Origin of the sequence: Pantoea sp. S61 (genome assembly GCF_016625145.1) — a bacterium.
In the GTDB taxonomy this organism is placed as follows: domain Bacteria; phylum Pseudomonadota; class Gammaproteobacteria; order Enterobacterales; family Enterobacteriaceae; genus Pantoea; species Pantoea rwandensis_B.
Genome location: NZ_JACVUO010000004.1, coordinates 56,342 through 114,012, shown reverse-complemented (window position 1 = coordinate 114,012; position 57,671 = coordinate 56,342). Strand labels below are relative to the sequence as shown.

Sequence of the window (57,671 nt, the reverse complement as noted above, 5' to 3'; positions counted from 1 at the left end):
TCAACAGCTCGCCACCCAGCAGGTAAAGCAGTTGCACACGCAGCAGCAAGATGCGCAAACCACACTGCAGCAGGGTGAAAAAAGCTATCACACGGCACAGCAGGCGCGTGAGCAGGCACTCGCCGGTCAGCAACAGCTGGAAACTTTGCTGACCGAACAAGTGATTCCGCTCGATCAACAGATCGCCAGCCGTGCACAGCAATTGACTGAGCAGCAGCGCCTGCATGCGCAGCAGTCACTGACAGTGCAGCAAAGCCAAAACGCGCTCAATCAGCATCAGCTAACCCGTGAGCGCTTACAGCAGCAACTGGCAGAACAACAGACATTTCGCAACCGTGAAGCGGCGGTGGCGCTCTGGGGGCCAGAGCTGACGCGCTGGCAGGCCGATATCGCTCGTTTCGATGAACGCGAACAGGCGCTAACGCAACTTCGTGCACAACAGCAACAGCAAAACGCACTGCTGACACAGCAGCAGCAGGCGATTGCCGAAGGTGATCGCGCGTTACAACCTTTGCAACAGGCTGAGGCGCAGGCCAGCCAGCAACGTCAGCAAGCGGAGCAGGCACTCACTTCACTTGAAGCCGCCGTCAACAGCACTGCGCTGCGTGCCGCGCTGGCCCAGCATCAACATCAGCGCGCGCCACGCCACCAGCTCAGCTTATTGGCAGCACGCTGGCAGTCGTTGCAGCCGCAGTTGCAACTGCGGCAACAAAAATGGGCACAGTTACAACAACAGCATCAGTTCGATGAAGAGGCTTTGCAGGCGCTGCGCGAGGACTACAAGCGTGAGCATCAGGCACTGCTGGATATTCGCAAAATCTGCGAGCTGGAGCGCACCATCGCACAGCTGGCTGATGAACGCGCCCGGCTGCAGCCCGAGCAGCCCTGCCCACTGTGCGGCTCATGCCAGCATCCGGCGATTGAGCAGTATCAGCAATTACAACCGGGCGAAAACCAGCAGCGACTGGCGGTGCAGGAAGCGCTGGTCAGTAAGCTTAAAGAGTCGGGCACCGCGAAAAGTGAGCAGCAAAAGCTCGCATTGCAACAGCAGCAAGTGCTGCAACAAGAGATCGCCGAATTCGAGCAGCAACTCGCGGTAACACGCGAGCAGTGGCAAGGCATCAGCGGTGAGCTGGCACTTACCTGCACACTGGACCAACAAGACGTCTTTACGGCGTGGCAACAGCAGCAAGATGAGCAGGAAGCTGCGCAGCAGCAGCAACTGCAGCAGCGCGAAAATGCGGCGCGAGCGCTGCAACAGGCCAAAGATGCGCATCTGTTACAGCAACAGCAGTGGCAACAGCGGCAAAGCGCACAACTGCTGGCACAGCAGCAGCTGAACAACCTGCAGCAAGCGCTTGATGAGCTGAACCAGCGTGAAACACAGGCACACAGCGCCTGGCAGCAGTTAGCGCAGCAGCTGGAACAGCAGCTGGCGGCACATCAGTTTGCGCTGCCCGATCGTGATGCCCGCGCCAGCTGGCTGGCCACATTGCAGCAGCGCTGGCAAGCCTGGCAGCAGAGTGAGCGCTTACTGGCCGAGCTACAGCCACAGCTGGCTACAGCCGACAGCGAGCAGAGCAACCTGCAAAATAATCTGACGCGCGAGCAGCAGCAACTGGAGGCCTTGCAGCACGCGCTTAGCAGCCTACAACAGCAACATGCAGAGCAGCAGCAGCAGCGCCAGCAGCTGTTTGGCGATCGCCAGGTGAGCGCCGCACGCCAGCAGCAGCAGGCCACACTGCAACAGTGCGAACAAGCGCTGGCACAGCAGTTGCAGAAGTGGCAGCAGGCACAAAGCCAGCTGCATAGCCTGAATGGTCAATGTGAGCAGATTGATAGCCAACTGCAAGCCATGCAGCTGCGCATACAGGCTGCGGAAACGGCGTTTAACAGCGCACTCCAGCAGAGCGATTTCATCGACGAGCAGGCATTGCGCAGCGCATTGCTGGACGAACAGGATATGCAGCATCTGCGCCAGCACCTGCAAACGCTGGAGCAACAGCGTCAGCAGCAGATCGCGCTGCGCCAACAGCTGGCGCAGCGCGTCACAGCCCATCAGCAACAGCGCCCTGCTGCCTTAAGTGACGAGGTGGCGGCAGGTCTCGCTGAACAGCTGGAATCGCTGCGTGTGGCACTGCGAGACAATGCCCGCCAGCAAGGTGAAGCGCAGCAGCAGCTGCACAGCGATGCCCAGCAGCGTCAACAGCAGCAATCGTTACTGACGCAGATTGCCAATGACGAGGTAGAGCTGACACAACTGGGTCGCCTGAATGATTTAATCGGTTCAGCCAAAGGCGATAAATTCCGTCGCTTCGCCCAGGGCTTGACGCTCGATCATCTGGTATGGCTGGCGAACCGGCAGCTCGACCGTTTGCACGGGCGCTACCTCCTGCAACGCCGCGTCACCGATGAGCTGGAATTGGAAGTGGTCGATACCTGGCAGGCCGATGCCACGCGCGACACCCGCACGCTGTCAGGCGGCGAAAGTTTCCTTGTCAGCCTCGCGTTGGCACTGGCGCTGTCAGATCTGGTCAGCCACAAAACGCGCATTGAATCGCTGTTCCTTGATGAAGGCTTCGGCACGCTGGACGCTGAAACGCTCGATACCGCGCTGGACGCCCTCGACGCACTGAACGCCAGCGGTAAAACCATCGGCGTGATCAGTCACGTTGAAGCTATGAAAGAGCGCATCCCGGTGCAGATCCGAGTGCGTAAGATGAATGGACTGGGTTACAGCAAGCTGGAGCTGCCGGGGGAATAAACCTTCGTCATGCCGTCATACTGAGCCTGCTTTGGCAGGGTGCGACCACCAGGCCGCCCCTGCCATTCGTCTGTGTGACGTGCGAGCCGTTCCGCGAATCATTCTGGATCTCATCAGAGTCAGAGAAATGCCATAGCAATCCCCTTACTGCTCGGTACACTGGCCACCATGTTATGCAAATCCGGGCAAAGAGATGAACGTATTTCGCCGCATTGCTGGCACATTGTTGTTGAGCACCCTGCTCAGCGCCTGCCAGCAGGCTCCATCACATCCCACGGAAAGTATGACCAACCTGTGCCAGCCACAGATTGAACCGGGCAGCGCTTCCTGCAAATGGGCTAATGAGATGCAGCACCAGCTCAACCGGCAATTTTCCGACGCGGCACATTACGCTGGGCAGCAATGTATGGTACGGCTGGAGTGGCAAAGCAGCGGACGCTATGCGGTTACGCAGACGCAAGGTGATGAAACTCTGTGCCTGCGCGCCTGGCAGTTGCTGGGGCAGTCGAAAGGATTACCGCCGCCGCCGGATCGCATCCAACCCGCGTGGTTCGGCTTCGCGCCGCATCAGGCTAACTTACCAGCCCATCCTGTCGCCACTGGCGCGGGCTGATGCCAAACCTCCCAACCCGCGTGGTTCGGCTACGCGCCGCATCAGGCTAACTTGCCAGCCCATCTTGTCGCCACTGGCGCGGGCTGATGCCAAACCAGCGCCGGAACGCGCGTGAGAAGGCGCTAACTTCGGAGTAGCCAAGCAGCAGCGCCATCTCAGAGATGGGCAACTGCTTCTGTTGCAGGTAGTGCGTGGCCATTTCGCAACGCACTTTATCCACCAGCACGGTAAAGCTGATGCCCTCTTCGCGCAGCCGCCGTTGCAACGACCAGCTCGACAGCCCCATTTTATCTGCAATCTCTTCCAGCACCGGTTCGCCCTGCATCAACGACAGATTGATTTGCGATCGCGCTTGCTCAACCACGCTTTGCAGTGAAGCGCTGCTGTTCAGTCGGCGGATGGCATCCTGCATCACCATCAGCAGCATCGGATCCTGCTCTGGCATAGTGCGCAGCAAATCGCGTTTGGCGATCAGCAGCGAGTTGAACGGTTGATCGAACCACACTGGTGCATCAAACACTTTGCAGTGCTCGTGCCATTGCTCCGGCCGGGGATGCTCAAAATGCACCTCGCGCGGTGCCCAGTTTTTACCCGCCACGTGACGGATCAGATTCAGAAACATGCCGAGCGTCAATTCCGCATCCTGCCGACGCGACAGGATCGCCCCGTGCCGCACCTGATAATCCAGCCGCCAGCAGTCTCCTTTATCGACCAGGCGCGTCAGCGTATCGTGCTGATGCCATGGAAAGGCATTCACCACGTTGTGCAGCGCCTGTTCCAGCGTGGGTGAACATAAGCCGATATAGCCAATCAACCCTAATGACTGCGGTTTGAACTGCTTGCCGTAATGCAAACCGAAGTTATCAAAACCAGAGTGGCGCGCCGCTTCTTCCATCACACGGCAATAGTTGACCAGACCGAGGCTAAGCGTCGGGCTGGCCAGCAGTTCGGAATCAATGCCGCTGATACCAAAAATGCGATCAACATCGCCGCCTTTGTCGGTGATAAAGGTGCTTAAGCCGGTGGCCGCTGCCGCCAGCACGCCACGGTTGTTGGCCTGAGCCGAGAGCGAACTGTACGCTTCAGAAGGAGTCATCAGTGATTGCATCGGAACCTCACAGGGATCGCGCGAGTGAAACTAATGGTGGGATCCAGCAAGATTCGTACCATGACGCTTGATGAGGTCGTCATCAATGACGATCCGTCAGGATTCGGAACCATTTCTTAGCCTGCGCGTTGATGCGCATCTGGCTGATGGTCCGGTGGCATGCCGAAGTCTGCGCAGTGATGCGTATCTGGCTAAGCGCAGCTCAAGGGTACGGAGGCATTCCGTTGCTCTCCGCTCACGCTCAGCACACAGCATCGAGGCGCGATTTATGGCGCAACGGCGTGAAAGGTCATCTCACACCGCGCAAAAGATTGCGCCGCTACGACGCACTGCTGCTCACTACTGGTGCAACTTAAACGCCAACCGGCAACTGATTGGTTTCCAGATAGCGACGGCATAGACGCACCGAGTGATCGGCCCAACGCGGCCCAAGGCTAAGCGCCATCTCGGTGTCTGCGTGTGTGCCCATCCATGCGGTCATCTGGATACGACGTTGAATCAACAGCGTCGGCACCAGCGCCATCTCCTCATCACTGATATGCGCCACACGCTCGTAGCCCTGGATCCAGTTATCCACCCATTCAGCGGCACGCGGATGATGCTCAACAAAACTGATCGCCGCCGCCAGATCGTGCAGATACCAGCCCATGCCGCAGTCATCAAAATCGATCACCCGGGTTTCACCTTTGTGCAGCAGCAAGTTGGTGAGGCGCAGATCGGCGTGGATCAATCCATAACGATCTGTGCCTTTGCCAAAGTCTTGCAGCTCCAGTCCCACTCGCGTTACGGCCTCCGCCACGATGCCATGATCGGCCGGATTGAGATTTGGCGCATCCTGCCAGCGCCCCCAGTGGCTGTGATCGCTGACCATGGTGTGATGATCCCAGATGATGCGCTGGAAGCCTGCCGGTTTTTGCCAGCTACGGCTGTGCTGGTGCAGGCGCGCGGTGATGTGCCCGAGCTGCTGGAAGGCTTTGGGATCGACATCAGTGGTGGGCATATCCCCTTCGATCCAGTGAAACAGTACCGCATGTCGCACGCCGCCATCTGGCATGCCTAAGGTCAACACGGTTTCGCCATCAAGGGCTGGGATCGCCTGCGGCACCATAATGCCGATCTCACGCAACGCATCCAGCCACAGCAACTCACTCTGGATATCGGCTTTGCTGTGATAGTCAGGACGATGCAGACGCAGCGCATAACGCTTTCCGCCGGCGAGCAGCAGGAAGGTGGCATTTTCAGAGCGGCACAGGAGCTTCAGCTCACCCTGCAAGGGCGCGGGGTAACAGGCCAGCGCCTGCTGTGCAAGTATCGTCATGGCAGCATCGGTCAGGGAATCGGATTGTTTGGCGCTCATTCATCTGTCTCCAGCATCAATCTTATGGGTAGCAAGTGTTATCAGCATGGGATGACGGCGTCCTGACTGCTTGACCGCAGATAACCCAAAGTTGACCGCAGCGTGCAACTGGCACTTTTCTTGCCTCTGAGTTGACCGTGGAGGACAAAACTCACTGCGCCTGCGTCAAGTTTTCCCGCTGCAGGCGGCGGCATTATCACTTCACTGTAGTGCATAGAACAAAACAGCGCGGTGCAGCCGCCGCACAACAATCACGACGGGGAGACGATTATGACGAGTAAGCTCAAACCCACGCTGGGCACTCTGCATTTGTGGGGTATCGCGGTTGGACTGGTAATTTCCGGGGAGTATTTTGGCTGGAGTTATGGCTGGGGCGTGGCGGGCACGTTGGGGTTCCTGATCACCACCGCACTGATCGCCACCATGTACACCTGCTTTATTTTTAGCTTTACCGAATTGACCACCGCCATTCCACACGCCGGGGGGCCGTTTGCCTACAGCCGCCGCGCCTTTGGTGAAACCGGTGGTTTGATTGCCGGGCTGGCCACGCTGATTGAGTTTGTGTTCGCCCCACCAGCGATTGCCATGGCGATCGGTGCCTATCTCAACGTGCAGTACCCGGATCTCAACCCGAAAAACGCTGCGGTCGGCGCTTATCTGGTGTTCATGACGCTCAACATCCTCGGCGTGAAGCTGGCCGCGATGTTTGAATTGGTGGTGACGGTGCTGGCGGTACTGGAACTGCTGGTGTTTATGGGCGTGGTTTCACCGGGCTTCAGTATCGCTAACTTTGCGGCTAACGGTTGGGCGGGAAGCGATCACTTCGGTATGCCAGCCCTTTCCGGCATCTTCGCCGCCATTCCGTTTGCCATCTGGTTCTTCCTCGCCATAGAGGGCGCCGCCATGGCTGCCGAAGAGGCCAAAGACCCAAAACGCACCATTCCCAAGGCCTACATTACCGGCATTTTGACGCTGGTGGTGCTGGCGATTGGCGTGATGCTGCTGGCGGGTGGCGCAGGTGACTGGCGCAAGCTGTCGGATATTAACGATCCGCTGCCGCAGGCGATGAAGATGATTGTCGGCGAGCACTCCAACTGGATGCATATGCTGGTGTGGATTGGCTTGTTTGGTCTGGTCGCCAGCTTCCACGGCATTATCCTTGGCTATTCACGTCAGTTCTTTGCGCTGGCGCGTGCCGGTTATCTGCCGCAGAGCCTGGCGAAGTTGTCACGTTTCCAGACGCCGCACCGCGCGATTATTGCCGGTGGCGTGATTGGTATCGCGGCGATTTACAGCGATGGTCTGATTAACCTGCAAGGCATGACGCTGACGGCGGCGATGATCACCATGGCAGTATTTGGTGCCATCGTGATGTACCTGATGAGCATGCTGAGCCTGTTTAAATTGCGCCGCACCGCACCCGAAATGGAACGCAGCTTCCGCGCGCCGGGTTACCCCATTATTCCAGGTATCGCGCTGGTGCTGTCGCTGGTGTGTCTGATTGCCATGCTGTGGTTCAATCCGGTGATTGGCGGGCTGTTCGTGGGGATTATGGTGGTGGGATATATTTACTTCCTCGCGACCAAAACCCAGCGTCAGAACGCACCGCAGGATGCGATGCTGATGGGAGAATAATCACGGAATTGCCTCGCGCGCAAAAATACAAATGCGCTGTCAGGGTCCTTTTATTCAGCAACACGCACAATAGGTAAATAGCAGGCTGGCGCCTCTAAGCGGCGCCAGCCTGCATTATCGTCTGGTGCTTCATGGACGAACTTACGCTATCAAAGCGACCTTTTTATTACCCTTTCAGCGGCCACAGCCATGCCGCACCGCGCACGCCACTTGAATCGCCGTGCACCGCTTTCAGCACTGGCGTTTCACATTCGCGGCCAAATACCCACTGCTTCATCAGCGTGGGCACCGTCTGATACAAGCGGTCGTTATTGCTCATGCCGCCACCCAGCACGATCACATCGGGATCGAGCAAGTTCACCACTTGCGCCAGCGATTTGGCTAAGCGCATTTCGTAACGGCTCATCGCCAGTTCCGCCACCGGATCCTGCTGCTCAATCAACTTGATGATTTCCGCGCCCTTCAATGTTTTACCGCTTAAGCGTTGATAGTCGATAGCAAAACCCGTGCCCGAAACAAAGGTCTCAATACAGCCCTGCAAGCCGCAATAGCACGGCACTTCTTCGCGATGGCGCAGTTCATCTTCATCCATCCACGGCAGCGGATTGTGGCCCCACTCGCCAGCGTTACCATTGCCGCCAATACGCGACTCACCGCCAATCGCCACGCCCGCACCCGAACCGGTACCGATGATCACCGCGAACACCAGTGGTTTGCCCGCCCCTGCTCCATCTACCGCTTCAGACACCGCCAAACAATTCGCGTCATTGGCAATGCGCACGTCACGATTCAGCACCTCGGCCAGATCTTTGTCTAACGGCTGTCCATTCAGCCAGGTCGAGTTGGCGTTTTTGACCCGCTGGGTGTACGGCGAAATCGTACCGGGAATGCCGATCCCCACGGTGCCCTTTTCCCCGGTTTTCTCCTCTGCCAGTAGCACTAAATCCACAATCGCCTGGACTGTGGCGGCATAGTCATCGCGCGGGGTATTGACGCGGTGACGGAACAGCTCTTGCCCCTGATCGGAGAGCGCAATCACTTCAATCTTGGTACCGCCTAAATCAATCCCAATACGCACGTTTTATTCCTCATTATTCGTTCAGGTGACAGATACAGTAGAAGGCTGAATCGGGAAAGGCAATGAAACCCATCCGATGTTTCGCTATCATGCGCGCTGACTTTGAGACTTGTGCGCCCGATCGCACCCACGGTAAGGAATCCCGATGTTGTGGTTTAAAAATATGATGGTTTATCGTCTGAATCGTGACATCCCGCTGTCCGCAGACGATCTGGAAAAACAGCTCGACGCCTTCACGTTTTCCCCGTGCGGAAGTCAGGATATGGCAAAAACCGGTTGGGTGTCACCGATGGGCAACCGCGGTGAAGCGCTGACGCATGAAATCAACGGTCAGATCGTGATTTGCGCGCGCACCGAGCAGAAGATCCTGCCTTCACCCGTGGTGAAGCAGGCGCTGGAAGCGAAGATCGACAAGCTGGAAGCGGAACAGAGCCGCAAGCTGAAAAAGACCGAGAAAGACTCGCTGAAAGATGAAGTGCTGCATAGCCTGCTGCCACGCGCGTTTAGCCGTTTCAGCCAGACGTTTATGTGGATCGATACCGTGAACAACCTGATCATCGTCGATTGTGCCAGCGCCAAGAAAGCGGAAGACACCCTGGCGCTGCTGCGTAAGAGCATCGGTTCACTGCCGGTGGTGCCACTCACGCTGGAAACGCCGATTGAGCTGACACTGACAGAATGGGTACGTTCTGGCGAATTGCCTGCCGGCTTCGCGTTGATGGATGAAGCGGAGCTGAAAGCAATTCTGGAAGATGGCGGCGTGATTCGTTGCAAGAAACAGGATCTGATCTCCGATGAGATCGCCACCCATATCGAAGCCGGTAAAGTCGTGACCAAACTGGCTCTGGACTGGCAGGAACGCATTCAACTGGTGATTGCCGACGATGCATCAATCAAGCGTCTGAAGTTCAGCGACACGCTGCGTGAGCAGAATGACGACATTGACCGCGATGATTTCGCCATGCGCTTTGATGCGGATTTCACCCTGATGACCGGCGAACTGGCCGCGTTGATCAGCAATCTGGTGGAAGCGTTAGGCGGCGAAGCTAAGCGCTAATCACGCATAACTCAAACCCCGCAAAAGGCGTAATGCCCGTCAGTTAAGCATTTGGTGATAACGCAGTCTGGTGCCGCTCAGGGGCTGGCGATCCTCGAGCCGCTGACGCGATACCTTCACTTCACTCGTCAGCCTGACGGACCGGCGCAGACGGGACTTCCTCTGTCCCGGCTGCACCTTTCGCCAGCATCCATGCTGGCTCTCCTGACTTCCTCATTCCGTTCAGCGCTGCGAAATGCCATCCCCTGAGCGGCACCAGCCTGCTTGTTGACATCTGTTTACGCTGTTGGGAAGGGCACCGTGGTGAAAACCTAAGTGCTTTACTGCCACAAACGGCACAGTGTCTGAGGCCATAGCACCTCTGCTGCTGCAAGGGCTATCCGCAGCGCCGAGGCGAAGACGTTGTGCCAGGAGCCTGGCGCATGGATGCGCCAGGCAGTTCGGGTCGGCCATGGATGGCCATACCCGAACGGTCCGCCCGGCACGACGTTGCAGCCGAAGGCACCGCGAAGCGGCGTGAGGACGGCCCGGCGGCAGCAGAGGTGCTGTGGCCCGCACTTCCGCACAAAAGAAAACACGGCAGTTTACCGATGTCTCGTTCTGGCAATGCGTAATTTCGCCAGAGCTTCCCTCAATGTCATTCCCTGATCGTTTGCGATTTCATGTTTTGCGATCATTGCCAATTCAAACAATGCGTTCTTCTGGCGTTCATCTTCAGGCTGTTCAGGACTATCCAAACGTTCAAGCGCGGCTTTATTGAATATGATCTGTGCCATGGGAAAACATCCTTTCCTATTCTCGTGAAGATAGCTTTACCAGACTCAACATAGGCACACCTCAGTTTGATTCCTGGCTATGCTGAAGCCAAAAAGAAACCGGGAATGCTAAAAGCATTCCCGGTTTAATGATGACTCATGCTGAAAGTCAGCGTTTACAGGTAGCGGCACAGATAAGACGTTGGCTCAGCCACCTGCAAATGGAATTCGCTGTGGCCTGGCACGTTGAAAACCGAACCAGCTTCGTACCATTTCCACTCGGTTTCACCCGGCAGCAGCACTTTCAGTGCGCCGCTCACGACCGTCATCTCTTCCGGCTGTCCTGTACCGAAGGTGTATTCACCTTCTGCCATCACGCCAACGCTGGCACGGCCAATGGTTACGCTGTCGAAACCAATGGATTTCACTTTCCCGTCGAAATACTCACTTACGTTGAGCATGTTACTTCCTCACAGCACATTATGGTGTCTGGCAGATTACAAGGGAACTCGCTGATCTGTCACGCGAAAAAGCAGCTTAGAACACGAGTTGTGATCGGCCTCAGTCAGACGATCAATTCTGCCGCTAACTTCGCCACCAGCACGTTGGATAACAGTACCGGAATACCCAGCATTTTCTGCAGGAAATCCCGGTGCTTCTGGTGATAGCCAATACAGTCAAGCACCACCACATCCGCGCCCTGCTCTTGCAGCGACAGGCCCGCCTCGATCAAATCATTCTGCTGTGCCAGATAAGGGCTGGCGACGGCAAAACAAGGCGCGCTGTGCAGATTACGCCATTTGCTGGCCTGTTCAGCGATCTGCTCCGTTACCGGCACCACGATGCCCACCTTATGTTCCTGCACAATGGCACTCACCAGCGGTGGGATAATACGATCCGGCTCCAGTAACAGCGCCTTTTCGGTTTTCAGCGTGCCAAATTCACCGGTGCACAGTAGCAAAATCGTATCGTAGCCCTGCTCTTCCAGCGCACTGATCTTGCGCTGCAGCCCCTGCTCCACTTTCGGTCCCGACAAACGCACTTGCTCGCCGCTGGTCATGCGTGAAACCAGCACCTTCTCACCCGCTTCAGGCGAATAGAACTGCTCAACCTCGGCTAAGGTCAGGCCGTCGAGTAATCCGGCATGAGCTACTTGCTCTTCCGGCAAGTGATCCTGCAGCAGCGGCAGAATGTCGCTACGCGGGGATTGACCAATCGTTAAAGTAACCAGGGACTGTTTCATCATTAGGCTTTCCGCGTGCGCAGGTGGCTGAGACTACCATACAAAGAATGCAGCAACGCATACTCTTGCTGGTCATAGAACTGGCAGGTTTCACGGCCAAACTCTTTCGCCACTTCCACCGCAAACTTCACGGTAGCTGCGATATCGACTTCATGGCTGGCACCGGTGCCGCAACCTGGCACCACAGACTCCGCGCAAATTGCCACACCGACCACAGGTACATCGGTGGCGGTTGACGGCTGCAGGATGCTGTTAAGGTGATAGACACCGTTGCCGTAGGGCGTGATGTCCTGCGTGGTGATCGGGAACGTCACCGCTGGACGGCCACTGGTCATCTCCATGATGCGCAGCAGATCTTCTGACACGCGCAGGATGTAACCCTCTTTCACCGTCGGCGAGATCGCGTAGCCTTTATGGTTCAGGATACGGTTACCTTTGGTGGTATCGATTGAAAGGATGGCATCAACGCCATCGATCACTTCGTTGTCATTCATGGTGATGTCGTCGCAAGGCGAATCCATGAAATCCACGGGCTCATGCGGACGTGTTGGCGCATCCGGACAGATGTGAGTAGTGATAATCACGTCACCCGCCAGCACATCGCCTTTAGTCTGCATCTGTGCCAGCTTCAGCGCACTGCTCACCGCCGCCACTGCGCCATCCGCATCCGAGACCATACCGATACGCGTTGGACGCGCACCGATGCCGCCCAAACGGCCGACAATACCCAGCGTAGGCGCAGTGCCGCCTTTGCTCTTGCCCTGCGCACCAGGAATATCAATGCGCACGAAATCGGTACGCCCTTTCGGACCGGTCACACGCTTGAAGCTGGCGGTCACGCCTGGGTAGTGGGCGAAAAGATCCACTACCTGCTGCCCATCGACATAGGCGCTGTCGAGTAACTCAAAAACCTGCAGTGTCTGCTGTAAACTCATATTGAATTCCCTGGGTTATTTCTTGGTGCTACTGGCAAAAAGAGAATGGAAGAAGCTGTACAGCGCGTCGCCCGCAATAAACCCTGCGGCCATCACCTCCATCGGTGAACGTCCACGCTCGCCCCACACACGAATGATCAGGATACGCAGCGCGATCCCCACCATCACCGCCCAACCTGCCGCGGCGTTGTTGATTAACAAACCGGTCGCCAGCAATACGCCTAACTGACGCTTCGGCCCACCGATAAACTGAATAATCGCACCAGGAATTGCCCACATCAGCAAGCTTCCGGCAATGCCTGGCTCGGCACCGGCCTGAATGGTTTTGGCGTAAACGCGTGCCACTGGCGGCAGCAGATTCTCTGCGAAGAACAAGTTGTGTGCGTACCACACCACCGGAATACAGATCACGAAGGCGATCATCGCGGCGATCAGCTGGATACGGCGGCCCCACAGCTCTTGCTGCAGATCGGCTCCATTACCGCGCAGAATAAAGCCTGCTTTCAGGTCATAACCCATATCGGCAAAGGCCGGTCCTGTGGCGGCGGTGAAGCCACACAACAGGCAGAGCGCCAGCGGCGGGAAGCCGAGCAGAATACCGAGGATCAGGGTAATCAACGCCACGGCAAAGGCTGGGAACCAGCCTGAGTGCATCGCGGCGATGCCGACAATTAGCTCATGCACAAAGGCGGCGAACGCGGCATAAACGATAAACAGCACCAGCATCGGCAAGCCCATCTGGCTCCACAAACCGCCCGCCAGTGCCAGCAGCGTGGAGATAATGATGTAACCCACGGTGCCAAAGCCCAGTGAGCGCTTCACTTCGCTGTCGCTGCGGCTGACATTCAGCTGCTCATTGCGGCGGCTGACGATCACTTGCACCACCTGAATCAGCGCCACTAATCCTGCGCCGACCATCATGCCGTGAGGAATATAAAGTGCGTTGATATCAATGCCAGCAACCGGTTGCGCATAGGCACGCAACAGGAAACCAATACCCAACATGCTCAACGCCCAGATATTGCCGATAAAAGCCGTACCGAAGGCTGACATAGGGATTTTCAGCATTGAGCCAGCGATACCGCCGACAATACCGACCACCAACAACCACGCCTGACGGCCACCTTTATCGCCGGCTTTGATCGCTTCCGCTGCTGCCACGCCCGGCGGCCAGGCATTGCTGGCGGGGAACACGCGGGTATCAAACAAGCGGTAAAGCAAATAGGCATCCAGCAGCATCGCCGCACTGACACCGACAAACAGCGGCAATACCAGCTGCGGTTCACCCAGCGCCCACGGCACTGCAATCGGCATCAGCAGACTGTTCGCCGCACCAAAGGTGGCAGAAGAGATGGCGGTTTGCGCAAGGTTCTGTACTTCGATGGAGCGATAACGACGGAACCATTGCAGAGGAATGCGCGCCAGTAGCATGGCAAACAGCGCACCGATAATAGAGGTATTGGGTGTCACCCCAATGGTGGTAATAAGCTGAACCCCGATGATGGCACCTGCTACAGACAGCAGAACCAGCATTAAGCCCACGCCGATACTTTTTATTGGATTATGTTGACGCATATTATCCCCGTATTTTCACCCTGTAGAAAACGCGTAATACGTTTTATGCCCGACACGCGGGACATCAACGCTTTTAATAAATCGTTCCCTGATTTTTGAAATAGGCAGGTCCGAAGACCTGCTATTTCCCTGGTGTGGCGCGAATAAACGCCTTTAAATCGAAAATAAGGTTATGCGCCGTATTTCTCGGCCATCAATGCAGCCGTTGCGCGCAGTTCGCTGAGCAGCGCCTCCGGATAACCCGGGGCCGCTTCTTGCGAGAGAAACGAGAGACACAGTGCGGCACTTTCGCCGCGATGTTTATTGGTGACCGCCACCGCCAGTGAGCTGATGCCTGGCAACGTCTCATTGCGTGCCAGTGCCCAGCCCTGCTGGCGAATCACCGCTAATTCTTTACAGAGTGCATCAATGTTCAGCGGCGAGTTTACGGATGCGGCTTGCCAGTCATCGGCAAAACGCGCACGCACTTCGTCATCACTCAACTGCGCCAGCAGCACGCGCCCGGTTGAAGTACCGGAAAGAGAAACGCGCGAACCTGGCGGTGTCACCAACTGGGTTAAAAAACGACCGTGATACATCCGCATCACCAGAACGTCCTGACCATCCAGTACTGAGATGTAGCCCATACAACCACTGCTGGCCGCCAACTGCGCCATGGGCGCGGAAGCGCTATCCACCAACGGCGTAGATAAGTAATGCCCGGCCACCGACAGCAGCACACGACCAATCTGGAAACAGCGACTATCGGGATCACGCTCAAGCAATCCTTCACTTTCCATGGTCGCCAGCAGGCGAGAAACGGTACTTTTCGGCAATCCCAACGCCTCAACCACCTCGGTGAATGTCAGGCCCGGATGGCCCTGCGTCACGCCAAAGCGCTGGAAAAGCTTAAGTACGGCAGCGGCGTTTTCGAGTGTGGTCATGATGTTGGTTTCACTATGTGGAACTGAGTTCCTATATCAATACAATGAAAGTAATTCGCTCTGCGGATCGGGTCAAGCGCAAATTTTGAACCGGCTATATTTGCGTCGATTTAGCGCAGCATAAAATACGGCGCAAGCTAAAAATAAAATGACGTTATCAGGCAAGATGGAATAAGAGCAGAAAAGGATGGCGGTTCTGGCGGGTGTAATGGCCATTTTATGGCAGTTGAAAATATCTGGTTAACCACGGAAGGTAATGAATGATTGACAGGCGTCCTTGCCCGCGAGCATTACTCTTTATCCGCGTCTTCGTAGCGGGCTTTGGCATCCTGCGCTTCGGCTTCCGTTTTATGCTCACTGATCAGTGTGTCGGGCTTCGGATGGTCAGCGCGTAACTCATACCATGTCACGGTATTACCTGCCGCGCCTTTCTCAACGGCAACGATGCGCGCTTCTCGCGGGTACGGTGGTTTAGTTGGCATAGATTTCCCTCTTATGTCTGGTTTCCACACAGACAGCGGCGATCCCCCTGTCTTAACCTGAGTATAGACAATGGCGGATCGCGAGAAAAAAGAGAGATAAATCTGAAGGGGTTAGCTGGCGCGGGCGAGCGAAAGGGATTGAAGAATTTGATCAACCACCTGTTCAGGCGCCTGCATGGCATTCACTTCGTGGTGTGCTGTCTGACGGTAAAGATGCGCGCGTTCACGCAGAATATCGCTCATCTCTTCGGCAATCGGACGACCGGTTAGCGTCGGGCGCTGTGCGGCTTCGGGCTGACGTTCAAGACGATCGGCCAGTACCGTTGACGGGGCATTCAACCAAATCACCTGCCCATGTTCGCGCATAAAGCGACGATTCACCTCAGCCAACACCATACCGCCGCCGGTGGCAATCACCGTTGCCGGCGCCGTGACCGCCCGCAGCGACTCGGTTTCGCGCGCACGGAAGCTGTCCCAGCCTTCAGCCGCGACGATTTCCGCCACGGTGCGTTGCGTCGTGAGCTGCAGGTTATGATCGGTATCGCTAAAGGCATAACCAAGCGCCTGAGATAGGGCCTGGCCGATAGTGGTTTTACCGCAACCGCGTGCGCCGATCAGATAGATGGGTAATGACATCCGGGCTCATCCTCCGCCGTATTTATGCCGCACGGGCAAGGTCATCAGGTCAATATTGCGTCGCATGATACCTGGATTTTATTTTATCAGCCACCCGCGAAGCACGATTTACGCGCATTTACGACCCTGAATTCACTATCAATTTGATTAATAACGATAAAATGATGCGCATTTCGTGCATCAACCTATTTGTAAGCACGGGCAACATTTCCTTACCAGGCCATTGATTTACTTTCTGTCACGTTGACCACATATAAGGAGGTACGAATCATTGGAGGTTCACACCATGCAGAATGAAGAACAACAGTTAATCGACAATCTCTTTAGCCGACTGAAACAGGCTGAAACCCAGAGCGGCCCGCGTGACGCCGGAGCCGAACAGCTGATTAAACAGCACTTGCAGAACCAGCCTGGTGCGCCTTATTACATGTCACAGGCAATTCTGATTCAGGAAGCAGCGCTGAAAAAACTCAACGCTCAGGTGGCCGATCTGGAGAATCGCCTGGCACAGGCTCAGCAACAACAGCAAGCACCGCAGCAGAGCAGCGGCGGTTTCCTGTCGAGTCTGTTTGGCGGCGGTTCTCGCCAGTCTGCACCACAGCAGCAACAGCCAGTGTGGAGCAGCGCGCCGCAGCAGCCTCAGCAACAATACGCGCAGCCTCAACAGCAATATGCGGCTCCGCCTGCGCGCGGCACGGGTTTCCTCGGGGGTGCATTACAGACAGCCGTCGGTGTGGCCGGGGGTGTGGTGATGGCCGATATGCTTACCAGCATGTTCCATCATTCTCAGCCGGAAGAGATTGTGAATATCATCAACGAACCGGCGCTGCCACAGGTGGATAACAGCCTCGATACCTTTAACGGTAATGACAGCAACAATGCCTTCCTGAACGACAACGCCAGCTGGGATAACAACAGCTTTGCGGATAACAACGATTTCAGCGACTTTGGTGGCGGCGACTACGACGACGATGACAGCTTCGTCTGATTAGCGCTGGCGTAACCACTTATCCAATTCGTTAGCAAACAGCTGGCGGTCACGTTGGTTTAGCGCCGACGGGCCGCCACTTTGCACGCCACTCGCTCGCAGGGTTTCCATAAAGTCACGCATGGTCAGACGCTGACGAATGGTATCCGGTGAGTAGCGCTCGCCACGCGGATTCAACGCCGCAGCGCCCTTCTCCAGCACTTCTGCCGCTAAAGGAATATCCCCGGTGATCACCAGCTCGCCCGGCTGCACACGCTTCACGATCTCGTTGTCAGCGACATCAAACCCCGCCGCGACCTGCAGCGTTTTCAGCCACGGTGATGGCGGTACGCGCAGCGGCTGATTCGCCACGAAAGTCACGGTGATTTTGGCGCGTTCGGCGGCACGATACAGCACTTCTTTGATGACATTGGGGCAGGCATCGGCATCAACCCAAATCGACATGTGTTTTCCTTTTTCCTACAGAATTGCAGGCGATCTTGCCCGCTTGCGGCAGAATGGCAAATATTTTTACGCGGCTTGTTATTCAGCACAGCTGTCGTAAGCTAACTCGCACGAGAAAATGAACACTTAAAGGATAGAGCGATGCTGGAGAAGAAAATCGGGTTTATCGGCTGCGGCAATATGGCGAAAGCCATTATCAGCGGACTGGTCAACAGCGGGCTGATCGCCCCGGCCAACATCTGGGTCTGCGACCGCAAACCGGCCACCAATCAGGCGATGGCAGAACAATATGGCGTGACGGCGGCAGAGAGCCCGGAAAGTCTGGCACGTGAAGTCGATATCCTGTTTGGTGCCGTGAAACCGAATGTGATTCTCAAGGTGCTGAAAGATCTCGCGGGCCAATTGAAGAAAGATTCGCTGGTGGTGTCGATTGCTGCAGGCGTTACCCTTGATTCGCTGGCCGCCGTGCTCGGGCACGACCGCAAAATCATCCGCGTCATGCCGAATACGCCGTCGCTGGTGAACGAAGGTATGACTTCAATCACGCCTAACGTGCTGGTGGAACCGCATGAAGTCGATGAAGTGGTCGGCATTTTCGAGAGCTTCGGCAAAGCCGCGGTGGTGAATGAATATCTGATTCATGCCGTGGTCGGCGTGAGCGGATCAGCACCCGCTTATGTGTTTATGTTTATTGAAGCGATGGCGGATGCCGCGGTGCTGGGCGGTATGCCGCGTGCGCAGGCTTATCAGTTTGCTGCACAGGCGGTCAAAGGCTCGGCGCAGATGGTACTGGAAACTGGCAAACACCCAGGCGAATTAAAAGATATGGTGTGCTCACCTGGCGGCACCACCATCGAAGCGGTGAAAGTGCTGGAGGAGAAAGGCTTCCGCGCGGCGGTGATCAACGCGATGCAGCAGTGCATGGCTAAGTCCGAAGCATTAAGTAAACAGTAACCGTTCCGAATTAATCAGGTGCGCATCCTGCGCACCTGAATCCGGCCAATGGCGTGTTACCCCTTTATGCACCCTGTCCCTGATACGCTTCAAACAATGCCAGCCCTTGCGACAGCGTCATGGGTTGCTGCATCGTTTCCACCAGCGCCGCCGTCAGCGTATACATCCCTGCTGAACACACCGCCGCGATGATGCCCTGACGACAGTAAAAGGCGATAAATTTTTTGTCCTGAAGCGATCCCAGCAGACGGTAGTCGTCCCACTCTTCGGCATGGCCCAGATATTCGTAGCGCGTGCCATAATGCGCGGTCCAGAAAAACGGCACGCGATCGTACATCACCCCTTTGCCCAACATATTGAGTGCCGCGATACGTCCCTGCTGATGTGCCACACGATAGTGCTCAATGCGCTGCGGGCCACGCGGCGTAAGATAACTGGCGATATCGCCCGCGACCCAGATATTTTCAGCAACGCGTAGCTGCCCATCCGCGAGCAAGCTGCCATCGTCCTGCAGTGGCAAATCGTGGATAAAATTCGTCGCCGGTTTCACGCCGGTGGCAAACAGCACCTGACTTGCTGGCACTGATTTGCCCCCTTTCAGGCGCACCGCACGCACCTGCTCATCCCCTTCCAGCGCTTCCGGCTCCCCCTCAACAAATTTCACCCCATTGCTGCGATGCAGTTCGTAAAAATGGCGTCCAATCTCTTCACCAAACTGCTTTGCAAACGGCAGCGGATGACGGGCAATGACCGTGACATCCACATCCCGATTGCGCAGTGCACCCGCCATCTCCATACCAATAAAACTATTGCCGATTATCACCAACTGTTGTGTCTCATCCACCTGTTTGAGCAGTTCATCGGCCTGATTCAGCGAACGTAGCAGATGCACACCCTGCAAATCCTTACCGGGGATAGCGAGAGGTTGAGGAGTGCCGCCGCTGGCTATTAATAGCTGATCAAATTTCACTTTCTGACCATCAGCAAGCATCAACGTCTGATCCTGCGCTTTGAGCTGCGCGACCTCGCCCTGAATGCGCTGAAGCGAGCCCAGTAAATCCGGCTTTAGGAGTTTGGGCACATCTTCAATCGCCATTTTTCCCGAAGGCACAAATTTGCTCAGCGCGGTGCGGTCGTAAGGGGCGGCGGATTCGCGCTCTACTAAAACAATGTGCCCGCTAAAGCCTTCATCGCGTAGCGTCCAGATCGCCGCACTGCCTGCAGCTCCAGAACCTAAAATCACGCACACCGGTGATTCGCCCTGAGCCGCAGGCGCACTGGCAGGCGACATCGCCTGCGGATTGACCAGCACCTTGCCCTGTTCAACACGTACCGGGTAGCGTTTGAGATTAGCCAATGCCAGCGGCTCACACATTTTGCCATCGCGCAGTTGAAATACCGCCTTGTGCCACGGACACACCAGCTTATCGCCGCAGATTGCGCCCTGCTCTAACGGTGCTCCCGCATGCGGGCACTTTGCCTGCAACGCCTGCACCCGTTCGCCATCGCGAACCAGCACTATTTCGACATCACCCACGGTGAATTTGGTCGGTTTGCGCTGCGTCAGCGACTTGAGTTCCACGACAGATTGATAGCTCACGATTAGCCTCCTGCGTTGTTATTGGATTTACGACATTAAATCCCTACAAACAGTAAGCCTGGCAAAGCAGGAGGATTTCGCTGGAAAAACAAAGCGTAGCGGCGAATAAGCCATGACTTATCACGCCGTTAGCGAGGAAAATAAAATTGCGCTTCAGGCTGATGCGGCTTGCCACACCTTTTTGCCCTGTTTGATGCACGCCACTAACGCCACGCTGTTATCTGGCTGAGGCTTCAGTACCAGCAGATCCGCTGGTGCGCCGATTGCCAACCCATGCTGCTGTGGCAAATCTAGCTGCCGTGCCGGGCGAATCGATGCCATCTCAAGCGCCTGCTGCAAAGTGGCTAATTTTTGCCGCAGCAGAAAATTGACGCCATCCAGCAGACCCCGCGCCGACCCAGCCAGCAATTGTGGCGCATCCGCCATGCTTAGCCGCCCTTCTGCACTCAACTGTACGCGTCCGCCTATCGCCGAATCGTAGATGCCCGGCGGCTGCCCAGCGAAACAGGTCACATCACTGACCAGTAAAGCCTGCTCGCCTTTTGCCCGTAAAAAGACTTTCAACACCTCGGCGGGTAAATGGTCACCATCGGCAATCAGCGTGGCCGCCAGCGCATCTTCTGCAAGCTGCTGCCAGATGTAATTGGGATGGCGCGGCAGTTGCAGGTGCGCGCCATTGCCCAGATGGGTAGAGAGCGAGGCGCCTGCCAGCACCGCATCATGAATCTGCGCGGCAGAGGCTGAAGTGTGTCCTATGGCGACCCGCACCTGCTGTGCCACGCAATGCCGAATGAGATCGCGGCTTTGCGGCCATTCCGGCGAGAGCGTCAGTAAACGAATGCCCTGCTGAGCGGCTCGTTGCCAGCAATCAAACAAGGCGATATCCGGCGCAGAGATCGCCTCGCGTGGATGCGCACCACGCGGCCCATCTTCCGGTGACAAAAACGGCCCTTCCAGATGAAAACCCGGTACCGCCAGCGCAACGTCAGAATAGTGCTCACTGGCGCTAGCTAATCGCTGTAGCGCTTGCGTGATCTCATCTGCTTGTGCGGTGATCACCGTTGGCATAAAGCTGGTGACGCCTTGCTGCCACAAGGCGCGCGTGGCATGCAGCACATCCTGTTCGCTAAAAGGAAAGTGATTAAAATCTACCCCCTGATAGCCATTCACTTGCAGATCCACCAGACCCGGCGCCAGAATCAGATCGTTGTCGGACTCTGACAGCGATCGCACCTCTGCCAACGTGCCTTCACGCAGATAGAGTTCAATCGGCTCCAGCGTGCGGTAATCGCGACCGCGTAATAGGGTTTCAGTCAAAGACCACCTCCGCGCAGGCATCGGCGTCGATATACAATGTGCAATTGGGATGCTGGCGCAATTGCGTTGCCGGGCAAGCCGTGGAAATTGCATCCTGAAGTGTGGCCTGCACCGCAGCGCGTTTGGTCGCGCCCGGCACCATGCAGAACAGCCTGGTGCCACGCATCAAAGCGGGAATCGTCAGGGTCACCGCGTGCGTCGGCACCTGCTCGAGTGTGGTGAAACAGCCGTCGTTGACCTGCTGCTGACGGCAGGCGAGATCCAGTTGCACTGTCTTGACGCTAAGCGGATCGCTGAAATCCGCCATCGGCGGATCGTTAAAGGCCAGATGGCCATTTTCACCAATGCCCAGACAGACCACATCGATCGCCGCCGCCTCCAGTTTGCGCGCGTAGGCGCGACAAATTTCCGCCGGATCGCCACTCGAAGGGATGAGATGCACTTCGCCGGGTTGAACCTGGTCAAACAGATGCTCACGCAGAAAATGACTGAATCGCTGCGGCGCCCCCTCATCCAGCCCAATGTATTCATCCATATGAAACGCGTGAATGCGCTGCCAGTCGAGATGGGGTGCGGCAACCAGTGCAGCGAGAAACTCACGTTGTGAAGGCGCGGCAGCAAAAACCATCCGCACCACCGCCTGCTGTTGCAGTAATTGTTGCAGATGCGCGATGCAATCCTGTGCCGCTGCGGCGCCTAATGCATCACGATGGGCGAAGCGTTTGACCCATAAGCGGTCGCGCTTTCCCTGTTGTAAAAGCGTCATTCCTATCCCTCCTGAGAAGCGTTGTGACTCTGCGGCCAGCGCGAACTGGCAGTCGTATTCTGATCCTGATTGAGCGCTGTGAGCAGCGCGTCAACTTCCGGACGGATCGGCGCACGACGCAGCCATCCCATAACAACAAACAGCACCAGTGATGACATGACGGGTGCGGCCACCTGAGTGGCGGTGCTGACATCGGTGAAGATAAACTTCACGCAGAAAAAGGTGCCCACGCCTACCGCCCAGCTCACCAGCGCGGCGGCACTGCCGCTACGGCGAAATGCGGGCAGTAAGCCTAAAAGCATCGGAATTGAAATGGGCCCCACCAATCCGCCGAACCAGATAATCAGCAGAGACAGCACACCGCCGAAACGGCTGGCATTCATGGCGATAATCAACGTGGTGATGATGAAGAGAAAAGCCGTCAAACGCGCCACTAACAGCGAGCTTTTACCACGCTGAAAACGTCGCGGCAGCATGCCGGGAAGAATGTCACGCGTCACCACTGCCGTGATGGCATTGGCATCTGATGAGGTCATCGATAGCGTATGAGTGAACATCGCCACCAGCACTAATCCGATTAACCCATTCGGCAGCAGTTCCATGGCCATCACAGAGTAAGAACGTGAGGGATCGCTGAGATGAGGAAACAACAGCGGTGCAGCCCACATCGGCCAGAACAGAATCAGTGGCCAGATCAGGTAGAGTGCGGCCGAGAGCAACGCGGCTTTACGTGCATCGCGGCCCGCCGGTGCGGCGATAAAGCGCTGGGCCAGATTCCAGGTACCACCGTTGTAGCTCAGGGTGTAAATCACAAAGTAGGCCAGAATAAAGCCGAGTGTGTACGGCTCCTGAACGATGTCGGTGTGCGTCGCGGGCAAGTGCTGCCAGATGGTAAACAGCTCGCCGAAACCACCAAGATGCATCGCCACAGCCACCACCATGACAATCGCGGCGACAAACTGCACCACAAACTGGCCGAAGTCATTACAGGCATCGGCCCATAAACCGCCCATCACCGTATAGAACAGGCTCAGCGCACCGGAGATGCAAATGCCTATCAACGGATCTAATCCGGTAAAGACGTTGATGATCACGGCGATGGCGGCCCATTTAGCGCCGACGTCGAAGGTTTTCAGCAGCACCCCACTCCACGCCAGCACCATCTGCGTTGGCAGGTTATAGCGCGTAGCGAGGTACTCCATCGGCGATTCGATATTCATATGAATCCGCAGCCGGGCCCAGCGTGGCGCAAAGAGGCGCGATCCGATTAATACCGCAATCGAGATGGGAAACGCCCACCAGAAATAGATGGTGATGCCCATGTTGTAAGCCACTGCGGCATAGGCCACGAACACGGCCGCACTGTAGCCGGACATATGATGCGAGACGCCGGATAGCCACCAGGGCATTTTCCCACCTGCCGCGAAGAAATCACGCGTGCTGCCTACTTTACGCATCGCCCAGAGCGTAATGGCCACTATCATCAACGCATAGAGCGCCATTACCGCATAATCAAGCACATTCATAAGAGTCTCCACAGGTCAAAGCTGCCCGACGAAGGAACCGGCCTCGAGGGGAAGAATAGGTTATTTTTTAATTAGTCCTTATTTAGGATTAATAAATCCTGCCACCTTTGCCGCACTTAAAATGTGATGACGATCCGGCTATTACTTTTTCTTCTGAACAGAAAGAGAGGTGCAATAAAAAGGGCTCATACCAAGTATGAACCCTTAAATCAGGGGTAATTCGATTAGGCTTTTTTCAGGCAGGAACTCATAAAAGTCTTACGCGCATCGCCGCTGAGTTTTTTATCAGCCGCGTCAGTATTACAGGTTTTCATCTTCATTTGCTGCGGCGTCATGCTGCCCATCTTGCTGTCTTTTTTTAGACAGTCGCTCATGAAGGATTTACGCGCGTCCCCTTTTAAATCCTGCGAGGAAGCGTGTTGGTTACACATGGTCATTTTATTTTGTTGGGCGGTTTTCTCTGCTGCCCCCGCACTGCCCGCCAACAGCAGGCCTGCTGCTATCATTGCCAAAAGACACGATTTCATTGCCGGAATCTCCATAGAATTATTGCCTTTTAATCATGGCAGGAAATAAGCAATGCAGAAAAAATATATTCTCTCGTCCAGAGCTTACTGCGAGCACGCTAACAGCAAAATCGGTTCTTCAGCGTGACGTGACGCTTACACGCGGGGATGATTCAGCAGCTTTTCAACGTAGTTACGCAGCAGAGTGGTATCAGGGGTTTCTGCCGCTGGGGCAAGTGGAGGCATCGCGGTGGCGATACCGGCCGCAATCTCGTTGAATTGTTCAGGTTCCAGCTTACGCAGCATGGCCGTCAGCACAATTTCTAATGCCTCAACCTGGACCACTAATTCTTTGGACTCTTCTTCTTTCTCAGCCAGTTTTAGCAGGAGTTCCGCAATCAGGTTTTTCATGCGACGGGCTCAATAAGAGATGGAAAACAGACGTTAGCATTGAGGGAGCGAAAACAACAGGGGTTTGTGGCAGTTTGCCCAAAATTTAGAATAAGCGCAGCGTTAAAAAAGAAACGGAATTTCAATATGTAACGGCGAAACGTTTCACTTCATAGATAGGGCTTTTTCGAAACGTTTCGCGCGTCGTCATGCATTACCGTCTGGCGCTAATTAATGGGGTCCCATAAAGCCACGACCTGGACCGCCACCGCCGCCAGGACCACCCCAACCGCCTCCGCCACCCGGCGGTGGGAAGATACAACCGCTCAACGCGGTCACCAATGCCACAACGGCAGCGAGTTTAATAATACGGACCATAATTACCTCAGAATGGTGAAATCGGGCTGAGTGTATGAGGCGGCAACGGGCGCGACAATACAGAATTCTCTGCAACCCGGCGCTATTCATCTCTGCTCACCATGCTTAACAAATTACTGGCACTACGCCCGCGAAAAAACCACAGAGGCATCATCATATTGACGAAAATTTCAACCATTGCGGGCGGTCGATCACTTTACACGCCGCGCGAAATGACGCAATGTGAGCGCATTACAATCAATGAGATCTTACCATGACCCTGCCCACCCATTCTCTCAGTGATATCCTGGCGCGTCGCGACTGGGAAAATCCGGTGATCACCAGCCTGAATCGTCTGGATGCTCATCCGCCGTTTTCCAGCTGGCGCGATGAAGTCAGTGCACGTGATGACGCCCCCTCGCCTTCGCGTCAGTTATTAAACGGTCAGTGGACTTTCAGCTATTTCCCTCAACCCGAAGCGGTGCCACAAAGTTGGTTACTGCAGGATCTGCCCGGCGCGCACGCACTTCCCGTACCCGCTAACTGGCAACTGCATGGCTTCGATGCGCCAATCTACACCAACGTGCAATATCCCATCCCCGTCAATCCGCCTTGGGTACCTAAAGAGAATCCCACTGGATGTTACTCGCTCACATTCAATGTTAATGACAGTTGGCTGACGCAAGGACAAACGCGCATTGTGTTTGATGGTGTCAACTCCGCCTTCTTCTTGTGGTGCAACGGGCAGTGGATAGGCTATTCCCAGGACAGCCGCCTGCCGGCTGAGTTTGATCTGAGTCAGTCATTGCAGCGCGGCCAGAACCGACTGGCAGTGATGGTGTTGCGCTGGAGCGATGGCAGCTATTTAGAAGATCAGGATATGTGGCGCATGAGCGGGATTTTCCGCGACGTCACCCTGCTCCATAAGCCATCAACCCAACTGGCCGACGTGCAAATCGAAACGGCGCTGAGCCCGGAATATATCCGTGGCGATCTGCGCGTGAGTGTCAAAATTAACGCCGGTGAACGGCCGCTTAATCAGTGCCGTCTGCGCGTGAGCCTGTGGCAAGACGAAACCTGCATCGGCAGCGAAGAGCAAGCACCGGGCAGTGCGGTCATTGACGAGCGTGGACATTACCCAGAGCGTGCGCTGCTGGTGCTGCCGATAAAAAATCCGCTGCTGTGGAGCGCGGAAACGCCCCACCTTTATCGTGCCGTGGTGACACTGCTGGATGACAACGGTCAGGTGATTGAAGCGGAAGCTTACGATGTGGGCTTCCGGCGCGTCAGCATTGAAAACGGCCAGCTGTGCGTTAACGGTAAAGCGCTGCTGATTCGCGGTGTCAATCGCCATGAACACCATCCGGAAAATGGACAAGTGGTGGATGAAGCCAGCATGCGGCGCGATATTGAATTGATGAAGCGTCACAACTTCAACGCCGTTCGCTGTGCGCATTATCCCAACCATCCGCTGTGGTATCGCCTGTGCGATGAATATGGCTTATATGTCGTCGATGAGGCCAATATTGAAACCCACGGCATGCAGCCAATGAACCGTTTATCGGCCGATCCACGCTGGTTCGCCGCTTACAGCGAACGTGTGACGCGCATGGTACAGCGCGATCGCAACCACGCCTGCATCATCATCTGGTCACTGGGCAATGAGTCCGGCCACGGCAGTACGCACGATGCACTCTACCAGTGGGTGAAAAGCAGCGACCCGACGCGTCCGGTGCAATACGAAGGCGGAGGTGCCAATACCGCCGCCACCGATATTGTCTGCCCGATGTATGCGCGCGTCGATCAGGATCAGCCCTTCCCAGCCGTGCCGAAATGGTCGCTGAAAAAATGGATTGGCCTGCCGGGTGAAACGCGTCCGTTAATCTTGTGCGAGTATGCGCATGCCATGGGCAATAGCTTCGGAGGCTTCGCCAAATACTGGCAGGCTTTCCGCCAGTTCCCGCGCCTTCAGGGCGGCTTTGTCTGGGATTGGGTCGATCAAAGCCTGACGCGTTATGACGAGCATGGCCAGCCATGGCAAGCCTACGGCGGCGATTTTGGTGATAAGCCTAACGACCGCCAGTTTTGCATGAACGGCCTGGTGTTTGCCGATCGCACCCCGCATCCTGCTCTGTTTGAAGCACAGCGTGCACAGCAGTTCTTCCAATTCCAGCGCGATGCCAATAACGCCTGGCGTTTCACCCTCTCCAGCGAGTATCTGTTCCGCAGCAGCGATAATGAAGTGCTGCGCTGGTCGATCGAACAGGATGGCGTATCACTCGCGCGGGGCGAGCTGCCGCTGCATCTTGCCGCGCAGGGCAGCCAGGTGATTGATATCCCTGCGGCTGAACATTTACAGGGAAATGCATGGCTGAATCTGGCGGTGCATCAGATCGCGGCCACCGCATGGTCGGAAGCCGATGCTTGCGTGGCCTGGGATCAATGGCCGCTGCCCGCTGCGTTAATGCCACGGGTGATTGATGCCACGCCAACCGCGCCAGAACTGATTGCCAATCACGATCTGGTTGCTGTGCAATTGCCGCAACAGCGTTGGCACTTCTCGCGCCGCAGTGGGGAATTGGTGCAGTGGTTTGTTAACGATGAAGAGACGATGCTGACGTCATTGCAGGAGTGCTTCGTACGCGCGCCGATTGATAACGATATCGGCACCAGTGAAGCCGCCAATGTCGATCCCAATGCCTGGGTAGAGCGCTGGAAACACGCGGGCTATAACCAGCTGGAAGCGGTGCTGCTGGATATGCAGGTCGATAGTCTGAAACACAGCGTGCTGATTGATACCTGGCATCAGTGGCAGGCCAATGGGCAGGTGATCTTTACCAGCCACAAGCGTTATCAGATCGGTGGCAACGGTGAGTTTAGCATCAGTGTCGAGGTGCAACAGGCGCCGGGCTTGCCTGCTCCCGCGCGCATCGGGTTACGTTGTCAGTTGAGGAACGCACCGCAGAACGTGTGCTGGCTCGGCCTGGGTCCGCACGAAAACTATCCGGATCGTCAACTGGCGGCGCAGTTTTCGCACTGGCAGCAGCCGCTGGCTGCGCTGAGTACCGCCTATGTGTTCCCGGGTGAGAACGGATTGCGCTGCGGCACGCGCCAGCTTGATACCGGCAGCTGGCAGGCGAGCGGCGATTTTGCTTTCTCGCTCAGCCGCTACAGCCTGGAGCAGTTGCGGGATACTTCGCATCGCCATCTGTTGCGGGAAGAGGAAGGCTGTTGGCTGCACCTTGATGGCTTCCATATGGGCGTGGGCGGTGACGACTCATGGAGCCCCAGCGTCAGCCCGGAGTTTTTGCTTTCTCAGCAGCAGTGGCACTACGCGATGACGCTGCGCCAGTAGTATTCTTCGCCGCCTCACCTTGTTGGCTCAGCGGAGGAGTCAGCTCGGTTTTCGGGCGGCGATAGAAGCGGCGCAGAAGCAGGACATTCAACAGCACCACCACGGCGGTCGCGAAGAAGACCCAGCGATAGCCGGTCGCAGCAGACACCGCCGCACCCAATAGCGGGCCGGCCACGTTACCGAGATACATAAAGGATTGGTTGTAGCCAAAGATGCGTCCGGTGACATTATCGCGCGAGTGGCGTACCAGCAGCGTTTGTACTGCGGGCATCATCGCGCCATCGGCAAAGCCCAGCAGGAAACGCAGCACGCCTAACTGGGTGGCGCTGGTAACGAATGACATCGCCATCAGCAACACCAGAGAAAACAGCATGGTGCCCATCAGAATGCGCTGCGTGCCGATGCGATCGCCCAGCTTACCCAAACGAGGGGCGGAGATCAGCGCCGAAACGCCCGGCAGTGCAGCAATCACACCACTGAGGAAGGCCAGATTCTGCGCATCGGGTGCCAGCTCGCGCACGAACAGCGTCAGGATCGGGTTTACCGAGCCATTACACATCTGGATCACCATGGTGGTGACGAACAGACACATCATCAGACGAGGATTGTCGAGGCTGCGGAACACGTCACGTCCGCTCATTTTGTCCTGCTTGCTCACTGGCGTGTAGCCGGTCTCTTTGATCAGGAACAACGTGACAAGGAAGCTCACCATCAACAGCACCGCTGTGACAATAAACACCATGCGCAGTCCCAGCCAGTCAGCCAGCAGCCCGCCGATCATCGGCCCCAGAATCACGCCGCCAATTTGCCCGGTGGAGACACAGCTCAATGCCCAGCCGCTGCGCTCACGCGGAACCTGAGCGGCCACCAGCGCCATCGCATTAGGAATATAACCGGATGTCAGGCCCATGAGCGCACGCAGCAGCAGCAGCTGCCATGCTTCGGTCACAAAGGCCTGCAGCAGAATCACCGCGCCCATACCAAAGGATGCGCGTAACAGCATCAGCTTGCGCCCTTTACGGTCAGCCAGACTGCCCCACAGCGGCGCCACCGCAGCAGAGACGATGAAGGTGATACTGAAGGTGAGACCCGACCAGACGCTCAGTGCATTGGCGCCATGGATGCCGAGTTCCTCAACGTAAAGCGGCAGGAAGGGAATAATCTGGCTGATGGCTAATCCAGTGAAAAAGCAGCCAAACCAGACCGATATCAGATTGACCTTCCAGGACTCGATGGAGCGTAGCATGGGCGTGTACATCAGAAAAAATGAAATGAGGGTTCAGTCTAACAACCTCATAACATCGCTGGACGGCAAAACATGGCATCGGATTAAAAACGCAGTTTTCCGCTGCCGTGCGTGATTCTGCTCACAGCAAATAGTGTAAGGGGCACGATTTGTAGTGTCTTTATGTGCTGAAACAAACAACTCAGCAAGATAAGCGCATCGCGACAGAGAGCAAACGTGAAAAAATATGTCTATTCATTACTGACAATATTAGACGCCGCATCTATGTTTAAAAAATCACCGGCCATCGCTGGCGAGGCGCTGCCCGTTCTGGACAGTTCCCATGCTTAACACATATTTCCCAATGCTGCCAATAAACGGCGGTGGGCATCGTTGTCTCTGCGGAGGTCAGCCATGAGAACACATCCTAACAGCGCCAGTCGGGCGATTACCGACTACTTCAACAGTCCTGCCTGGCATGCGCCGCACGAGAGCGATCTGCTGGCAGCGATCATGCGCGAATTGATGGATGATGGTCAGCCCGCGACCAGCAAAGCGATCATTGCGCGGGTGATTGCGAAACTGGAATTTGAAGGAGATGAGCAGCAGCTACAAAGCTACCGTAATTTGCTGGCGCAGCTGCTGGAAGACAGACAACAAAAGCCGTAATGTGCCGTCATTCAGCCGCCTGCCAAATCACCTTGTGTGCAGGCGGATCCTAAGACATCAGCGTTCAACGGCTTCCAGACCCGCCGCTTGCAGGCGCGCCTCATCGCGTTTTACTTCACGACACGCAGATGATCGGCTTCGCTGACCACCGCCTTACCGCTCGCACGATGATACAGACACAGCTCATGCCCGAGCTGGTTTTTCATGTGCTTCTGTGGATAACGCCCTTCCAGCAGTACCGCATCGTAACCGACGCTATCGTCATACTGAATCGGTTTCCCCACCACCTTCACTCCTTTCAGGCCGCTGGCTTTCAGACAAGCTTGCTGCCGGCTTTGCGTGTTTTGTTGCCAGGCGGCTTCGCTCGAGGCGTGCGCCAGTGGGCTTAATAACAGGGTGATTAGCAGGATTTTACCGGTGTGTCTCATCGTCGCTCCTCAATTAATCCAGTACGGATTAATAGATAAAAAAATTCCCGCCGAGGCGGGAAGAAACAAGACGAGCATTGCATATTCCAGAGTGACGAGGAAATCTCCGTAATGCGCAGCTATCCTCGCCCGGCGCCATGACAGCCCGATGACAATGCGATGTCCGTTTGAATTTACCCGCAATAAACCCGCGAAATTTTACCGCTTTGGTCGGCGGTAAAGTTCAGGCGGCGCAGATTGAAGTCCATGGTGACGGCACCGTTCCACGGAATGGCGCGCACTGGCACCGCAAAGCGTTGGGTATCAAGGCTACTCAGTGGCTGGCCGATATAATTCTGATATTGCGATGCGCCACACTGATCGGTTTCGGGATCGTGGCTGACGGCAGCGGTGCTGTCCGGTTTGCTGGCGGACTGACAGGCGGTTAAGGCAAAAAAGGCCGTAGCCAGTAACGCTTTTCCATAATGGGTCACAAGTTTCTCCTCCTGGATAGTAAACGAACCGTTCCCGAGAGTAACAAAGCAAGCCCTTATTGTGAAAACAATGACAGAGGATGAGTCGAATAATTGTGCTCTAACGCGCGATCTTCCTCTCAATTTCCAGGATTAATCGCACGCCCAGTCTAAAAATTACGCACTCAGTCACTATAATTAACTAAGAATTATCTGAGGAGACGATGATGGAACTTGCCATTTTTATCGGCTTTGCCATCCTGATGACCGTGGTTGCGGTGCGGGTGCGTTAAGCCCTGATGAGATGGGCGGCTAAACCGCCGCCATAACCGAGAAGCCGCACTTATTGAGCGGCTTCTTTTTCATTCTGCAAGCGCACTTTAAACGCCGCAAGTGGCATTGGCTTGCCGAGAAAATAGCCCTGTCCCTCTTCACAAGAAAGCGCCTTAAGCTCATTGAGCTGCGCTTCGGTTTCAATCCCTTCTGCCGTGATGGTGAGTGCAAATGCCCGCGCTAATCCGACAATCCCCGCCACCACTGATTGCGCCTGCCTGGATTCCGGGAACTCTTTCATCCATGATCGATCGATTTTCAAGCCATTGAACGGGAAGGTTTTGAGATAGCCTAAGGCAGCATAGCCAGTACCAAAATCATCCACCGTCAGCCGCACACCCAGCGCACGCAACCCCTGCATGATTTCCAGCGCACGATCGGGATGCTCGAAGGTCACGTTTTCAGTGATCTCCAGTTCCAGCCGTGTGGCCGGTAAACCGCTAACCGCCAGCGCGTGTGCGACACGATCCACCAGATCGCTGTTACGGAATTCCACCGGAGAAATGTTCACGGATACGTAGCGCTGGTCGCCCCAATCGCTGGCATCATGGCAGGCGCGCATGAGCACCCAGTCACTGATGGCAGCGATCAGTCCATTCTCTTCCGCCAGCGGAATAAAGCGATCAGGGGTAATCCATTGATCCTCAGCCACTTGCCAGCGAATCAGTGCTTCCGCGCCGGCAAGCAGTCCACTTTGCAGCTGGTAACGCGGCTGATAGTGCAGTGAAAACGTGTTGTTGCGCAGCGCCTCTTCAATCGCCTGCACCATATCGCGTTTCGATTGAATATGGTTGGCCATATCGTTGGAGTACCACACCCAGCGATCGCGTCCAGCCGTGCGTGCCTGACCGAGTGCAATGTCCGCCAGTCGCAGCAAGGCTTCCGGCTGGCTGGCATCCTGCGGTGCGCTGACAATCCCCATGCTGGCGGTCAGGCTCAGTTGGTGCGAGCCGGTGATAATGGGCTGATGGACGGCGCGTTGCAGCGCACGGCAACGATACTCCAGACCGGCACGCGAGCTTTCGCGCAGCAGCAGAATAAACTCATCCCCGCCCAACCGTGCCGCCAGCTCATCAGGACCAATCAGATTTTTCAGCCGCTGAGAGATCTCATTCAGCACCACATCGCCCACCGCGTGGCCCCACGAATCGTTGATCGGTTTGAACTGATCCAGATCGAAGCTGATGACAAACAGCGGTGTCGCTTGCGTGGCGTGTTCCAGATGCGTGGTCAGAAATTCCTGCAGTTGCATGCGGTTGGCGAGGCCAGTGAGCAGATCGTGGCGTGACAGGAACTGGATGCGTGCTTCCGCATCCACTTCATGGGTGATATCAGACACTGCACCGCGAAAGCCGGTACGCAAGCCGTTGCGGCGAATGGTCTTCGCCATCAGTTCACCGATACGACGCTCACCATTGGCGGCCATAAATTGGCAGCGCAGCGGCACATGCTGCACTTCATCGCCCTGACGCAGCAGCCAGGCCACCAGCGAATGGCTGGGATGGCTTAGAAGCTGATCCAGCGGGCGTCCAATCCAGCTTTTGATATCGTGTCCGGTGACTGCCGCAAAGCGCGAGGAGAGATAGCAAAGGCGACCCTGATCGTCGACTTCCCAAATCCAGTCCGAGGCGGCTTCTGCCAGATCGCGAAAACGCTCTTCACTGTTGGCCAGCTCACGCTGGCTGATGGCTAGCATTTCAAAGCGACGATCGGAAATGACCGCATTATGCAGTGCATGGCGCACCACCCGGCGTGTCACCAGCGCAACCGCCAGCGCCGTAAACAGCAAAAGCGGCATCATCAGCCAGATCACGCCAAAACCGGGATTTTTGGCCTGCCAGCGCAACACCAACGGTTCCCCCTGGATCACCGGCTCAACCAGCCGCGGTTCATACAACGCATCGTTTAAGCCATTGGCAATTCGTGGGGCAATCACGTTAAGCGACTTGCCAAGTGCCTGCATTTTTTCCGGTGTCATGATTTTCACGAAAACCATCACCGAAGGCGGGCCAGGGATAGTGGGGAGATTGGGCACCTTTCCTGGGGTGATCGGCGCAGCCACCACCAATGCCGGCTGCTGATTAATCATCGCATTGCGCGTGATGCCCTCCTCAGCCTGGTGACGTGCGGCGGCCAGTAACAATGCGCTTTGCCCGCCTAACCAACTCTCCAGCGAAGCCTCTGACAATTTGCCATCCACCACCGCATAGCGCGTTTTGCCTGCACCATCGATCACAAACACGCCGTCGTAGTGATACTCCTTGTACAGACCCGGCCCTAAGTTCTCCTCGTCCCACGCCCAGACTTTATTCACCGTCAGGTGCAAATTTTTCCAGCCTTCGCCCCAGTTCGCGTAATCACGCACATCAATAATCATATTTTGCTGCTGCTGCTGCCAGGCCTGGCGCATCAGGTTGACATCCTGCTGGATCGAGTCGCTGTTTTGTCGGTGGGCTATCACCAGCACCATCACGACTGAAAGCAGCAGCACGCCAAACAGCAGCGACGTCAAGGTGCGCAAACTGCGTCGCGTCACCCGAACGGTGTGCGCTTCCATATTAGCCCTGGCAGGCAAGGTCGCGTGCCGGTGATACTCAGAATTCATGCAATATGCTCGCAAAACAGAGGCAGCAAAAGAGAAGACAGGGTGCGCGTTCAAGACGCCTCTGTCCTGTAATGGTTTTTTCGGTTATCGGCGCAGGCCGCCGCAGATTTAGTCCTCGCGGCGGAATTTTTGAGCAGTGCGATTCTGTGTGGGGCCATCTCGACAGCAATGATCGCCATTGCTACTATGCGTTTTCCTCTGCCCATTGAGCTGACTATGGACACCCAATCCGACAAAGTGACGCTGACGCTGTTCTATGCCGCGAGCTTTGTGGTGTATTACGTCGTGACCATGCTGATTACGCTGTTTCCCAACTACGGGGCGCTGCGTAATAACGGTTTACTGGTGCCTGTGCTCTGCTTGTTCGAATTCGCGGTCATTTATCCGCTGTATCGTTTTTACTGCCAACGCCGCACTGACATTCCGCTGGGATATCTCCGCCCTGGTCAGGCGTTACTGTTTGTGGGTGCGCTGGTGGCACTGATGGTGGCGCAAACGCAATTCCTGCAACCGGAAGGCTGGTTGATTGCCCAGAGCCAACAGGGTCGCAGTTCGATGTTGATCCTGCTGCTAACCGCCGTGCTGCTGGCGCCAGTGTTTGAAGAGGTGTTGTTCCGCGGTTTTCTGTTACAGGGGTTTCTGTTGTGGGCGCCGAAGAGTCGCTTCGCCTGCATGCTGCTCACCTCACTGCTGTTCGCCGCGATGCACACGCAGTACGTGCATTGGGAAACCATAGTGGCCCTGACGCTGTTTTCACTGTTGCTGTGTTACGCCCGTCTGCGCAGCAATAGCCTCGCGCTGCCCATCTTCCTGCATACGTTGAATAACTTGATCGCGATTCTGCCCGCCTGGTTCTACGCATAAAAAAAACAGCGCAATCTCTTGCGCTGTTTTTAGGATAAAAGCATCAGGAAATGGCCGAGTCTTTGTGTTTGTCCGCCTCAAAATGGGCTTTGAACTGCTCGTAGATAGAAATCATGTTTGAAGCATCGCCTTGCATTGGGCTGAGTTTGCCTGCACGCACCAGTTCAATCACCAGTTGCAGCGCGGCTTGTTTTGGGCTGCTGGCCGGATGGGCAATTTCGTTCAACATTGGTCACTCACTCATCATTCTTGTCAGGGCCGCACAGTTTAGCCCAGATTGTACTGCTGATGTGCGTCCGGCTGGTTATAATCTCACCGTTCGCACCACAAGGCCGCTCAGGGTGATCATTGACTCTCGTGCCGTTTGGCTATACTGGATTAAAAAAAGGAACGAACAGCCACTGCTTCCGTATCATCAGGAACGTGTTAAAGGAGTCCAATCATGCTGATTGGTTTTGTGTTGTTAGTGAGCGCGTGTGGACACGATGCCTGTGACGCCTTACCCGTGTCAGAACGTATCTACCCGACCAAAGTGGCCTGTGAGCAAATGGCCGATCGCATCCATAAAGTCCGGCCGAATGTGGTCCTGCTGTGCGGGGAAGTGCACCGTTAATTCGGTGCCATTTTATGTTCATTGTACAAAAAATAAGCCAGACGGCATTGCAAGATCGGCGCGCAGCGTCCAAAATATAAGCTGCTTTACACTATTACCGTTGTGAATCCCATGAAGAATCATCGCCCCCGTCGTCCAAACGGACGCTGGGTTTATTACATTTTGTATGATGGCATTCTCTGGCCCTGCCCGGTGCGCTGGGAGTGGGAGAGCAGCTTTGAAGGCTGGTTGCCATTCTACTACTCACCCACCTTTGAGTTTGTGGCGGGTGACCCACGCAAGGCCTATCGCATTGCGCGCAGCAGTGTGCGTAACGTTCGCCAGCCAGACAGCGAATACGCCTGAATCAACCGAGTTGCCACGGTAACCAGGAGGCGGTCAGCAGATAGTGCACCCCTTCCAGCACCAGAATCACCATCACTAGCACGCCGAGCTTATGGCGGCAGATCCAATCTTTCAGCCCCATATCATGGCAGCCCAACGAATCAGCATCAGCGCGCCGCAAATGCACAGCAGCACCACAATCATTTTCCAGTGTTTAGTTGCAGCCAGTTTTTTCCCCACGCATCCTCCAGACGGCAGAAAGCAACGATGCGCCCAAAGGCGCATCGCTATTCTACCGCTGGTAAACCGTAAGGGCGATTAATTATTCAGCGTATAGTCCAGGCTGATCTCGGCATTCAGCACCTGAGAGACCGGGCAGCCCGCTTTGGCTTTCTGAATAATCTCATCAAATTTGGCACTGTCGATGCCTGGCAACGCAATGGTGCTGGTCAGTGCGATTTTGGTAATGGCAAAACCTTCACCTTTTTTGTCCAGTGACACATCCGCCGTGGTGTCGATGCTTTTTGGCGGATGGCCAGCCTGACCCAGCATCAGCGACAACGCCATGGAGAAGCACGCCGCATGTGCAGCACCGATCAGCTCTTCCGGATTGGTGCCCTTCTCACCCTCAAAACGGGTATTAAAACCGTAAGGCTGGTTGTTCAGCACGCCGCTTTCGGTGCTCACAGTACCTTTGCCTTTGATGTCGCCTTCCCAATGGGCCGATCCTTTCTTATGAATGGTCATGTCATTCCTCCTGTTAGTCAGACAGCAGTCAGTATAGACAACGCCACTCATTTTGCTTTTCGCGCTTCAGCTCACGGCACGCGGTCGGGCCGGGTGTAAACCCGCTTCGCTCAGCAGCGCATTTGCCTGCACCAGCGAATCCTGGGTGATCTCAGCAATGCTTTTTGCTCCGGTCAGCGTCATCGCCACTTTCATCTCTTTTTCAATCAAATTCAGCAAATTCTCAACGCCACGCTGGCCATGGGTCGCCAGCGCATAGATAAAGGCACGGCCCAGCAGCACCGTGTCTGCACCGAGCGCGATCATACGCACCACATCCAACCCGTTGCGGATACCGCTGTCGGCCAGAATGGCAATATCGCCTTTCACGGCGTCTGCAATGGCGGGCAGTGCGCGTGCCGATGACAGCACACCATCTAGCTGGCGTCCGCCATGGTTCGACACCACAATGCCGTCCGCGCCAAAGCGCACCGCATCACGCGCATCTTCGGGATCCAGAATGCCTTTGATCACCATAGGGCCATCCCAGAACTCACGAATCCACTCCAGGTCTTTCCATGAGATCGACGGGTCAAAGTTATTGGCCAGCCAGCCAATGTAATCTTCCAATCCGGTGGGCTTACCGAGATAAGCAGAGATATTACCGAGATCGTGCGGACGGCCATTCAGCCCCACATCCCACGCCCACTGCGGATGTGTCACCGCCTGCCAGTAACGACGCATCGCCGCGTTAGGCCCGCTCATGCCCGAATGCGCATCGCGGTAGCGCGCGCCCGGCGTCGGCATATCCACGGTGAAGACCAGCGTCGAACAGCCCGCCGCTTTCGCGCGTTCCAGTGCGTTACGCATAAAGCCACGATCGCGCAGCACATACAGCTGGAACCACATCGGACGATTAATGGCAGGCGCCACCTCTTCAATCGGACACAGCGATACGGTGGAGAGCGTGAACGGAATGCCTTTCAGTGCCGCTGCACGCGCGGCCTGCACTTCCCCGCGTCGCGCGTACATGCCGCACAAACCCACAGGCGCTAACGTGACCGGCATCGACAGCGTTTCGTTGAACAGTTTGGTTTCCAGACTGAGATCGGACATGTTCTTCAACACACGCTGACGCAGTGCCACGTCCGACAGATCGGACACATTGCGCTTCAGGGTGTGTTCGGCATACGCGCCGCCGTCAAGGTAGTGGAACAGGAACGGGGGCAGGATGCGTTGCGCCGCGGCGCGATAGTCACTGGCTGCAGAGATGATCATCAGTTTTTTTCCTTACGATTATCCAGGGACTCGCCTGGCAAGCGGGTAATCCGCGCCTGCCGGGCTTCATCTTCATGGAGCGATTTCAAGGTGGTATGCACAAAGCCGAGGTGATCCATCGCCGCCTGGCGTGCCGACTCGGCATCACCGGACATCACCGCATCGAACATCGCCTGGTGCTGTTCATTCAGGCGATTAAAAATCACCGGCTGGGTGTACATGCGCTGGCGGCTATGCAGTACCGAAGACTGCAGCAAATCGAAGAAACCGCGCATGGTTTGCAGTAGCACCACATTGTGCGAGGCCTCAGCAATGGCGAGATGGAAGCGCAGATCGGCCTGCGCCGCGATATCGGGATCGTCACAGTCGTGCATCTTCAGCAGCGCATCAAAGGCAAGACGCAGCTTCTCTTTATCCGCTTCCGTGGCACGCAAGGCGGCGTGCCAGGCGGTACTGGCTTCGATGGCGTGGCGCGCTTCCAGGATATCCCAGCGATAATCCGGGTCGTCCGCCAGCAGTTGGCGAATCGGCTCGACAATCCGCTGTTCCGACCAGGGTTCCTGCGGCTCACATAGCCAGGTACCGCCGCCGCGTTTACTGATTAACACGCCGCTACTGATCAGCTGCTGAATCGCCTCACGCAATGATGAGCGTGACACACCGAACTCAGCGGCCAACTGACGCTCGGCCGGTAAGCGCATACCCGGCTCCAGCTGATGTTTCTCAATCCAGGCGAGCAATCGCGCCCGTAGCGTTTCCGCTAATCGCGGCGTGTTTTCTGTCATGGAATCATCCAGGTTAAGACATAAGCTTGCAGTGTCGTGATCACCCCCACCATACAGGTGAAGATCAGACTGTGTTTAACGGTAAAGCGGAACAGATCCGACTCTTTACCCACCAGCCCCACGGCGGCGCAGGCGATGGCGATCGACTGAGGTGAAATCATCTTACCCGTCACGCCCCCCGTGGTGTTGGCGGCCACCAGCAGCACATCCGACACACCAATCTGCTGCGCGGTGGTGGCCTGCAACGCCGCGAACAGCGCATTAGAAGAGGTATCGGATCCTGTCAGAAACACACCCAGCCAGCCAAGGAACGGCGAGAAGAAAGTAAAGGCATTGCCGGTGTGCGCCAGCGCTAAGGCCAGTGTGGCAGACAATCCGGAGTAGTTGGAGATAAAGGCGAAGGCCAGCACCATACCGATTGAGTAGATGGGCAATGCCAACTCTTTCAGCGTCTCACCGAAGGTCTGGATCGCCGCAGCGGGCTTCATACGCAGCCAAATAACTGACAGCACCGCCGCCACGATAATCGCTGTGCCGGTGGCTGACAGCACATCAAACTTGAAGATGGCCGCATAAGGCGTTGCCGCACTCACCACCGGCGGCATACGTGCCACCAGCTCATGCAGCAGCGGCACCGGAACGCTGAACACCCAGTCATACATCACGCCACCTTTAGCAAACAGCGCCTTGAACGGCGGAATACTCCACAGGGTGACGGTGGCAGTGAGGAACAGGAATGGCATCCACGCGCGCACAATCTGGCCCAACGTATAGCGCTGAGAGGTTTGCGTCGGGTCAACGGCGGTTTTCTCATCGAAACGGAAAATACGTACTGGCTTCCAGCGGCGCAGGAACAGCGTGAGGCAGATGAGAGAGGCCAGTGACGAGATAATGTCTGGCAGCTCGGGGCCAAGGAAGTTGGAGCTGAGGAACTGCGCAATGGCGAACGATCCGCCCGCCACGATCACCGCTGGCCATGTTTCCTTGATACCGCGCCAGCCATCCATAATCGCCATGATCCAGAACAGTACAATGATGGTCAGGAACGGCAATTGACGCCCGGCCATCTGCCCGATCTGGAAGCTGTCGAGTCCGGTGACTTGCCCGGCGACAATAATCGGAATCCCCATCGCACCAAAGGCCACTGGCGCAGTGTTGACGATCAAGCATAAGCCAGCCGCGTACAGCGGATTAAAGCCTAATCCCACCAGCAGGGCTGCGGTGATCGCCACCGGTGCGCCAAAACCCGCCGCCCCTTCGAGAAACGCGCCGAAGGAGAAACCGACGATCAGCATCTGTAAGCGCTGATCGGGAGTAATCGAGAGGATCGAAGCGCGGATAATGTCGAATTGCCCGGTTTTCACCGAGATTTTATACACAAATACCGCCGCGACGATGATCCAGGCGATTGGCCACAGGCCGTACAGGAAGCCATACACCACGGAAGCCAGCGCCTGGCCCAACGGCATACCATACAGGAACAGCGCCACCAGCAGTGCAATCACCACCGTGGCGGTGCCCGCCTGATAGCCTTTCAGCTTGAGCTTCAGCAGCGCGAAGAAGAAGAACACAATCGGAATCACCGCCACCAGGCTGGAGAGCCACAGATTGTTGAGAGGATCGTAGTTTTGTTGCCACACCGGCATGCCGTTATCTCCAGAGGTTACCAGATGAGTGCAGCGCAACGGCAATGCAGGTTTGCGCCGCAGGTCTTGCCCTTCTGCTCACTGAAATTGGTAGGACCAAAATGCAGTGCGGGGCTTTCTGGCTCCAGATAGTTAATGCATTGTTAATCTAAAGCAACGACGCTGGGGTGATTTTTCGTGTTATGTGACGATGTGGCAACATTTAAATCGTTTTGGTAGGACCAATGCTCACTCTGTCTGACCAAAGGCCCGACGATAACTGTGGGGATGAAAGCGAAGATTCAGCGCAATCAATCCCACCGTCACGCCGCCCTGCATCATCCACACGCTGGTAAAACTGTGCGTCAGCGCCTGCAACTGACCGGCGATAAACGGCATACACCCGGCGATGATGAAACCTGCGCCCTGCATAAACGCCACCAGGCGTGCACCCGCCTGCGGATGTGGCAGGTGATCGAGCGCCAGCACCATCGCCAGCGGGAACGCAGCCCCTAAACCAAATCCGGCAATCGCCGCCCACAACCATGGCGCCAACAGGGGGGCAAACAGGAAACCGCACATACCGACCAGCTGGCAAACCAGACTGATGATCAGCTGTGGACGGCGATCCGCCTTGCGCGCCAGCAAGGGCATCAACAACGCGCCTGCTACCTGGCAAAGGATCATCACGCCCAGCAATGAGCCGCCTGCCTGTGCTGACCAGCCAAGGTGGTGATAAGCATCCGGAAGCCAGGCGACGCAGGTCGCATAGCCGCCATTGACCAGGCCAAAACTGAGTGCCAGCGACCAGGCGCGCGGTTTACGCCAGAGCGAGGGCATAGAGACCGACTCTGCGCTTTGCATCACCGGCACACTCACGATCCACCACAGCACAATCGCCAGCAATACGGGCAGTGCCCAACCGGTGAGCGCCAGTGACCAGCCGAAGTGCGTGCTGAGCCACGGCGAGAGTGCTGCCCCCAATCCGCCGCCGCCCATTAACGCCCCCGCCCACAACCCGGTAACGGGGGCGCTGCGCTGGGCAAAGCGCTGACGAATCAACCCCGGCATCGCCATCTGCACCACGCCAACTCCCAGCCCGGCAAAAAGCGCGCTGACCACCAGCCATTGCCCGTCGTGAATCACACCGCGTGCAGCCAGCGCCAGCAGCAGCAGGATCAGCCCGGCGATCAACAAACGTTGCAGCGGAATACGTTGCATCAGGGAGGCACTGAGTAGCGCCACCGCGCCCATCATCACCATCGGCACGGCGGGTAACAACGAAGCGGCAATCGAAGAGAGGCTCATGGCCTGGCGAAGTTCGCCCAGCAATGGGCTAACAGAGGTCAGTAACGGACGCATATTGAGCCCGGCCAGCACCAAAGCGGCGAGCGGCAATCCGTTGGAATGTCGGTTCATACACAATCCTGCAGTAGAAAGGTTGTCAGGGTCGCAGCAATGGTTACTATTTGGAAATGAAATAACACCATAGCGATCAGTGGAAAAATGAATCGTCAGCCGATGTTTACGCCGCAGCAGTTACTCAGTTTTGTCGCGGTATGCGAAACCGCCAGCTTCACACGCGCCGCTGAGCGCGTGCACCTATCTCAATCCACCGTCAGCCAGCAGGTTCGCCGCCTGGAAGAGATGATTGGTAAAGCGCTGCTGGAACGCACCTCGCATCAGGTGGTGTTAACTGAGGAGGGAGAGAAATTACTTGGCTATGCCCGCCGGATCATTGCGCTCAACGGCGAGGCTCACGATGTACTGAGCGACAAGTGGCGCGATGGCGTCCTGCGCCTTGGCGTGCCAGAGGATTTTGCAGCCCCCACCGCAGCACTGCTGGCACAGTTTAGTCGCGAACATCCCCAGCTGCGCCTCGACGTGATGAGCGGCATGTATGTCGACTTGCATCGTGCGTGGCAGCGAGAAGAGCTGGATATCATGCTGATCAAGCAACCCGGCGGTGAGCGTCCGCTGGCAGCGCGACCGGAACCCCTGCTGTGGCTGGACAGCGCCGAACACCCCTGCTTTGAGCAGACGCCAGTGCCGCTGGTGGTATTTCCCCAGCAGGGACTGTATCGCGAGGAGATGTGTCAGACGCTGGATGCGCTGGGCCGTAGCTGGCGCATCAGTTATAGCAGTGCCAGTCTGGTGGCGCTCGCCAGTGCCAGCGCGGCGGGTTTAGGCCTGACCTTGCTGCCTGCCAGCTGTCGTTTGCCGGGGCATCGCGTGCTGGATGAAACTCAGGGTTTGCCGCCAATCAGCCACTTTGAGCTGGCGCTGTTTTGCCGTTCCCCACAGGACGATTTGCAGCAGGCGCTGGCCGAGGCGTTAGTCGAATTTTGCCAGTTGAAGTGGCAGTGATTTTTCCACTGCTCAGCAGTGGGAAATATCGCAGCGCCGCGACCCGGGTTTTGCCAGATTAACGTTTTCCTTGTTGACTGGAGCCTCTGATGCACCTCACTTCACCTAGCCGTCGCGATTTCATTAGCCAGGGCGTCCGCCTCACCGCCGCCGGAAGCCTGCTGGCCGCCGGTATGAGCGCCGCCGCTCCCTCGCCCTCTTCCGCCGTATCGCCAATCTCTGCGCCGCCACCGCGCGTAGACCATTACCAATTGCTCAACGTACGCCTCGAAGAAGGCTTTGAGCGTGACGGCAACGACATCATCGCGACGCGGACAGCGCTTTACGATATCACTGTCAAAGACGGCAAATTTGCCGCCATCGAAGCCGCCGGTACAGCGCGCAACGCCGACATTCCGCAGTGGGATGCCCAAGGCTCGCTGCTGTTGCCGCGCACCCGTGACATGCACATCCACCTGGACAAAACATTTTACAGCGGCCCCTGGCAAGCCCCGCGTCCGCGCCAGGGCAAAACCATCATGGATATGATTGCTCGTGAGCAGGTACTGATCCCGCAGTTGCTCCCCACATCGCAGGCGCGTGCTGAAGCGTTGATCGGCTTATTGCACAGTAAAGGCACCACAGAAGCACGCAGCCATTGCAACATCGATCCGGTGAGTGGCCTGAAAAGCCTGGAGCATCTGAAGCTGGCGCTGGCGAACCACCCCGAATTTCCCTGTGAAATTGTCGCCTTCCCGCAGCACGGTTTACTGCATTCAAAAGTGGATGGCCTGATGCGCGAAGCGATGCAGATGGGCGTACAGTACGTTGGTGGACTGGATCCCACCAATGTGGATGGCGCTATGCAGGCCTCGCTGGATGCCATGTTCCAGATTGCGCTGGATTTTGATCGTGGCGTCGATATCCATCTGCACGAAACCGCGCCATCTGGCGTGGCAGCCATTCAGTATATGGTGGACACCATCGCGAAGAACCCGCCGCTCAAAGGCAGAGTGACGCTGAGCCATGGCTTTGCGCTGGCCACGCTGGAAGGCAAAACGCTCGATAAGATGATTGCAGGCATGGCTGAACAACAGATGAGCGTGGCGTCCACCATTCCGATCGGCAAACTCACTATGCCGTTGCCACAACTGCAGGCCGCAGGCATCACGGTGATGACCGGCACCGATAGCGTGATCGATCACTGGTCACCGTTTGGCACCGGCAGCATGCTGGAGAAAGCCAACCTGTATGCGCAACTCTATCGCGGTTCGGATGAGTTTGGTTTGAGCCGGGCACTGCACATTGCCACCGGCGGCATCCTGCCGCTGTCGAACCAGGGCGAGCGCCAGTGGCCGAAAGTGCAGGATGATGCCAGCATGATGCTGGTTGAGGCGAGCTGCTCCGCCGAAGCGGTGGCACGGATTGCCCCGGTGCGTGCCACCTTCCAGCGTGGTGCCGCGGTGTTCAGTGCCTGAGATCAAAAAAGCCTCCGTGAGGAGGCTTGATGAACGGTAAATGCAGGGGCGGCATGCACCCACTGCAGATGGCTGGATTTACGATAACATCTGAATCGCCAGCGCATATAAACGCTGGTTTTCATCGTCGTTAACTGGCTCTTCTTCCGCGTAACAAGCAATCATGGAGCTGACTTTATCCGAAGATAAGGTCTCCCCGTGCAGATGCAGGGTTAACACGGCGCGGCCGACGATTTTCAGAATGTCTTCGTTTTGTCCCTGGACGTAAAGACTCAAAGTGGACCTCTGAATAAATTATTGTTTGCCAAATGGCGCGCCAAATATAAAGCAAAACGGCAGGTTATTTTAATCGGAATTTTACCCATCTTAAGTGACACATAAGCGTAACATAGACAAAAACAGGTCAAAAAGACGCTATATAGTCCCTTTATCAACGCTAATTGCACCTTTTAATTCAAAAAAGACGTTTCACACCGTTTAAAACAACCGGCCATACTGACAAAAATGATTAGAATTTCACATCTATAAAAGGTGAATAATTAGCCAAACGATCATCACGCTAATCGATTTCACTATGTTATCAATGACGCGATTTGCATTGCCGATAGCAGCCCTTTCTGCGAGACTGACCGCCGCAATCCTGACCGCTATTTGAGACATTCCCGTGACCGCTTTTTCTACCCTGACGCAACTCCCTGCCAGCCAACTCGACAACCTGCGCGAGATGGGCTTCGACGCCATGACACCTATTCAGGCGGCTTCATTGCCCGCCATTCTTGAAGGGCGCGATGTGCGTGCGCAGGCGAAAACCGGCAGCGGTAAAACGGCAGCCTTTGGTATTGGCTTGCTGCAACGCATCGATATCAGCCGCTTCCAGACCCAGGCTTTGGTGTTATGCCCTACCCGCGAATTGGCGGATCAGGTGAGTAACGTGCTGCGCCAACTCGCGCGCTTCACCCGCAACATTAAAATTTTGACGTTGTGTGGCGGCCAGCCGATGAGCGCGCAGCGCGATTCGCTGGTGCATGCCCCACATATTGTGGTCGGCACGCCGGGCCGTATCCTTGATCATCTCAAGCGTGACAATCTCGACCTCAACGCACTGCAGACGCTGGTGTTAGATGAAGCCGATCGCATGCTGGAGATGGGGTTCCGCGATGACATGGAAGCCATCATCGGGTTCACGCCGGAAGCACGTCAGACACTGCTGTTTTCTGCCACCTGGCCAGACACTATTGCCAGCCTCAGCCAGCGCTTCCAGCGTGATGCATTGGCCGTGGCCACGGAAGACAAAGCCGAACTGCCTGCTATTGAGCAACAGTTTATTGAAGCCAGCGCCCATGAGCGCGGCAACCTGCTGAGTGCATTACTGAGCCAACAGCAGCCGTCTTCCTGCGTGGTGTTCTGTAATACCAAACGTGAATGTGATGATATCGCCGCCGCGTTGAACGATCGTCAGATCAGCGCGTTGGCGCTGCATGGCGATCTGGAACAGCGCGACCGTGAGCGCGTCCTGATCCGATTCGCCAATGGCAGCATCCGCGTGTTGATTGCCACCGATGTGGCCGCGCGCGGGCTGGATATCAAATCGCTGGCGTTAGTGGTGAACTTCCAGTTGGCCTGGGATCCTGAGGTGCATATCCACCGCATCGGCCGCACCGGTCGCGCGGGTGAGAAAGGGTTAGCCGTGAGCTTTGTCGCGCCCGATGAAATGGTGCGTGCTAATGCACTGGAAGAGTATCTGAGCCAGAAACTCAACTGGGTTTCCTCCGCCACCTTGAAGGGCAAAGCGGCGCAAGCTCTGCCTGCCACTAAAATGACGCTGTGCATTGATGGTGGGCGCAAAGCCAAAATCCGCCCGGGCGATATTCTCGGTGCTCTCACCGGTGAAGCCGGATTTAGCGGCGATCAGATCGGCAAGATCGACCTGACGCAGACGCATGCTTATGTCGCGATCGATGCGGCACAGGCGAAGAAAGCGCTGATCAAGCTGAAAGAAGGCAAGATCAAAGGCAAAAGCGTCCGCGCCATCCTGCTGAAGTAATCCCCTTTTACGCGAGGGCATCCGCTCTCGCGCTAAAATTTCTGCCCGCCCCTTCATTTTTTTCCCGCGCTGCCGATAAGTTAATCATTGCCCCTTTACCTGCCCAGATTCCGCTTGAGGCCATGATGGATAATTTTCAGAAAGAGATCGATGAACGCGCTAACCTTGCGCTTTCCAATAAATTCGAACTGCTGCTGTTCCGCCTGGGTTCCGATCAGCTGAAAGGCAAATCTGAGCTCTACGGCATCAACGTATTCAAACTGCGTGAAATCGTGCCAATGCCGACCATTACCCGTGCGGCGGGTATGCAATCACCGCTGCTCGGTATGGCCAGTATTCGCGGTCAGTTTATCCCGGTCATCGACCTGCCCGCGGTGACCGGTTGCAAACCGGAAACCGGCCTCAATCTGCTGCTGGTCACCGAATATGCGCGCAGCACGCAGGCCTTTGCTGTGGAGTCGGTGGAAAATATTGTGCGCCTGGACTGGAATCAGGTGCACACCGCTGAAGCCGGCATTGGTAGCCGCAATATCACCAGTATCGCCTGCCTCGACACCGACGGTCAGAGTAACAACCTGGCGATGGTGCTGGACGTTGAGCAAATTCTGTATGACATCATCCCTTCCGTGCGCGGCGTTGAGCCGAGTGCTGAAACGGCGAAAGACTTCAACCTCAAGCCCGGCCAGGTGGCGATTGTCGCGGAGGACTCCAAAGTCGCGCGCCAGCTACTGGAGCAGGGCCTGAAAAGCATGGGCATTCCAGCCATCATGCATAACACCGGTCTGGAAGCCTGGATCAAAATTAACGAGATGCAGAAAGAAGCCGCAGCGGCAGGCGAGTCGATCCACGACAAGATCGCGCTGGTGTTGACCGATCTCGAAATGCCAGAGATGGATGGTTTTACGCTCACGCGCAATATCAAACGCGACGACGCATTACGCCAGATTCCGGTGGTGATCCACTCCTCGCTCTCCGGCAGCGCCAACGAAGACCACGTGCGTAAAGTCGGCGCCGATGGCTATGTGGCGAAATTTGAGATTAACGAACTGTCGAGCGTCATTCATCGCGTACTGGAGAAGAAACGCTAATCCTTTTTTATCCTCCCCCTTTTTTAATCAGGCGCGATTTTCGCGCCTTTTTTACGCCCTGCCTGCGCTCACACACACCGATCCACTCATTAATCACGTTAACGATTTTGTGACGCGCCTCTAAAAAATTAAAGTTAAAACATTAACAACCGATAACTGATAGCGCTTGAACCGGTGCTGCCATACCCGATTAATTACGCCCGGTAAGTATCTTTTCCTTATAAAACATCAGCCTGATGCAGGCCAACTGCCTGCTTTTCCGTCTTGAAAACAACACTATTTAGCATTACGGGGAGAACCAATGTTGAGCTTAAAGAATATGAAAGTGGGCGCCCGTTTAGGGATAGCCTTCGCGCTTGTCGTGGCCCTACTGGGAGTAGTCGGTGTGACGTCGATTATGAAAATTAACAACATCAAAAATGGCATCACCTCAATTGTGGAAGACCGCTATGTCAAAGTCCGTTTGGGTTTTGACGTGCGCGATGGCGTGAACGATCAGATCAAATACCTGCGCGGCATGGTGATTGACACGCTGCGTCCGGAAAATAACGTGCAACGTTATAAGCAGTTGGATGAGGCAACCGAGCGCACCAACAGCGCCATGAAAAAGATTGAAGCCATTCAGGTTACCGAAATCGGTAAAAAGAAAATCGCCGGCCTGCTGGCCGCCAGCCAACTGTTTGAGCAGCAAAAGAATGAAGTGCTGGATCTGATTCGTGCAGGCAAGCTCGAGGAAGCCAGCACTTATGTGCTGAAGAAAATCACCAGCACCCAGAACGCCTACCTTGATAGCGCGGTGGCTTTTGCCAACTCACAGTCAGATCAACTGCGCAAAGAGGGCTCTGGCATTATTGATGACGGCTCTACCGCCATCGAAATCACGCTGATCTTCTCGGCGATCGCGATTGCCGCCTCCGTGCTGCTTGGCTTTATGCTGACGCGCTCAATTGTGCGTCCGCTGAATGAAGCGGTGGGCATTGCCGAGAAAGTCGCGGCGGGCGACCTCAGTTCACACATTGAAGTTAGCGGTAAAGACGAAACCGCCGTGCTGATGCAGGCACTGCAGGCGATGAACGATAACCTGCTGACGATTGTGTCGAACGTACGCGCCGGTTCTGACACCATTGCCGTCGCGTCGAATCAGATCTCCAGCGGTAACATCGATCTCTCATCCCGTACCGAGCAGCAGGCCAGCTCGCTGGAAGAGACCGCCTCTGCCATGGAGCAGATGACCGCGACCGTGAAGCACAATGCGGATAACGCGCGTGAAGCCAATCAGCTGGTGGCCACCACCTCAACCGTCGCCAAAGAGGGTGGCGTGGTGATGGAACAGGTCATCGAGAAGATGGAAGCGATCACCCTCTCTTCTAAGAAGATCGTCGATATCATCAGCGTGATCGATTCCATTGCCTTCCAGACCAACATTCTCTCACTCAACGCTGCGGTTGAAGCCGCTCGCGCGGGTGAACAAGGCCGTGGATTTGCCGTGGTGGCGACAGAAGTGCGCAATCTGGCACAGCGCTCCGCCTCTGCCGCGAAAGAGATCAAAGTCCTGATTGAAGATTCAGTCTCGAAAGTGGATGAAGGCAGCCGTCTGGTGACACATGCGGGAACCACCATTGGTGAAGTGGTGAACAGCGTGAAGAGCGTGGCGGATATCATGAGTGAAATCACCATTGCCAGCAGCGAACAAAGCAGCGGTATCAGTGAGATCAATCTGGCCATTACCCAGATGGAAGCGGTCACTCAGCAGAATGCCGCGTTGGTGCAGGAAGCCTCTGCCGCTTCACAAGCGTTGCAGGAGCAGGCCGATCGACTGGCGCAGTCAATGAGCGTCTTCAAGACAGCGGCAGTGTAAGACAGAGCGGCGCGAGGAATCGCGCCGCCCTTTTGCATTAATTCATCAGCGAATACGCAATCGACGAAATCGCTAACAGGCCAACAATGACCACAAACACATTGCTGATTTTGCCACTGTACTGACGCATCGCCGGGACTTTCTGAATCGCGTACATCGGCATCAGGAACAGAATCATCGCAATGATCGGTCCGCCCAGAGTTTCAATCATCCCGAGAATGCTCGGATTCCAGGTGGCAACCAGCCAGGTGGTCAGCAGCATAAAGCCGGTTGTCACGCGGTTCAGACGCTGAGGCGAAACGTTTTTCCCCCGGCTGCGCAGCGATTTCACCACAATTCCATTGAAGCCTTCACGCGCGCCCAGATAGTGGCCAAGGAACGATTTGGTGATGGCGACCATCGCCACAATCGGTCCCATCCAGGCAATCATCGGCACATTAAAGTGGTTCGCCAGATAGGAAAGAATGGTGATGTTTTGATCTTTCGCCGCCTGCAAATCCGCGGGTGACAGGCTCAGCACGCAGCTGAAGACGAAGAACATCACCGTCACCACCATCATCAGATGTGCGCTGGCGAGAATGCGTGAGCATTTCTTTTCCGCGCCTGCGCCATATTCATTGCGCTTCGCCACCGCAAACGACGAGATAATCGGCGAGTGGTTGAAGGAGAACACCATCACCGGAATCGCCAGCCACAGCGTCATCCAGATGCTGCTATCGCCCGCCCCCTGGCTGAAAGACAGCGTTTCCAGGGCTGCGCCGTGCCAGTGTGGTACCAGATAAGCCGCCAGCAACATCAGCACCGCGACAAACGGGAACACCAGCACGCTCATCGCTTTCACGATCATCTGCTCGCCAAAGCGCACCACGGTCATCATGCCAATGATCAGGACCAATGACAGCACCACGCGCGGCGGCGACACCATACCGAGTTGGTGCACGATGAAGCTGTCGACGGTGTTGGTGATCGCCACGCTGTACATCAGCAGGATCGGGAAAATAGCGAAGAAATAGAGCAAGGTGATGATCTTGCCGGCGCCCACACCGAAATGCTCTTCCACCACTTCAGTAATATCTTCACCAGGATTTTTACCCGACAGCACAAAGCGCGTCAGAGCACGGTGTGCATAGTAGGTCATGGGGAACGCGAGGATTGTCATAATAATCAGGGGGATTAGACCACCTGCACCTGCATTGATAGGCAGGAACAAAACGCCTGCGCCTATCGCTGTACCGTAGAGGCCCAGCATCCACACGGTATCACTTTTACGCCAGCCTGTTGAACGGGCCTCAACCGTGCCCTGCGCAACGGTTTGTGAGTTGTCCATCTGTCTCTCCAGAATTTAAAGCTTTTTAAACAATGCAGCCGAAATCACGGCGGCTAAACATGCCATTGGTGCGACGGGGCACATGCTACGCGTTTTTGACGACTTAAGGTTGCCTGAACGCAAGACATGCATCACAAAGCCGTCATAAATGCGTGAATCGGTCATTAAAGCAACAAAATTGCATGACTTACGCACGCAAACGTTTGCATGGGGCGCTATTTGACCTGAGAGCATGCTGAAGTGCAAGGATTTGTCGGGCTCGAATGGCAGACTGCCCAGGGTATTAGCAGGAGAATCATGCGCGAGACAGCGAGGAGTGAAAGGCAGGTCGTGCTGGCAGGGAAAATGTGGCAACGGCGAACCGTTGCCACAGGGACTGCAGTAGAGAAAGGTGAAACTCCCCCGGCAACTGCTCTCTGGCGAAGCCATCGTTCCACTCGGTATTCTGAGGAATATCCGCAGCAGACAATGACAGAGAATAATTCCGGGGGAATTTCAAATCAGAATGCGCGCATTCTGTAGAGTGCATAAAGGAAATAGTACGCTGTGATAGTATTCAAATTCATAATCATGTACTTCAGTTTTTCATTTTTATTCAGCAGAATGAAAATCCCTTTCGAGTATTTCCCCCGCTTTATTTCATTAATTTCCTGCGCGATATCCGCAGGTGAAAACGACGAATGATACATCGCTGTGACAATTTGCATGTCTAACGCCAGCACGCGTTTTGAAATGCCTTTTAACAGGTAATCGAGATTGCTTCCCTGATATTTCTCAACGATAGAATCATACAGCGTGGTCAGAAACTGTTTCCTGACTTTAAGCTCGCTGTAATGAACCTTTTGCTTGGATAATGAACCGGCAACATCTTCATAATGGTAGGGCGTTCCCTGAGTGACCAGAAAATTGCTAATACAGCTGAAGAATTTGAGGTTAAATAACAGGTCCTCACTCATCGAGATCCCCTCGATAAAGCGCAGGTTCAGCTCACTCAGTATCTGACGGCGATAACACTTGTTATGCAAATAACCAATGTTGTCGCTCATCTCCAGCTCACCGAGCACATAAGGAATATCCTCATTGCTGAAGAAGCCAGCCCGAGAGACCTTGCCCACGCGACCGTCGTTGAGGTTGCCTACCATCAGATCTATCGACTCCGTTGGCCATGCCTCCAGATTCTGTTTGAAGATCATCAGGAAATCATCATCCACCCAATCATCTGCATCGAGGAACAGAACATATTCCCCACTGGCCTGCTGCAACCCGCTATTGCGAGCCGCGCTGACACCGGCGTTCCTTTGGTTGATCACCGTGACCTGAGAATAACGTGAAAACTCCTCCAGTACGTTTAGGGTTGAATCAGTGCTACCATCATTGACCACCACAATTTCATAATTACTGAATGTCTGATTAAGCACACTCAGCAATGTCCGCTTGATGGTTTTTTGTGAGTTATAGACGGGAATAATAATACTGAAAAGTGGTTTTTCATTCATGATAAACTCTCTTTACTGTCTGAGGTTTTGTAATTGACAAATAACTGCCATAGTTTCCTGGGGTTGAAAAAAATCTGATGAATACGCATCACCGGTTGCGCAGTGAAGAAATAATTAAGCAGCGAGAAAGAGAGGAATTCGGTTAATACCACGCTGAGGGCAGCGCCGGTTAAACCCAAAAGTGGCACCAATAAAATGGACGATGCCAGGCAGATAATTAATACCGCAAAGGTCTTTTTCACTAAAAAGCGATAACCGTTGTACTTAATAATAAAACGGTCCATTAAGCTGCTGAGCACACCACACATCGCACCCACACTGAGCAACAGCGTCGGCGCGATGGCATCGAGATACGCCTCGCCGTAAAAATCACGGATAAACCAGCCCGAGAGTTGCCATATCGCCATGATCACGATGGCGGATACTCCCAGCACCAGCAGATGCAGTTTTTGCGCTTTGATAATTGACTGCTCATCATCACGCTCGGCAAAGAACGCCGGAAAAAATGAGGCCAACAAGGCATTGGGTAAAAACACCCATGAGGTTGCCAGCGTCATGGCGACAGCAAATATCCCCGCCTCTTTTACGCCAAGGAAATACGAAACGCTGAGTTGGTTGACGCGGGTATAAATCGCGATGGCGATTACCGAGAACACCAGCGAAATGCCGGAAGCCACCATGTAGCGCGAATACTTTTTGATGTGGCGCAGCGCCGGGATCGGCCCCTGGCGATGATAGCGCCAGAAGATCGCCAGCTTGATGCTGAACGGCAGCAATGTGGCCAGCACAATGGGGATCGCCAGAAACTGAGGATCCAGCTGCAGATATGAAATAATGAAGCGCACTGACAGACTGATTGCGAGGCCAATCACATTGGCGATCACATTGAGTCGGGCGTTGAGCATGGCCTCGTTGTAGATATTGACCAGATCAATCGACGAGAACAGACAGGCAATCGCCGCTGCGCAGATAAATACCAGCGCTTCACGGCTCCACGCCTCTCCCATGATCACCATGCCGCTGAGCGCTAAACCGCAGTAAATCAGCATCACCAGCAGAAAAGTCGCCATCATCAGGCGAATACCTGAATGACGATTTTGCGAAATACGCTTCAGCAAAATCACATCGCTGCCCATAACGGCGATCGACTGAATAAACTGAAACACCAGCATGGAGAGTGAGATAATGCCAAAGGTGGTCGGTCCAACATATTTCGCGACATAGGACGTCACAAAAATCAGACCAAACACCGCGATGAGTTTTTCAGCAATCATCCACATCGAATTTTTTAATTTATCTTTCACAGATCAACCTCAGTGAGATTCATGGCTAAGCCAAACTTCACGTCCCTTTCGTCCGGCTTAACATTACCTTTGATTTATTTAGGAGTTTCCTCAGGCAGGAATTACCGGCCTTTAAACGCTCATAAAACGGCGGGCTAAATAAGATTATCGCTAATCAAATCGTGCAATTTTATTATTCATTCATTTAACGAAAAGCGCAGGCTACCGCCCCTGGCTTACAGCTACCAGTGTACTGACTACCTGATACGGGCTATTTTTGACGCAAAGAAACCACACTGCACTCAGACGAGTTCAGTTAAATATCATTCAGTTACATTAAATCTTATTTTGAAGACAAGATGACGCTTAGTGCAATCACCGTGACATCAATAAGAAACGCCAATTATCAACATGCCATTCATATGATTAAAACGGGTGAAGCCTACTGAATTTTTTTGCACCACAAGAAATGCCGACCGGGATTGAAAAGGTGCATCTAAAGACGGCCTTCTCAACGAACGTTACGACATTAACGATTTTGCTGTATGCCCTGCCATTTTATTATCTCGATGCGTCTTTCGCCGTTCGATAATGGCAAGTGGCGTTAAATCAACATGACTCTCGCAGCCGTGTTGCAATGGGCTCAGGGCCCTAATTTTGCGATCTGATTCAAACTTTTAATCGCATTCTCACCAGACAAGGCGATGAGGTCAATGGCCTGGAGGCCAATACGGAATTTACTTAGCTGGAAATGAGATATCGTTGAAGGGAAAAGATTAGCGCGGATGAATCGGTTTTCAGAAAACTGATTAAGGCGGCAGTCAAATACTGTTAGGAATAATAAGATAGAAATGGACTGACAAGGCCATACTTCGCTAACACCTTGTTCTATAAGTTAACCTGCTAATTAACTGAGTAAATTAAACTGTAATGAATCTTGAGATAAGAACGGATCTGATAAATTGAGCCATCTTTTACCTTGTGCCGTACTAAAAACCACACACCTGTCAAATTCACGTTTTTTGTGCGCATTAACTAAAATAAAAAGAGAGTTAACACCTTCCATATGAGCAAATCGCTATCCTGTGCGGCTGACAGGCTCGTTTTTTTAAATAGACGACGCAACGGAACTGCACAGTGTGCATTTTGATCAAAAAAAAAGGCGAGGCCGCAGCCTCGCCAGATAGGTTGGATTTCAGTCGTAGTAGGGCAGTTTACGGTCAACACCGTTGATATTTACCAGCACAAAGCCGGTTGGCGTGGTTTTATTGGTTGGCGTTCCGGCAGCGGTGGCTACCGTCAGCACGCCCTTCTCATTAGCACCAATCCCCGCCAGCCCATTGTGCATGCCAAAGCGTGCGGCTGGCTTCAATGTGCCCATGGTGGTGGTATCGGTAACGACCGACAGATCAGACTGGAACAGCGAGCAGGAACCGCTATCGAATCGCGTCGGACCGGTATTTTTCAGGTTCAGCATCGTGTCGCCACTGTTGGCTTTCAGCTTCACCCACACCACGGCATAAGTGGTGCCGACACGGCCGTAACGCATATCCAGGATGGCGGGCTGCCCCATATGAAAGGCATCCGCCCACACCGTATCCAGCCGTTGCAAATTGATCCAGGTTTTGCCGCTACTGGCCACGTTAACCGGGGTGCCGGCGGTACCGGTGGGCTGGGTGGCATCGGCTTTACCAATAAACTCCATCACCCACTGCTGGTTCGCATTGGGGAAGAACAACTGCCCCAGGCGATACCAGTTGTCGGTTGAAGTGTTATTGGTGATTTTGTAGCCGCTATAATAGCCGGCACGTAACGATCCGGTCAGGAAACTGCCGTAACTCTCGTCACGGCGATAGCCATATTCGAAGGTGGAGAGCCATCTGCCGGCAACCAGATCGTTCGACACTTTCGCGCCGGATTGCAGGTTGATTTGACGCATCACCACGCGCGCATTATTGAGATTGAAAGGATTGCCGCAATCCTCGATATTGAGCGTGTCAATGGTCCAGCCTCCATCCGACAAGTCCCCTGGATTACGCGTGTGCTCGATCCACACATTGCGCAAAATCCCCTGTGTACAACGCGGCATATACAACGTGGCGTCACCATAACCCGTCTGGAAGTTACAGTTACAAATCTCAATCGCGGTAGAGTGATCCCATACACCGTTGGGTGAATTTGACCAGCCCACATCGAAGACGCGCGCATAGGTGTAGAGGGTATAAATCTGGTCAAATTTGCTGTCTAGCGTGTCCAGCACTTTAATCACCGTGCCGCCGTTATTCTGTGCGCGGAAACAGTAGATGTTTACCGTGGTGCCTTCGATACAGGTATTTTCGAAGAACGGCTGGACGTTGCTGCACATATCGGCAGTGATGGTGCCTTTGTTGGTGGTGATATCGGCCGAGGCCTGACCATTCCAGGCAATGCCGCGAATCGAGGTGCGGCGCGCCTTCACCTTGAATACCGGATTGGCACTCTTATCCGAGATAATCGTGGTACGCGGCAGTGACCCCAGCTCAACATCATCACCCTGCAGGCCAAAGAAGGCGTTATCGGTGCCGCTGATATCAATTGGACTGATCAAAAACTTCCCGCCGGGAAAACGAATCGGCAGGTCCTTAATATTACCGCTGTAATTCTGCGTCCAGGTTAGCATGCGATTAACCGCGTCCGTGTCATTGGCATAACCGTCCCCTTTGGCACCAAAGTGATAGACGTTCACGTCAGAAGGATCGTTAATCACGCGTTTCCAGTAGAAGCCATTACCAATGGCTAAGGTACCACCATCGTCTGCCGCGGTGGTGGTGCCAATAAAACCGGTAAAGTCACCGCCTCCATGGAAGGTGGAGTCCACGTTGTAGCGGCGCAAAAACGCCAGATCGCCATTTTTAGTCGGCGTGGTGGTGCGCAGTTCTGCAAATGAATTAACTTCGATCATCATAGCCTCCTCGGCCTTTTCAGGTTTGCAATGCAAGTGTGGGAACGGCGTTACTGCGCCAATTGGCCGCAGTGCTGATCCCAGAGATCGTTGTGGTTGTTGATGGCGCGCACGGTGCGAACATCCATACGCTCGGCATCATTGCCGTGGGTGTAAATCGGGGAGAAAAGCGTGCAAGCAGAGTCGATAACGACGGGGGATTCAGGGCTGGTTGTATTTCGAGTGCTGCAGCTTGTCGCGAGCAGCAGCGTCATCAAGGTTAAGATTGCTGGCTTCCACACGTTTAGCCTCCTCGCGCAACTGTTGTTGCTGCTGGTTAACCGCGACAGCCTGCACGGCCGCTTTGTTCGCGGATTCCACCTCTGATTTGGCTTGTTGCTGCACCTTGCCAATCTTTCTGCCACCGAAGTAGCTGGCAATCAGTGCCGCAACAATGCCCGCCAGCGCAGCCAGCCAGTGCCAGCTGCCGCCAAGCAGTGAAGTGATAAGCGTCATGGTTTCTCCTCCAGCGTTTTGCGCTGTTCGATCAGGTTTTTCTGCCGGACAAACTGCGCCAGAACCCCCATCGCCACCATGAAGGCACCAATCAACCCGAGGTAGTTGTGAGGAAGAATGTCTTTGATGTCCTGAGGCAGTGCATTCCAGGCATCCAGCGCGGATGAAGGAAAGGATTGCGCCCAGGCGCTGAGCATCGAACCCAATGAAGCCAGCCACACTGACCAGGTTTTGAACAATAATCGTGCATGCCTGACGAACTCCAGCGTGGTAAAACGCTGGAGCAACAACAGCACAATCACTGCCGCCAGCACCGCGATGACAAACACCGTCCATCTCATGTTCATAACAGCCCCCGATAAATGTCGTAGCTGCCGCTGCGCATCACCTCTGCGTGGCGCCGTGCGCGCCCGGGCGTTTGCCGTGCCCACAAGCTGTCGAGCATGGCATTGGCAGCGCCGTTAAAGTCCCCCTGCGTGATGGCACTCAGCATGCCGCGAAACAGGGACAATCCATCGACGCCCAATTGGTATGCCATGCTGATCAGCACATCACAGCGCGCCTCACTGCACTTGCTTAGCGCTTGCTGCACCAGAGCACGCTGGTTCATCTCCTGCACTTTGTTTTCCACAATGCACTGCTTCCACACATCCCCCACTCGTCGCGGGACCTGGAAGATGTAGTTGCTGAGTGAGGCTCCTTTTGGTCCGATGCGGATACCGCCGGCCACGGTAGGAAACCCTTGCGTATCAAGGTAGGGCGCCTCACGGTAGCCCTCTTCAAAATTCAAAATGGCAATAATCTGGCTCATAGCGATTCCTCTTTGACGGGCGCAACGATGGAAAAATGACTGCGCAAAGACTCCAAAACATAAATCTCACTGATCTATTGCCCGTTGTGATACCGCGCGTTATCCGCGCTACGCTCAAGCGAGGCTAAACAGTGAGCAATAACGAAACGTTCCGCTTAAAGCTGGGAAATATGACAAGGATTTAGCGCACGGCGTACAAATGGACGTGGGGAA

The 57,671-nt window shown here is 55.2% G+C and carries 55 protein-coding genes (2 of these 55 running past the window's edge); 16 read left to right on the top strand and 39 right to left on the bottom strand.

Going from position 1 to position 57,671, the window contains the following annotated elements:
• Positions 1-2,764 carry the 3' portion of an AAA family ATPase gene (locus IAE30_RS10745; RefSeq protein WP_200679587.1) on the top strand. 914 nt of this gene lie to the left of the window's left edge, so the window shows 2,764 of its 3,678 coding nt (coding positions 915-3,678); the start codon falls outside the window, past its left edge; its stop codon occupies positions 2,762-2,764.
• Positions 2,765-2,957: 193 nt separating this feature from the next.
• A complete protein-coding gene (locus IAE30_RS10740) occupies positions 2,958-3,377 on the top strand; it encodes a cell envelope integrity TolA C-terminal domain-containing protein (protein ID WP_234472732.1) in 420 nt (139 codons plus the stop codon).
• 46 nt (positions 3,378-3,423) lie between these two features.
• Here IAE30_RS10740 and IAE30_RS10735 read toward each other — a convergent pair whose 3' ends face one another.
• Positions 3,424-4,485, bottom strand: coding sequence for an AraC family transcriptional regulator (locus IAE30_RS10735; protein ID WP_038648644.1), 1,062 nt, complete (start codon positions 4,483-4,485; stop codon positions 3,424-3,426).
• Positions 4,486-4,837: 352 nt separating this feature from the next.
• Positions 4,838-5,842 (bottom strand): phosphotransferase enzyme family protein, encoded by a 1,005-nt coding sequence (locus IAE30_RS10730; RefSeq protein WP_038648646.1) that lies wholly within the window; start codon positions 5,840-5,842, stop codon positions 4,838-4,840.
• A gap of 270 nt (positions 5,843-6,112) precedes the next feature.
• Between IAE30_RS10730 and eat the strand changes: the two genes are divergently transcribed.
• Positions 6,113-7,477 carry an ethanolamine permease gene (eat, locus tag IAE30_RS10725; protein ID WP_038648649.1) on the top strand — a complete coding sequence of 455 codons (1,365 nt, stop codon included), beginning with the start codon at positions 6,113-6,115 and terminating at the stop codon, positions 7,475-7,477.
• Positions 7,478-7,643: 166 nt separating this feature from the next.
• Here the strand turns inward: eat and mak are convergent, their stop codons facing one another.
• Positions 7,644-8,555 (bottom strand): fructokinase, encoded by a 912-nt coding sequence (gene mak / locus IAE30_RS10720; protein ID WP_200679585.1) that lies wholly within the window; start codon positions 8,553-8,555, stop codon positions 7,644-7,646.
• A 145-nt stretch (positions 8,556-8,700) separates the two neighbouring features.
• Here mak and rdgC point away from each other — a divergent pair, with 145 nt between their 5' ends.
• Positions 8,701-9,612, top strand: coding sequence for a recombination-associated protein RdgC (gene rdgC, locus IAE30_RS10715; RefSeq protein ID WP_045813754.1), 912 nt, complete (start codon positions 8,701-8,703; stop codon positions 9,610-9,612).
• 584 nt (positions 9,613-10,196) lie between these two features.
• Here the strand turns inward: rdgC and IAE30_RS10710 are convergent.
• From IAE30_RS10710 to aroL, 8 genes are all read right to left on the bottom strand, one after another.
• The gene (locus IAE30_RS10710) at positions 10,197-10,388 is read right to left on the bottom strand and encodes a hypothetical protein (protein WP_045833901.1); all 192 of its coding nucleotides are present in this window, start codon (positions 10,386-10,388) and stop codon (positions 10,197-10,199) included.
• Positions 10,389-10,543: 155 nt separating this feature from the next.
• Entirely contained in the window at positions 10,544-10,828 is a 285-nt protein-coding gene (gene ppnP / locus IAE30_RS10705; protein ID WP_034830521.1) for a pyrimidine/purine nucleoside phosphorylase, read from the bottom strand.
• 104 nt (positions 10,829-10,932) lie between these two features.
• Positions 10,933-11,610, bottom strand: coding sequence for an AroM family protein (locus IAE30_RS10700; RefSeq protein ID WP_038650255.1), 678 nt, complete (start codon positions 11,608-11,610; stop codon positions 10,933-10,935).
• Between the two features lie 2 nt (positions 11,611-11,612).
• Positions 11,613-12,545, bottom strand: a complete 933-nt coding sequence (locus IAE30_RS10695) for a DUF1177 domain-containing protein (protein ID WP_038648658.1) — start codon at positions 12,543-12,545, stop codon at positions 11,613-11,615.
• Between the two features lie 15 nt (positions 12,546-12,560).
• Entirely contained in the window at positions 12,561-14,120 is a 1,560-nt protein-coding gene (locus tag IAE30_RS10690; protein ID WP_038648662.1) for an OPT/YSL family transporter, read from the bottom strand.
• A gap of 170 nt (positions 14,121-14,290) precedes the next feature.
• Positions 14,291-15,043 (bottom strand): IclR family transcriptional regulator, encoded by a 753-nt coding sequence (locus tag IAE30_RS10685; protein WP_200538278.1) that lies wholly within the window; start codon positions 15,041-15,043, stop codon positions 14,291-14,293.
• A 290-nt stretch (positions 15,044-15,333) separates the two neighbouring features.
• Positions 15,334-15,525, bottom strand: coding sequence for a YaiA family protein (locus tag IAE30_RS10680; RefSeq protein WP_038648667.1), 192 nt, complete (start codon positions 15,523-15,525; stop codon positions 15,334-15,336).
• A gap of 111 nt (positions 15,526-15,636) precedes the next feature.
• On the bottom strand, positions 15,637-16,161 hold the full coding sequence (gene aroL / locus IAE30_RS10675; RefSeq protein ID WP_034830512.1) for a shikimate kinase AroL: 525 nt from the start codon (positions 16,159-16,161) through the stop codon (positions 15,637-15,639).
• 286 nt (positions 16,162-16,447) lie between these two features.
• On the opposite strand from aroL, the gene IAE30_RS10670 reads away from it, so the two are divergent.
• Positions 16,448-17,149 carry a DUF2076 domain-containing protein gene (locus tag IAE30_RS10670; RefSeq protein WP_038648670.1) on the top strand — a complete coding sequence of 234 codons (702 nt, stop codon included), beginning with the start codon at positions 16,448-16,450 and terminating at the stop codon, positions 17,147-17,149.
• Here IAE30_RS10670 and IAE30_RS10665 read toward each other — a convergent pair whose 3' ends face one another.
• Complete coding sequence (locus IAE30_RS10665) at positions 17,150-17,593, bottom strand: YaiI/YqxD family protein (RefSeq protein ID WP_038648672.1); 444 nt, start codon at positions 17,591-17,593, stop codon at positions 17,150-17,152.
• A 141-nt stretch (positions 17,594-17,734) separates the two neighbouring features.
• Between IAE30_RS10665 and proC the strand changes: the two genes are divergently transcribed.
• Positions 17,735-18,547 carry a pyrroline-5-carboxylate reductase gene (gene proC / locus IAE30_RS10660; protein WP_034830503.1) on the top strand — a complete coding sequence of 271 codons (813 nt, stop codon included), beginning with the start codon at positions 17,735-17,737 and terminating at the stop codon, positions 18,545-18,547.
• A gap of 64 nt (positions 18,548-18,611) precedes the next feature.
• Here the strand turns inward: proC and IAE30_RS10655 are convergent, their stop codons facing one another.
• The 7 genes from IAE30_RS10655 to IAE30_RS10625 all read right to left on the bottom strand — a co-directional run bounded on the left by IAE30_RS10655 (position 18,612) and on the right by IAE30_RS10625 (position 25,030).
• Positions 18,612-20,147 carry an FAD-dependent oxidoreductase gene (locus IAE30_RS10655; RefSeq protein WP_200679583.1) on the bottom strand — a complete coding sequence of 512 codons (1,536 nt, stop codon included), beginning with the start codon at positions 20,145-20,147 and terminating at the stop codon, positions 18,612-18,614.
• Between the two features lie 153 nt (positions 20,148-20,300).
• Positions 20,301-21,464, bottom strand: a complete 1,164-nt coding sequence (locus IAE30_RS10650) for an N-acetylglucosamine-6-phosphate deacetylase (RefSeq protein ID WP_200679581.1) — start codon at positions 21,462-21,464, stop codon at positions 20,301-20,303.
• Positions 21,457-22,230 (bottom strand): glucosamine-6-phosphate deaminase, encoded by a 774-nt coding sequence (locus IAE30_RS10645; protein ID WP_200679574.1) that lies wholly within the window; start codon positions 22,228-22,230, stop codon positions 21,457-21,459. Before IAE30_RS10645 ends, IAE30_RS10650 begins: the two co-directional genes overlap by 8 nt.
• 2 nt (positions 22,231-22,232) lie before the next feature.
• Complete coding sequence (locus tag IAE30_RS10640) at positions 22,233-23,756, bottom strand: sodium:solute symporter family protein (protein WP_200679572.1); 1,524 nt, start codon at positions 23,754-23,756, stop codon at positions 22,233-22,235.
• Positions 23,757-23,980: 224 nt separating this feature from the next.
• Complete coding sequence (locus tag IAE30_RS10635) at positions 23,981-24,283, bottom strand: PsiF family protein (protein ID WP_038650257.1); 303 nt, start codon at positions 24,281-24,283, stop codon at positions 23,981-23,983.
• 135 nt (positions 24,284-24,418) lie between these two features.
• Positions 24,419-24,673: an anti-adapter protein IraP gene (iraP, locus tag IAE30_RS10630; protein ID WP_038648694.1), complete on the bottom strand. Its 255-nt coding sequence runs from the start codon at positions 24,671-24,673 to the stop codon at positions 24,419-24,421.
• A 210-nt stretch (positions 24,674-24,883) separates the two neighbouring features.
• Positions 24,884-25,030, bottom strand: coding sequence for a hypothetical protein (locus tag IAE30_RS10625; RefSeq protein ID WP_166933682.1), 147 nt, complete (start codon positions 25,028-25,030; stop codon positions 24,884-24,886).
• A 253-nt stretch (positions 25,031-25,283) separates the two neighbouring features.
• On the opposite strand from IAE30_RS10625, the gene IAE30_RS10620 reads away from it, so the two are divergent.
• Positions 25,284-28,364, top strand: a complete 3,081-nt coding sequence (locus tag IAE30_RS10620; RefSeq protein ID WP_200679570.1) for a beta-galactosidase — start codon at positions 25,284-25,286, stop codon at positions 28,362-28,364.
• On the opposite strand, the gene IAE30_RS10615 is transcribed toward IAE30_RS10620, so the two are convergent.
• Positions 28,303-29,610, bottom strand: coding sequence for a multidrug efflux MFS transporter (locus tag IAE30_RS10615; RefSeq protein ID WP_038648699.1), 1,308 nt, complete (start codon positions 29,608-29,610; stop codon positions 28,303-28,305). The two genes, IAE30_RS10620 and IAE30_RS10615, sit on opposite strands and share 62 nt — an antisense overlap.
• A gap of 393 nt (positions 29,611-30,003) precedes the next feature.
• Between IAE30_RS10615 and IAE30_RS10610 the strand changes: the two genes are divergently transcribed.
• Positions 30,004-30,258 (top strand): biofilm development regulator YmgB/AriR family protein, encoded by a 255-nt coding sequence (locus tag IAE30_RS10610; protein WP_038648702.1) that lies wholly within the window; start codon positions 30,004-30,006, stop codon positions 30,256-30,258.
• A 110-nt stretch (positions 30,259-30,368) separates the two neighbouring features.
• On the opposite strand, the gene IAE30_RS10605 is transcribed toward IAE30_RS10610, so the two are convergent.
• The 3 genes from IAE30_RS10605 to IAE30_RS10595 all read right to left on the bottom strand — a co-directional run bounded on the left by IAE30_RS10605 (position 30,369) and on the right by IAE30_RS10595 (position 34,076).
• A complete protein-coding gene (locus tag IAE30_RS10605) occupies positions 30,369-30,686 on the bottom strand; it encodes a hypothetical protein (protein ID WP_200679568.1) in 318 nt (105 codons plus the stop codon).
• A gap of 173 nt (positions 30,687-30,859) precedes the next feature.
• Positions 30,860-31,159, bottom strand: a complete 300-nt coding sequence (locus tag IAE30_RS10600; protein ID WP_045833892.1) for an I78 family peptidase inhibitor — start codon at positions 31,157-31,159, stop codon at positions 30,860-30,862.
• 322 nt (positions 31,160-31,481) lie between these two features.
• Positions 31,482-34,076: an EAL domain-containing protein gene (locus tag IAE30_RS10595; protein WP_200679566.1), complete on the bottom strand. Its 2,595-nt coding sequence runs from the start codon at positions 34,074-34,076 to the stop codon at positions 31,482-31,484.
• 216 nt (positions 34,077-34,292) lie between these two features.
• Between IAE30_RS10595 and IAE30_RS10590 the strand changes: the two genes are divergently transcribed.
• Positions 34,293-34,940: a CPBP family intramembrane glutamic endopeptidase gene (locus IAE30_RS10590; protein ID WP_034830547.1), complete on the top strand. Its 648-nt coding sequence runs from the start codon at positions 34,293-34,295 to the stop codon at positions 34,938-34,940.
• Between the two features lie 43 nt (positions 34,941-34,983).
• Here the strand turns inward: IAE30_RS10590 and IAE30_RS10585 are convergent, their stop codons facing one another.
• Complete coding sequence (locus tag IAE30_RS10585) at positions 34,984-35,169, bottom strand: hypothetical protein (RefSeq protein ID WP_034830477.1); 186 nt, start codon at positions 35,167-35,169, stop codon at positions 34,984-34,986.
• Between the two features lie 213 nt (positions 35,170-35,382).
• Between IAE30_RS10585 and IAE30_RS10580 the strand changes: the two genes are divergently transcribed.
• Positions 35,383-35,553, top strand: coding sequence for a hypothetical protein (locus IAE30_RS10580; protein WP_007887091.1), 171 nt, complete (start codon positions 35,383-35,385; stop codon positions 35,551-35,553).
• A 111-nt stretch (positions 35,554-35,664) separates the two neighbouring features.
• Positions 35,665-35,898: a hypothetical protein gene (locus IAE30_RS10575; RefSeq protein ID WP_038648712.1), complete on the top strand. Its 234-nt coding sequence runs from the start codon at positions 35,665-35,667 to the stop codon at positions 35,896-35,898.
• A 111-nt stretch (positions 35,899-36,009) separates the two neighbouring features.
• Here IAE30_RS10575 and yniD read toward each other — a convergent pair whose 3' ends face one another.
• From yniD to IAE30_RS10550, 6 genes are all read right to left on the bottom strand, one after another.
• The gene (gene yniD, locus IAE30_RS30035) at positions 36,010-36,117 is read right to left on the bottom strand and encodes a small membrane protein YniD (RefSeq protein WP_097117533.1); all 108 of its coding nucleotides are present in this window, start codon (positions 36,115-36,117) and stop codon (positions 36,010-36,012) included.
• A gap of 78 nt (positions 36,118-36,195) precedes the next feature.
• The gene (locus IAE30_RS10570; RefSeq protein ID WP_038648715.1) at positions 36,196-36,624 is read right to left on the bottom strand and encodes an OsmC family protein; all 429 of its coding nucleotides are present in this window, start codon (positions 36,622-36,624) and stop codon (positions 36,196-36,198) included.
• Positions 36,625-36,690: 66 nt separating this feature from the next.
• The gene (lldD, locus tag IAE30_RS10565; RefSeq protein ID WP_200679564.1) at positions 36,691-37,881 is read right to left on the bottom strand and encodes an FMN-dependent L-lactate dehydrogenase LldD; all 1,191 of its coding nucleotides are present in this window, start codon (positions 37,879-37,881) and stop codon (positions 36,691-36,693) included.
• Positions 37,881-38,666 (bottom strand): transcriptional regulator LldR, encoded by a 786-nt coding sequence (gene lldR, locus IAE30_RS10560; protein ID WP_200538269.1) that lies wholly within the window; start codon positions 38,664-38,666, stop codon positions 37,881-37,883. Before lldR ends, lldD begins: the two co-directional genes overlap by 1 nt.
• Positions 38,663-40,312, bottom strand: a complete 1,650-nt coding sequence (gene lldP / locus IAE30_RS10555; protein ID WP_034830465.1) for an L-lactate permease — start codon at positions 40,310-40,312, stop codon at positions 38,663-38,665. The genes lldR and lldP overlap by 4 nt, the downstream gene beginning before the upstream one ends.
• Before the next feature lie 228 nt (positions 40,313-40,540).
• Positions 40,541-41,710, bottom strand: a complete 1,170-nt coding sequence (locus IAE30_RS10550; protein ID WP_200679556.1) for a cyanate transporter — start codon at positions 41,708-41,710, stop codon at positions 40,541-40,543.
• Positions 41,711-41,797: 87 nt separating this feature from the next.
• Here IAE30_RS10550 and IAE30_RS10545 point away from each other — a divergent pair, with 87 nt between their 5' ends.
• Positions 41,798-42,658 (top strand): LysR substrate-binding domain-containing protein, encoded by an 861-nt coding sequence (locus tag IAE30_RS10545; protein ID WP_200679546.1) that lies wholly within the window; start codon positions 41,798-41,800, stop codon positions 42,656-42,658.
• A gap of 89 nt (positions 42,659-42,747) precedes the next feature.
• The gene (locus IAE30_RS10540) at positions 42,748-44,115 is read left to right on the top strand and encodes an amidohydrolase family protein (protein WP_200679544.1); all 1,368 of its coding nucleotides are present in this window, start codon (positions 42,748-42,750) and stop codon (positions 44,113-44,115) included.
• Between the two features lie 78 nt (positions 44,116-44,193).
• Here IAE30_RS10540 and IAE30_RS10535 read toward each other — a convergent pair whose 3' ends face one another.
• On the bottom strand, positions 44,194-44,391 hold the full coding sequence (locus tag IAE30_RS10535) for a hypothetical protein (RefSeq protein ID WP_200679542.1): 198 nt from the start codon (positions 44,389-44,391) through the stop codon (positions 44,194-44,196).
• Positions 44,392-44,779: 388 nt separating this feature from the next.
• On the opposite strand from IAE30_RS10535, the gene dbpA reads away from it, so the two are divergent.
• The 3 genes from dbpA (at position 44,780) to IAE30_RS10520 (ending at position 49,105) form a co-directional block, all read left to right on the top strand.
• Positions 44,780-46,159 carry an ATP-dependent RNA helicase DbpA gene (gene dbpA, locus IAE30_RS10530; protein ID WP_038648727.1) on the top strand — a complete coding sequence of 460 codons (1,380 nt, stop codon included), beginning with the start codon at positions 44,780-44,782 and terminating at the stop codon, positions 46,157-46,159.
• A gap of 125 nt (positions 46,160-46,284) precedes the next feature.
• Positions 46,285-47,247, top strand: coding sequence for a chemotaxis protein (locus tag IAE30_RS10525; RefSeq protein WP_034825306.1), 963 nt, complete (start codon positions 46,285-46,287; stop codon positions 47,245-47,247).
• 301 nt (positions 47,248-47,548) lie between these two features.
• Positions 47,549-49,105 carry a methyl-accepting chemotaxis protein gene (locus tag IAE30_RS10520; RefSeq protein WP_200679540.1) on the top strand — a complete coding sequence of 519 codons (1,557 nt, stop codon included), beginning with the start codon at positions 47,549-47,551 and terminating at the stop codon, positions 49,103-49,105.
• 37 nt (positions 49,106-49,142) lie between these two features.
• Here the strand turns inward: IAE30_RS10520 and IAE30_RS10515 are convergent, their stop codons facing one another.
• The 8 genes from IAE30_RS10515 to IAE30_RS10480 form a co-directional block, all read right to left on the bottom strand.
• Positions 49,143-50,432 (bottom strand): HAAAP family serine/threonine permease, encoded by a 1,290-nt coding sequence (locus IAE30_RS10515; RefSeq protein WP_200679538.1) that lies wholly within the window; start codon positions 50,430-50,432, stop codon positions 49,143-49,145.
• Between the two features lie 500 nt (positions 50,433-50,932).
• Positions 50,933-51,928 (bottom strand): glycosyltransferase family A protein, encoded by a 996-nt coding sequence (locus IAE30_RS10510; protein WP_038648733.1) that lies wholly within the window; start codon positions 51,926-51,928, stop codon positions 50,933-50,935.
• Positions 51,925-53,232: an oligosaccharide flippase family protein gene (locus IAE30_RS10505; protein ID WP_045813731.1), complete on the bottom strand. Its 1,308-nt coding sequence runs from the start codon at positions 53,230-53,232 to the stop codon at positions 51,925-51,927. Before IAE30_RS10505 ends, IAE30_RS10510 begins: the two co-directional genes overlap by 4 nt.
• Before the next feature lie 1,174 nt (positions 53,233-54,406).
• Positions 54,407-56,152: an amylovoran biosynthesis protein AmsF gene (locus tag IAE30_RS10500; RefSeq protein ID WP_200538299.1), complete on the bottom strand. Its 1,746-nt coding sequence runs from the start codon at positions 56,150-56,152 to the stop codon at positions 54,407-54,409.
• Between the two features lie 201 nt (positions 56,153-56,353).
• A complete protein-coding gene (locus IAE30_RS10495) occupies positions 56,354-56,647 on the bottom strand; it encodes a hypothetical protein (RefSeq protein ID WP_038648740.1) in 294 nt (97 codons plus the stop codon).
• Positions 56,644-56,988 carry a hypothetical protein gene (locus tag IAE30_RS10490; protein WP_200679759.1) on the bottom strand — a complete coding sequence of 115 codons (345 nt, stop codon included), beginning with the start codon at positions 56,986-56,988 and terminating at the stop codon, positions 56,644-56,646. Before IAE30_RS10490 ends, IAE30_RS10495 begins: the two co-directional genes overlap by 4 nt.
• Before the next feature lie 2 nt (positions 56,989-56,990).
• Positions 56,991-57,458, bottom strand: a complete 468-nt coding sequence (locus IAE30_RS10485) for a hypothetical protein (protein ID WP_038648745.1) — start codon at positions 57,456-57,458, stop codon at positions 56,991-56,993.
• Between the two features lie 181 nt (positions 57,459-57,639).
• Positions 57,640-57,671, bottom strand: partial view of a hypothetical protein gene (locus IAE30_RS10480; protein ID WP_071845630.1) — the final stretch only. It continues 247 nt past the right edge of the window; only the last 32 of its 279 coding nucleotides appear in the window; its start codon lies off the right edge, out of view — the gene reads right to left on this strand; its stop codon occupies positions 57,640-57,642.

What these genes read in the sequence shown, in the direction of transcription:
- IAE30_RS10740 (WP_234472732.1), top strand. Translation starts at nt 2,958, where the DNA reads ATGAACGTATTTCGCCGCATTGCTGGCACATTGTTGTTGAGCACCCTG.
- IAE30_RS10735 (WP_038648644.1), bottom strand. Translation starts at nt 4,485, where the DNA reads ATGCAATCACTGATGACTCCTTCTGAAGCGTACAGTTCGCTCTCGGCT.
- IAE30_RS10730 (WP_038648646.1), bottom strand. Translation starts at nt 5,842, where the DNA reads ATGAGCGCCAAACAATCCGATTCCCTGACCGATGCTGCCATGACGATA.
- eat (WP_038648649.1), top strand. Translation starts at nt 6,113, where the DNA reads ATGACGAGTAAGCTCAAACCCACGCTGGGCACTCTGCATTTGTGGGGT.
- rdgC (WP_045813754.1), top strand. Translation starts at nt 8,701, where the DNA reads ATGTTGTGGTTTAAAAATATGATGGTTTATCGTCTGAATCGTGACATC.
- IAE30_RS10710 (WP_045833901.1), bottom strand. Translation starts at nt 10,388, where the DNA reads ATGGCACAGATCATATTCAATAAAGCCGCGCTTGAACGTTTGGATAGT.
- ppnP (WP_034830521.1), bottom strand. Translation starts at nt 10,828, where the DNA reads ATGCTCAACGTAAGTGAGTATTTCGACGGGAAAGTGAAATCCATTGGT.
- IAE30_RS10700 (WP_038650255.1), bottom strand. Translation starts at nt 11,610, where the DNA reads ATGAAACAGTCCCTGGTTACTTTAACGATTGGTCAATCCCCGCGTAGC.
- IAE30_RS10695 (WP_038648658.1), bottom strand. Translation starts at nt 12,545, where the DNA reads ATGAGTTTACAGCAGACACTGCAGGTTTTTGAGTTACTCGACAGCGCC.
- IAE30_RS10690 (WP_038648662.1), bottom strand. Translation starts at nt 14,120, where the DNA reads ATGCGTCAACATAATCCAATAAAAAGTATCGGCGTGGGCTTAATGCTG.
- IAE30_RS10685 (WP_200538278.1), bottom strand. Translation starts at nt 15,043, where the DNA reads ATGACCACACTCGAAAACGCCGCTGCCGTACTTAAGCTTTTCCAGCGC.
- IAE30_RS10680 (WP_038648667.1), bottom strand. Translation starts at nt 15,525, where the DNA reads ATGCCAACTAAACCACCGTACCCGCGAGAAGCGCGCATCGTTGCCGTT.
- aroL (WP_034830512.1), bottom strand. Translation starts at nt 16,161, where the DNA reads ATGTCATTACCCATCTATCTGATCGGCGCACGCGGTTGCGGTAAAACC.
- IAE30_RS10670 (WP_038648670.1), top strand. Translation starts at nt 16,448, where the DNA reads ATGCAGAATGAAGAACAACAGTTAATCGACAATCTCTTTAGCCGACTG.
- IAE30_RS10665 (WP_038648672.1), bottom strand. Translation starts at nt 17,593, where the DNA reads ATGTCGATTTGGGTTGATGCCGATGCCTGCCCCAATGTCATCAAAGAA.
- proC (WP_034830503.1), top strand. Translation starts at nt 17,735, where the DNA reads ATGCTGGAGAAGAAAATCGGGTTTATCGGCTGCGGCAATATGGCGAAA.
- IAE30_RS10645 (WP_200679574.1), bottom strand. Translation starts at nt 22,230, where the DNA reads ATGACGCTTTTACAACAGGGAAAGCGCGACCGCTTATGGGTCAAACGC.
- IAE30_RS10640 (WP_200679572.1), bottom strand. Translation starts at nt 23,756, where the DNA reads ATGAATGTGCTTGATTATGCGGTAATGGCGCTCTATGCGTTGATGATA.
- IAE30_RS10635 (WP_038650257.1), bottom strand. Translation starts at nt 24,283, where the DNA reads ATGAAATCGTGTCTTTTGGCAATGATAGCAGCAGGCCTGCTGTTGGCG.
- iraP (WP_038648694.1), bottom strand. Translation starts at nt 24,673, where the DNA reads ATGAAAAACCTGATTGCGGAACTCCTGCTAAAACTGGCTGAGAAAGAA.
- IAE30_RS10625 (WP_166933682.1), bottom strand. Translation starts at nt 25,030, where the DNA reads ATGGTCCGTATTATTAAACTCGCTGCCGTTGTGGCATTGGTGACCGCG.
- IAE30_RS10620 (WP_200679570.1), top strand. Translation starts at nt 25,284, where the DNA reads ATGACCCTGCCCACCCATTCTCTCAGTGATATCCTGGCGCGTCGCGAC.
- IAE30_RS10615 (WP_038648699.1), bottom strand. Translation starts at nt 29,610, where the DNA reads ATGCTACGCTCCATCGAGTCCTGGAAGGTCAATCTGATATCGGTCTGG.
- IAE30_RS10610 (WP_038648702.1), top strand. Translation starts at nt 30,004, where the DNA reads ATGAGAACACATCCTAACAGCGCCAGTCGGGCGATTACCGACTACTTC.
- IAE30_RS10605 (WP_200679568.1), bottom strand. Translation starts at nt 30,686, where the DNA reads ATGAGACACACCGGTAAAATCCTGCTAATCACCCTGTTATTAAGCCCA.
- IAE30_RS10595 (WP_200679566.1), bottom strand. Translation starts at nt 34,076, where the DNA reads ATGAATTCTGAGTATCACCGGCACGCGACCTTGCCTGCCAGGGCTAAT.
- IAE30_RS10590 (WP_034830547.1), top strand. Translation starts at nt 34,293, where the DNA reads ATGGACACCCAATCCGACAAAGTGACGCTGACGCTGTTCTATGCCGCG.
- IAE30_RS10585 (WP_034830477.1), bottom strand. Translation starts at nt 35,169, where the DNA reads ATGTTGAACGAAATTGCCCATCCGGCCAGCAGCCCAAAACAAGCCGCG.
- IAE30_RS10580 (WP_007887091.1), top strand. Translation starts at nt 35,383, where the DNA reads ATGCTGATTGGTTTTGTGTTGTTAGTGAGCGCGTGTGGACACGATGCC.
- IAE30_RS10575 (WP_038648712.1), top strand. Translation starts at nt 35,665, where the DNA reads ATGAAGAATCATCGCCCCCGTCGTCCAAACGGACGCTGGGTTTATTAC.
- IAE30_RS10570 (WP_038648715.1), bottom strand. Translation starts at nt 36,624, where the DNA reads ATGACCATTCATAAGAAAGGATCGGCCCATTGGGAAGGCGACATCAAA.
- lldD (WP_200679564.1), bottom strand. Translation starts at nt 37,881, where the DNA reads ATGATCATCTCTGCAGCCAGTGACTATCGCGCCGCGGCGCAACGCATC.
- lldR (WP_200538269.1), bottom strand. Translation starts at nt 38,666, where the DNA reads ATGACAGAAAACACGCCGCGATTAGCGGAAACGCTACGGGCGCGATTG.
- lldP (WP_034830465.1), bottom strand. Translation starts at nt 40,312, where the DNA reads ATGCCGGTGTGGCAACAAAACTACGATCCTCTCAACAATCTGTGGCTC.
- IAE30_RS10550 (WP_200679556.1), bottom strand. Translation starts at nt 41,710, where the DNA reads ATGAACCGACATTCCAACGGATTGCCGCTCGCCGCTTTGGTGCTGGCC.
- IAE30_RS10545 (WP_200679546.1), top strand. Translation starts at nt 41,798, where the DNA reads ATGAATCGTCAGCCGATGTTTACGCCGCAGCAGTTACTCAGTTTTGTC.
- IAE30_RS10540 (WP_200679544.1), top strand. Translation starts at nt 42,748, where the DNA reads ATGCACCTCACTTCACCTAGCCGTCGCGATTTCATTAGCCAGGGCGTC.
- IAE30_RS10525 (WP_034825306.1), top strand. Translation starts at nt 46,285, where the DNA reads ATGGATAATTTTCAGAAAGAGATCGATGAACGCGCTAACCTTGCGCTT.
- IAE30_RS10520 (WP_200679540.1), top strand. Translation starts at nt 47,549, where the DNA reads ATGTTGAGCTTAAAGAATATGAAAGTGGGCGCCCGTTTAGGGATAGCC.
- IAE30_RS10515 (WP_200679538.1), bottom strand. Translation starts at nt 50,432, where the DNA reads ATGGACAACTCACAAACCGTTGCGCAGGGCACGGTTGAGGCCCGTTCA.
- IAE30_RS10510 (WP_038648733.1), bottom strand. Translation starts at nt 51,928, where the DNA reads ATGAATGAAAAACCACTTTTCAGTATTATTATTCCCGTCTATAACTCA.
- IAE30_RS10500 (WP_200538299.1), bottom strand. Translation starts at nt 56,152, where the DNA reads ATGATCGAAGTTAATTCATTTGCAGAACTGCGCACCACCACGCCGACT.
- IAE30_RS10495 (WP_038648740.1), bottom strand. Translation starts at nt 56,647, where the DNA reads ATGACGCTTATCACTTCACTGCTTGGCGGCAGCTGGCACTGGCTGGCT.
- IAE30_RS10490 (WP_200679759.1), bottom strand. Translation starts at nt 56,988, where the DNA reads ATGAGATGGACGGTGTTTGTCATCGCGGTGCTGGCGGCAGTGATTGTG.
- IAE30_RS10485 (WP_038648745.1), bottom strand. Translation starts at nt 57,458, where the DNA reads ATGAGCCAGATTATTGCCATTTTGAATTTTGAAGAGGGCTACCGTGAG.